Raw genomic sequence first — 57,513 nt, forward strand, 5'->3', positions numbered from 1 at the left:
TCCCGGCGGCCCGGGCCGCCGATAACGTGATCCGGGTCGGCACCGATGCGACCTTCCCGCCGATGGAGTTCGTCAAGGACGGCAAGCGCACCGGCTTCGACATCGAACTGATGGAAGCGCTGGCCAAGAGTATGGGCAAGAAGATCCAATGGGTGGACATCGACTTCAAGGGCCTGATCCCCGGCCTGATTTCCAACCGCTTCGACATCGCCGCATCGGCCATCTACATGACCGATGAGCGCCGCAAGGTGGTCAACTTCAGCGACCCGTACTACCGTGGCGGCCTGGCCGTGCTGGTGCGCCGCGATGACCAGAGCATCAAGGTGCCGGATGACCTGAACCGCGGCAAGAAGGTGTCGGTGCAGGTCGGCACCAAGTCGGTCGGTTACCTGAAGGACAATTTCCCCGGCGTGGAGCGTGTCGAGGTCGAGAAGAACCAGGCCATGTTCGACCTGCTGGCCACCGGCCGCGTCAATGCCGCCGTCACCGGCCGTCCGGCCGCGGTGGAGTACGCCCGCACCCAGCCGCTGGTGCGCGTGCTGGACAAGGGCCTGACCACCGAGCTGTACGGTTTCGCCATGCGCAAGAGCGACACCGAACTGGCCGGGCAACTGAACAAGGCCCTGCAGACCCTGCGCGTGAACGGCACCTATACCGCGTTGACCGACAAGTGGTTCGGCAAGAGCGAGTAAGGCCGGCCTGAGCGCCGCGCCGCCATTGCCATTGTGACGGCGAGCGCGGCGGCGGCGGTTTTCTTCCCCTCCAGTCGATCCGCCCGGCGGCAAGCCGACGCGGTTGTGTATTTCTGCATTTCAATTCGCATTTCAATTTTCCGGAGCCCACATGGATTTCGACTTTTCGCCGGTATGGGAAAGCTGGCATTCGCTCGCTACCGGCACCGCGGTCACGGTGGAAATCACCGCCGCCGCCTTGGTGCTGGGCTGCCTGCTGGGCCTGCTGGTCGGCCTTGGGCGCCTGTCGCCGCAGCGCCGCATCATCTACGGCATCTGCACTGTCTATCTCACCCTGGTGCGCGGCACGCCGCTGCTGGTGCAATTGTTCATCTGGTTCTTCGGCCTGCCGCATTTCGGCATCTTGCTGCCGGCTTATGTGTGCGGCATCCTCGGCCTGGGCATCTACAGCGGCGCCTATGTTTCCGAAATCGTGCGCGGCTCGATCCAGTCGATCGAGCGCGGCCAGATGGAGGCGGCCCGCTCGCTCGGCCTGCCATACAAGATGGCGATGCGCCGCGTGATCCTGCCGCAGGCCTTCGTGCGCATGATTCCGCCGCTGGGCAATGAATTCATCGCGCTGATCAAGAACTCGGCGCTGGTGTCGCTCTTGACCATCGCCGACCTGATGCACGAGGGCGAAAAGATCATCAGCGTGAGCTACCGCTCGCTGGAGGTTTACCTGGTCATCGCCGCGATCTACCTGATCCTCACCAGCGTGACCACCCTGATCCTGCGCCGGATCGAGAAAGTACTGCGTTCGGAAGGGAGAGTGTGATGACGCAAGCCATCGTCGACATCAAGGGCCTGAAGAAATCCTTCGGTGAAAATGTGGTGCTCAAGGACATCGACTTTGCCGTGCAGCCGAGCCAGGTGGTGGTGGTGATCGGCCCCAGCGGCTCGGGCAAGAGCACCTTCCTGCGTTGCCTGAACGGCCTGGAAACCGCCGAAGGCGGCACCGTCACGGTGTGCGGCCATCCGGTGGTGCAAGGCGGGCGCATGATGCCCGAAGCCAAGCTGGATGAACTGCGCGCCGAAGTCGGCATGGTGTTCCAGTCGTTCAACCTGTTCCCGCATCTCACCGTGCTGGACAACATCACGCTGGCGCCGACCTGCCTGCGCGGGGTGGCACGAAAGGAAGCCGAAGAGCAGGGCATGCGCCTGTTGCAGAAGGTCGGCCTGGAGCACAAGGCCAAGGTCTACCCCGGCACGCTCTCCGGCGGCCAGAAGCAGCGCGTGGCGATCGCCCGCGCGCTGGCGATGGAACCCAAGGTGATGCTGTTCGATGAGCCGACCTCCGCGCTCGACCCCGAACTGGTGGGCGAAGTGCTGCAAGTGATGAAGGACCTGGCCGCCGAAGGCATGACCATGCTGATCGTCACCCACGAGATGGGCTTCGCCCGCGAGGTGGCCGATGTGGTGGTGGTGATGGACCACGGCAGCATCGTCGAGGCCGGCGCGCCGGCCGATATCTTTAGCGCGCCCAGGGAAGCGCGCACCCGCAGTTTCCTGCAGACCATGCTGGCGCGCGAGGCGGCCCATGGCGGTTGATGCTTCCCTGAAGGCGCAAGCCGGCGGCGCCATCATCGTCGGCGGCAGCCTCGGACGGATTGCCGCCGTGCCCTGGAAGAACGAGGGCGGGCAGACGCGCGAGCTGTGCGTGGAGCCGCTCGAGGCGGATTTCTCTTCATTCGTCTGGCGCGCCAGCGTGGCCGATGTCGGGCGCGATGGCGTTTTCTCGACCTTCGCCGGCATCGACCGCACCATCGTATTGTTGGAGGGCGGCGGTTTCACCATGCATGTCGATGGCGCGCAAATACACGACTTGCGCCAATGCTTCGCGCCGTTCGCCTTCTCCGGCGAGTCGGATGTGTCGGTGCGCCTGCACGGCGCACCCACCCTGGATTTCAACCTGATGGTGCGGCGCGAGCTGGCCAGCGGCGAGGTAGTGGCGTTGAGCGAACAGAACTCCCGCCGGCTTCCGGCCGATACGGTATTGCTGTATCTCGCGCAAGGCGCGGCCTGCCTTTCCGACGCCTTCGGGATGCAGCGGCAGCTGCGCGCGGGCGAATTCGTCAGGCTGCGTGAAGGCGCGCTCCTGCCCGACTTGCTGTGCGCGGCCGGCGCGATGGCGCTGGCCATCCGTATTCGCCGCAAGACCTGATCCGCTACCCGTGGCCGCCCGCCGGCGCACGGGCTTATTCAAATATGCAAAGAACGGGAAATGGTGAGCCTATGCCAACTCACACTGAGCAAGACAAGAATTCCACCGACGGCGTGCTGTTCTGCCCGCGCGCATTGCTGCCCGAGGGGTGGCGCAGCGATGTGCTGCTGCGCTGGGACGCCGCCGGCAACCTGATCCAGGCCACGCCCGACAGCGTGCGCGACGGCGCGGCGCTGGCCGCCGGTCCGGTGATCCCCGGCATGCCCAACCTGCATTCGCATGCTTTCCAGCGCGCCATGGCCGGCCTGACCGAGACCATGGGCAGCCCGACCGATTCCTTCTGGAGCTGGCGCACCCTGATGTACCGCTTCGCCCAACGGTTGCAGCCGCAACACCTGGAAGCGATCGCGCGCCATCTCTATATCGAGATGCTCAAGGCCGGCTACACCTCGGTGTGCGAATTCCATTACCTGCACCATGCCGAAGGCGGCGCCGCCTATGCCGACCCGGCCGAACTGTCGCTGCGCGTGATGCAGGCGGCGCAGGACGCCGGCATCGGCATGACGCTGCTGCCGGTGCTGTACCAGCACGGCGGCTTCGGCGGCATCGCGCCGATGCCGCACCAGGCGCGCTTCATCTCGTCGCCGCAATGGATGCTGGAACTGCGCGAACGCCTGCAGCGCGTACTGCCGGAGAACGGCATGCGGCGCTACGGCGTGGCGCCGCATTCGCTGCGCGCGGTCGCCGCCGACGGCCTGGCCGAACTGGTCGGCGGCGTGCGCGCCCAGAGGCAGGGCGCCGATGCGCCGATCCACATCCACATCGCCGAGCAGACCAAGGAAGTCGACGATTGCCTGGCCTGGTGCGGCAAGCGTCCGGTACAGTTGTTGCTTTCATTGCAGGAGCTCGACGCCCGCTGGTGCCTGGTGCACGCCACCCACATGGCGGACGACGAGTACCGCGCCGTGGCCCAGAGCGGCGCCGTGGTGGGCCTGTGCCCGACCACCGAAGCCAATCTCGGCGACGGCATCATCGACGCGCCGCGCCTCCTGGCCGATGGCGCCAACTGGGGCATCGGCTCGGACAGCAACATCGCCATCGACCTGCGTTCGGAGCTGCGCCTGCTCGAATATGGGCAGCGCCTGCACCATCGCCGCCGCAACATGCTCGCCTCCGAAGCGCAGCCGGCCGTGGCCGACCGCATGTTCGCGCAGGCGGTATCCGGCGGCGCGCTCGCTGCCGGGCGCGCCGTGGCCGGATTGGCAGTGGGGCAGCGCGCCGACTTCGCGGTGCTCGATGGCGAGGACGCCAACCTGGCCGAGCGCGGCCCGCAACAGTTGCTGTCGGCCCTGGTGTTTTGCGAACACCAGGGCAATCCGGTGCGCGACGTCTTCGTCGGCGGCCGCCAGGTGGTGGCCGAGGGACGCCATGCGCTGGAAGGGCAGGCGCGCGCCGATTACCGTGCGACCGTGTCGCACTTGCTTAACGATTGAGTAAGATTGAGGAAGATTGAGGAAGCAACAATGACCAAGGAAGTATTCAAGCTGCGGCAGGGCACATCGCCCTTGCTGATCTCCATGCCCCACGTCGGCACGCTGCTGCCGGATGAGCTGAAGCCGGCCTTCAGCGACGTTGGTCTGCAGGTGGACGACACCGACTGGCATATCGAGGACCTGTACGACTTCGCGGGCGAACTGGGCGTGTCCGTGATCAGCCCGTTCTACTCGCGCTATGCCATCGACCTGAACCGCCCGGCCGACGGCAAGAGCCTGTATCCGAGGCAGAACACCACCGGCCTGTGCCCGTTGACCACCTTCGACAACGTGCCGCTGTACAAACCGGGCATGGCGCCGGATGACGCCGAAGTCGCGCGCCGCCTGCCGCTGTATTGGCAGCCTTACCACGATGCGCTGCAGGCCGAGCTGGAACGCATCAAGTCGATCCACGGCTACGCCTTGCTGTGGGATGCGCACTCGATCCGCTCGGTGATCCCGCACCTGTTCGAGGGCGCGCTGCCGGTGTTCAACTTCGGTTCGGCCAGCGGCGAAGCCTGCGCCCCCGGCGTGGCCGAAGCCTTGCTCAAGCAGGCGCAGGAACTGGCGCCGCATTACCCGGCGGTGCTCAACGGCCGCTTCAAGGGCGGCTACATCACCCGCAACTATGGCCAGCCGGCGGATAAGGTGTACGCGGTGCAGCTGGAGCTGGCGCAGCGCAGCTACATGGAAGAGCAGGCGCCCTATGCGCTGGACGCGGCACTGTCGGCCAAGCTCAAGCCGGTGCTGCGGGAATTCATCAAGAGTTATCTGGCGTTCAAGCCGTCCTGACGGCGGCGCCAATGCAAAAAGGCCGGCAGCGATGCCGGCCTTTTTGCATGAACGGGAAGCGGGCGATCAGCGCTTGCCGCGATTGGCGAAGATATGCCCCATGAATTCAACCATGACATGGGCGCCCAGATACGAGGTCACGCCGGTGCCCACGTCCAGGGGCGGACATACCTCCACCAGGTCGAAGCCGACGATCTCCATGCGCTCGGCCAGCGCGATGAGCGCGTCGCGCAGCTCCGCATACATCAGGCCGTTCGGCTCGGCCGAGACGCAACCGGGCGTGAGCGACATGTCGAGCGCGTCGATGTCGATGCTGACGTAGCACTTTTCGCCGGCCGGCAGGCCGGCGGCGATGTCGGCCGGCGCGCCGCGGCGGAAATCGCCCATGGTGACCACGCGGTTGCCGGCGGCGCGGGTATCCGTGAATTCGGCCGGGCGTACCCGCAGGCTGCGGATGCCGACCTGGGTCACGCTCTTCACATGCGGCAAGCCCGAGATGTGCCGGAACGGCTGGCCGTTGGTGTATTGCAGCTCGGGGGTGACGGGCGCGTAGTCGAGGTGGGCGTCGAACTGCACCACATGGAGGGGCTCGTCGAAGCCGCGCAGGATGGGGAAGCTCACCGAATGGTCGCCGCCGATGCCCACCGGCATCACGCCGCGTGCGCGCAGGGCCGTCACCAGGGCGGTGACGTTGGCGGCGGTCTGGGCGATGTTGGTGGGCAGCACGTCGACGTCGCCGATGTCGACGATACGGCCGTCGGCGATCTCGGTGGTCAGGTATTGCCGCTGGCGTTCGACGTCGAAGAAGCCGGTCGCGGCGAAGCGCATCGAATGCTCGCGGATGCTGCGCGGGGCGAAGCGCGCGCCGGGCAGGAACGGCGAGCCTTCGTCCAGCGGCACCCCGAACACCGCCAGGTCGGCGGCAATGGCGTCGAGGTCGGTGCACAGGTCGCTGCGCAGGAAGGTGGGGATGCCGGTAAAGGCGCGGTTGGTGCGGCCGATGCCGCGCATATTGGTCATGGTGTTCTCCCGGAGGTTCTTGCGTCGCCGCCCCGGCGGAAGCCGGGACGGCGGCGGGCTTGCGTTGTCTTTCGCTTGTTTATGCGACGGTGGCGGCCGCTGCCACTTTCTGCAGCAGCAGGCGCGTGCGCCCATGCGCCGGCGCCTCGAAGATCGCGCGCGCCGGGCCGCTTTCGACGATGCGGCCGTCTTCCATCACCACCAGCACGTCAGCCACTTCGCGGGCGAAAGACATCTCATGCGTGACCACGATCATGGTCATGCCTTCGGCCGCCAACTGCTGCATCACCTGCAGGACTTCACCTACCAGCTCCGGGTCCAGCGCCGAGGTCGGCTCGTCGAACAGCATCACCTCCGGCTTCATGGCCAGCGCGCGGGCGATCGCCACGCGCTGCTTCTGGCCGCCGGACAGGCTGGCCGGCATCGCCTCGGCCTTGTGCGCCAGGCCGACCTTGGCCAGCAGTTCGCGGGCGATTTTTTCAGACGCGTCGCGCGGCATGCCCAGGATCTTGCGCGGCCCGATCGCCACGTTGCCAAGTACCGACAGGTGCGGGAACAGGTTGAACGACTGGAACACCATGCCCACATGCTTGCGCAATTCGTTCAGGGCCTCCTCGGCCAGCGCTGCGCCATCCTTGAGCAGCCACTCGCCGCAGATGTTGATGGAGCCGGCTTCGGCGATTTCCAGGCCGTTGCAGCAACGCAGGAAGGTGCTCTTGCCCGAGCCGCTGGGGCCGATCACCACCACCACTTCGCCGCGGTTGAAGCGGGCGCTGACATCGTGCAGCACCTGGTGCGCGCCGAAATGTTTGCTCAGGCCGCTGACGTTGATGATGGGCGCGTCGGCCGGATTGATCTGGCTGGTCGCGTTCATTGCACCATCCCTCCCGCGCGCAGGCGGTTTTCCACCTGCCGCAACAGCAAGGCCGTGCCGGTGGTCAGCACCAGGTAAACCAGGGCGATGGCCAGATAAACTTCCAGCGAGCGGTACGATACGCTGATGATCTTCTGCCCCTCGTGCATCAGGTCGTGGATGGTCACCAGCGACACCAGGGCGGAATTCTTGGTCAGCGCGATGAATTCGTTGGCCAGCGGCGGAATCATCCGTACGAAGGCCTGCGGCAGCACCACCAGCCGCATCGCCATGCGCGCCGACATGCCCATCGAACGCGCCGCTTCCATCTGCCCGCGGTCGATCGAGATCACCGCGCCGCGCACGATTTCCGAGACATAGGCCGCCGAATAACAGCCCAGGCCCAGCACGCCGCATTCGAAGGCCGGCAACGTGATGCCGAAGTAGGGCAGCCCATAGAACAGGATGAACAGCTGCACCAGCAGCGGCGTGCCGCGGATGAACACCACATAGGTGTTGGCTGCGCCGTAGGCCAGCCGGCGGCGCGGGTTGACGCGCGCCAGGCCGATCAGCGTGCCCAGCAGGCAGGACAGCGCCAGTGCAACCAGCGTGACCTCGACGGTGACCAGCGCGCCGCGCGCGAGGTCACCCCAACCGGCGATCACCGGCAAGAAATCAAAATCCATCGGAGGCTCGCGTCGGCTTTATTTGGCGTCGGCGCCAAACCAGCGCAGCAGGATCTTGTCGTAGGTGCCATCGGCCTTGATGTCGCGCAGCGCACGGTTGATGTCCTCGCGCAACTGCGGCAGTTTCTTGCTGACCGCGATGCCGTAGTCCTCGCGCGTGAGCGGCTCCGGCAGCACCTTGGCGGTGCCGCGGTTCTTGGCGTACAGCAGGGCGGCCGGCTTGCCGGTGACCACGGCGTCGGCGCGGTCGGCTTCCAGCGAGTTGAACATCTCTTCATTCTTCTCGACTTCGACCAGCTTGGCGGCCGGGTAGTGTTCCTTCATCCAGGCGATCGACTTGGTGCCGACCTGCACCGCCACGCGCTTGCCGGACAGGTCGTCCGGTTTGGCGAGGCTGGTGTTGCCTTTCTTGACCATCACCACCAGGCCGGCGGTGAAGTAGGGATCGGTGAAGTCCACCACCTTCTTGCGCTCGTCGGTGATGTAGATGGCCGACAGCACGATATCCTGGCGGCCGGAGATGACGGAGGGGATCATGCCTTTGAAGTCCATGTCGGTATAGGCCAGCGGACGTCCCAGCTTTTCCGACAGCGCGGCGGCCATGTCGATGTCGAAGCCGGTCCGCTTGCCGTCCTGGATGTATTCCATCGGCGGGAAGGTCGGATCGATCGCCACGCGTACCGGCTCGGCGGCGCACGCGAGATTGGCGTAGGCGCCCAGCGCCAGTGCGCCGGCCATGATGATGTTCTTCAGCTTCATGATTTCCCCTGTTTGTGATGATGATGGTGGTGGGCTTGCTGCGAAAAAAAGCGGCTGGCGGACTACTTGCGCTTGCCGTCGAAATAGCCGGCGCGGATGGCGCTGCCGATCAGGTTGAGGATCAGGCGGCCGGCGGTCATGCACGAGATCTGGTGGATATCCTTCTCGGGCTGGATCTCGACGATATCCATGCCGACCACGCGGCCCTTCTTCACCAGGCCGTGGATCAGTTCCCGCATCTGGATGAAGTCCACGCCGCCGGGCGCCGGGCCGGCCACGGCAGGCATGCAGGTCGGGTCCATGCCATCGGCATCGATGGTCAGGTAGTAGCGGCCGCCGTCGGGAATGCGCGCCAGCACCGCTTCCATGCCGATCTTGTGCAGTTCATAGGCGGTGATGATCTGGGCGCCCCAGTTGCGGGCATCGTCGGCATCCTGCTGGCGGGCGCTGCCGGAGGCGCGCATGCCGATCTGGACGATGTTTTTCACATAAGGCAGTTCCGAGGCGCGGCGGATCGGGCTGGACAGACCATCCTTCACGCCGTTGACCTCGTCGCGCCAGTCCAGGTGGGCGTCGACGTGAACGATGGTGAGCGGGCCCTGGTCGTCATAGGCGCGCAGGATGGGATTGGTGATGCCGTGGTCGCCGCCCAGCACGATGGGGATGGCGCCGGCTTTCAGGATTTTGCGGGTGGCCGCCTCGGCGCGGGCATAATGGCCGCGCGGGTCGTTCAGGTCGGCCGGCACGTCGCCGCAATCGACGAAGCGGATGTCGCTGCGGCCTTGCAGCAGCGGGCCTTCGATGTCGAAGTCGTAGCGCTCGGGGCTGCGGATGACGCGGTCGGAGGCCTGGCGGATGGCGGTGGGCGCGTTGGTCTGGTCGTTGTTGTAGTCGGCCGGGGAATAGGCGGCGCCATAAGGCATGCCGAGCACGGCGAAGTCGGCATCGAGATGGTCGAGGTCGAGCGCCAGTTCGGAAAACAGCAGCGACTTGTGGTTGGTTTTGGGGGCAACGGTGAGGGGAAGGGGCATGGCGTCACTCTGGAAATGGTTGGCGATGGGGCACTGCTTGCGCCGATGGTACAAGCGCCAACTTCAATAAAAAACCCGTTTTCTTTGTAATCACGGTTGCGGAAATCGAAACCTTTTTCGCCCGGAAATCCGCGCTGGCAAAGAATCTCAGGAAAGTCGAAATTATTTCGATGGAGGTTCGTCGCCGGCCGCGGCAAGCGGAAACGGCCGCGCGGCGGAGGTGGCATGGCGCTTGCTCAAGGTAGTACCGAATGAGGTGAGAGAAAACAAACATGACACGCAAAGCATTGAACGAGCGCGACCTGCGCGCCCTGCGGATTTTCCGTGTGGCGGCGCAGGCCAAGGGCTTCGCGGCGGCAGAAAAGCTGCTGGGCATGACCAAGGCGACCATCAGCCGCCAGATCAAGGCGGTGGAGGACAGCCTGGGCTGCCGGCTGTGCATCCGCGGCCCCGGCGGCTTCGAGCTCACGCCCGACGGCGCCATCATCCTGCGCTATGCCGAAGATGCGCTGGATGCGCTGGACCGCATCATTCCCGCGGTGCAGGCCGGACGCGGGATTGTTTCCGGGCCGGTGGCGATCGGCATGAGCGACAACGTGATCGGCAACCCGGACTGTTCGCTGCAGGCGACGCTGGACCTGTTATCCCGAAGCGCCCCCGAGGTCGCGCTGACCTTATCGACCATGCCGACCAATTCGCTGATCGGGGCGCTGATGGAACGCAAGCTGGATATCGTCATCAAGGGCATCCACCAGGCCTATGCGCGCGCGCCGGGCTTGAATTACCTTGAGCTGTTCGAGGAGACGCACCGCCTTTACTACGTCAAGAGCAAACAGGGCGAACGCATGCGCAAGCCATCGGAGCTGCCCATCGTCTATCGCGCGGCCCAGCCTTTCGTCGAGGAAGTCATCGAACACATGGGATATCGGCGCGGCCCCGAAGCCATCGGGATGGAGTCGGTGGCCATGCTGGTGGGCAGCACCCATTACGTGGGCGTGCTGCCCACGCATTACGCCAACATGCTCAAGCGCGTCGTGCCGCTGGCCGAGGTGCCGAAGTCGCCCACCTTCAGCGTCAAGATCTATGCGGTCACCAATGGCGCGCGGCCGTTGTCGCTGGCCGCCGAAAAGACGCTGGAGCTGCTGCGCAAGACGCACGGCCTTCCGGCCGCCGGCGCCGGAACCGATACGGCCTGATCCGGCGCAAGCGGCGCCATGCCGTTGCGCAAGACGGCCGATTTGGAGAAACGCGCCACAGTTGGTACAGTCTGCCCTTGGTTAACGATGAGCTGGCAAGGAGTATCGATTTGAGCAATGCACACCACAACCGCAGCGGCGGCAAGGCCTTCATGCAGTTTTTCGCGAATGAGGCGGCCGGCGGCATCGTGCTGGCCATCGCCGCCGTGCTGGCGCTGGTCGTCAGCAATTCGTCATGGCGCGGCCTCTATGAAGATTTCACGCGCATCCAGGGCACGGTCGATATCGGCGGGCTGATCGTACTGTCCAAGCCGCTGCTGTTGTGGGTGAACGACCTGTGGATGGCCGTGTTCTTTTTCCTGGTCGGGCTTGAGATCAAGCGGGAGTTCGTGGAAGGGGAGCTGGCCTCGCGCCGCCAGGCCATCCTGCCCGCGGTGGCGGCCCTGGGCGGCATGCTGGTGCCGGCGGCGATCTATGCCGCAATCAACTGGAGCGATGCGGCGGCGTTGCGCGGCTGGGCGATTCCTGCGGCGACCGACATCGCTTTCGCCATCGGCATCGTGATGCTGCTGGGTTCGCGCGTGCCGACCTCGCTCAAGGTATTCCTGACCGCCGTGGCGATTATCGACGACCTCGGCGCCATCGTCGTCATTGCGCTGTTCTATACCGATAGCCTGTCGCTGGGCATGCTGGCGTCGGCCGGCATTGGCGCCATCGTGCTGCTGCTGCTCAACCGCGCGGGCGTGCGGCGGGCCGACGTTTATATCGTGGTCGGCCTGGCGATCTGGGTGTGCGTGCTGAAGTCGGGCATTCACGCCACGCTGGCCGGCGTAGTGACGGCGCTGGCGATACCGATGCGCGACAAGAAGGAGCGGCCGCTGGCCGGCGCGCTGGAGCATGGCCTGCATCCGTGGGTGGCGTTCCTGGTGCTGCCGATGTTCGCCTTCGCCAACGCCGGCGTGTCGCTGCAGGGGATGTCCTTGGGCAGCCTGCTCGATCCGGTCCCGCTGGGCATCGCCGCCGGGCTGGTGGTGGGCAAGACCGTCGGCGTCTTCGGCGCCAGCTGGCTGATGATACGCAGCGGCCTGGCCAGTACGCCGGCCGGCGCCAGCACGCGCCAATTCGTGGGCGTATGCATGCTGTGCGGGATCGGTTTCACCATGAGCCTGTTCATCGGCGGCCTGGCCTTCCAGGGGCTGAGCCCGGATTTCGAGGCGAAGCTCAAGCTGGGCGTGCTTGGCGGCTCCATCCTGGCAGGTTTGCTGGGAACGCTGGTTTTATGGCGGAAGACATCGCCGCGCTGAATGTCTCAAGGGCGGAATCGGCGTGCGGGTGATCCGGGAAATCCGGGGAATCCCCACAGCCGTACATCCCAATCATTATTCTCAATAATTATTTATATCTTTATCGATGTTTTTGAAGGCTGCCGTCGTCAAATGGCGACGGCAGCCCGAATTTTCGTATTGCATTGCAGAATGTCATTTTGCCAATGAATCGGCATCGCCCAAATCCGTTGCATCCCCTGCGCCCGAAAGAGGAAAGTCAAACCGGCAAGCATTGCCGGATGGCTTTTTATTTATGACATGCGGAAATTGCTGCTGCGCGAAATAAGTGCTTCTTTACTTCGCAAAATGGCAAGAGCAAGATGAACTTAAGTTCAGTAACTGCGCGGGATTGCCCGTGAATGACGGGTTCGACTGGCAGCAGGCCAAGTGCAACAATTTGGTGCATTTTTTGAAGGCCGGCGCATAGGCGGGCTTTCATGGAAGGCTGAACAATAAGCTGCGCGAGCTGGGCGCGTCAGCAAAAAATATTTGGTGGAGACAATATGAAAATCATCGATCTTCTGATGAGCTATGGTGTGCAAGCCTTGCTGTGGTATGCCGTGTACGTGCTCATCGCGAGCTGTGCATTCGGCGCGTACGTCTGGCGGCGCAGCGGATTCGACCTTGGCCATTGACCCTTGTCGGCATTTGTCATGGAGCCTGCTGCCCTCGGCAGCGTGGCGCCTGACCTGCGCGCAGGCGTTTGCCTGGGTTGCCCGGACGGTTGAAGACGCAATTGGAGCGCGGCGCAAGCCGCGGCGAGCGGGGAGAGGCGCAATGGGGATCCTGGATCAAATCGTGTCGTATGGGGCGCTCATGCTGAGCTGGTATGCGCTCTACGTCCTGATTGCCGGCTGTGCGTTTGGCGCCTATCTGGTCTACCGGCTGTGGCTGCGGGACGAATTCTTCAAGATCAAGGGCGCCCACCATCGGCCTCGGCAACGGGAGGTGGACTAGGGCCGGGCAATCCCCCGCCGCCTGCCTGCATCGCCCTACACCATGGGCATGCAGGCGATTTCATTTTTGCCTTGATCGTACATTGGCCATTCATCACGCGGGTTGAGGCCAAAACGGCACAAATTGCAGGATGCCCGCGCATATGCCATTGCCTTGTTGCAATTTTTGTCGCATCATCCTGTTCGCTAAGAATAAAAATACCGGTTCAGTTGGTCATTACTGTTCAGAAAAACAGACGGCATCGCCTTCGAAGGAGAAGGGGAGACAGCTACCTAATATGAACAGTAAAGAGAAGAACCCATGCCATCGTATTTCAAGAATCTCAGTGTGGCGGCTCGCCTTGGAGCCGTTTTTGCATTGATTGTGGCGCTGCTTGCGGTTGTCAGCGCCACCACCTTCGTCAAGATCAGCAACATCAACAAAACCATCGACCAGATCATCAACGACCGCTACCTCAAGGTGCGCTGGGCGTTCGATGTGCGCGACGGCGTGAACGACCAGATCAAGTACTTGCGGGGCATCGTGATCGATGCCGGCCGGCCTGAACTCAACAAGGCGCGTTACGTCCAGCTCGAGACCGCGGTCCGCAAGACCAAGGAAGCCATCGACAAGATCGCCGCGAAACAATCGACCGAAGTCGGCAAGAAGAAAATCAAGGTGCTCGACGAAACCCGCGTCAGCTTCGACGCCGGCAAGGCCGAACTGCTGGCGCTGGCGCGCTCCGGCAACATCGAGGCGGCCGGGGAGTATGCGTTGAGGAAGCTCACGGTATCGCAGAACGCCTTTCTCAATACGGCCACCGCCTTCGCCAATTCGCAAGACCAGCAGCTTCAGCAAGAGGGAGCGCAGGCGATTGCCGATGGCGCGCTGGCGATCGAAGTCACCTTGGCCGGCTCGATCGTTGCGGCGCTGGCATCGATCGTTCTCGGCTATTTGCTGACGCGCTCCATCGTGCGCCCGCTCAATGAAGCCGTGCGCGTTGCCGAAAACGTCGCCGCCGGCGACCTCACCACGCGCATCGATGCAAGCTCCCGCGACGAGACCGGCAAGCTGATGCATGCGCTCAAGACGATGAACGACAATCTGGTGGGCATCGTCTCCGGCGTTCGCACGGGCGCCGACGCGATCACCACCGCCTCCAACGAAATCGCCACCGGCAACCTGGACCTGTCGGCGCGCACCGAGCAGCAAGCGGGTTCACTTGAAGAGACTGCCTCCGCGATGGAGGAAATGACCTCGACCGTCAGGCAGAACGCCGACAACGCGCGCCAGGCCAACCAGATGGCGGTCTCGGCATCGGCCATTGCCTTGCAGGGCGGCGAAGTCGTCGGCCAGGTTGTCAGCACCATGGATGCGATCAATGCGTCGTCCAGGAAGATCGTCGACATCATCAGCGTCATCGACAGCATCGCGTTCCAAACCAACATATTGGCCCTCAACGCGGCGGTGGAGGCGGCCCGCGCCGGCGAGCAAGGGCGCGGCTTCGCGGTCGTCGCCACCGAAGTGAGAAGCCTGGCGCAGCGCTCGGCGGCCGCGGCCAAGGAAATCAAGCAATTGATCGACGACTCGGTCTCGACGGTCGACGGCGGCAGCAAGCTGGTGGCCCAGGCCGGCGCCACCATGGAACAAGTCGTGGCCAGCGTGAAAAGCGTGACCGACATCGTCGCCGAAATTTCCGCCGCCAGCACGGAGCAAAGCAGCGGCATCGAGGAGATCAACAAGGCCATCGCCCAGATGGACGAAGTCACCCAGCAAAATGCCGCGCTGGTCGAACAGGCCGCTGCGGCCGCCCAGTCCATGCAGGAGCAGGCGGCCAAGCTGTCGTCCGAAATCGGCATCTTCAAGCTGGCGTCGCATGGCGCGATCGCGCAGCCGGCGCGCGCCGTGGCGGCGGCCTCCCGCATGGCGATGGCGCGCCAGGAACCCCGGCTGCGTCAGGGGCAGGCTGGCGAGAGCTCGTGGCAAACGTTCTGACGGCCGGCGCCTGAAACAGCGGCCGAGCGGCCCGCCTGAAAATTTCCGGCTTCCCGTGCCTATCCGCATGGGAGGCCGGTTTCACATTGCGGCCGCTGCAACGTCCGCGCTCCAGGGGAAAACGCCCGGCCGCGATGCGCGGTTGCAATGCGGCAATTTCCATTTTTCCTACAGGGAAAAGCGGAGCAGTCCTATCGCTTGGCACCCGTTGCCCCGTTACCCTGTGGCTCTGTCTTGTATGCGATACAAAAAGGCCAGAAGCCTTATCCAGCAAGCATTTGGCCAGATCGGGACGATGCCGCGGGCAAGCGGTCGGATAGACAAAACCCTTGCCTGGCGCTATCGTTGGTGCGTTGCATCATGAGGCGCAGCGTTTGTGCCATGCTCGCCCCGCCCAGCACACCAGGAACAAGGAGCAGGACTCATGACGACTTTGCCCGCCAGCGACATCCAGTTGCCTCTCTTTCTCTATGCCCAACGTGAACCGCTGACCGAAAAAAGCGCCTGGGCCGCGCTCGACGAGCATTACCGCGACCGCGCACGCCACTTCCAGCTTGAACGCCTGTTCGCCGTTGATGCGAAACGCGGCGAGAGCATGGTGGTCGAAGACGTCGGCATCTATCTCGATTACTCGAAGAACCTGGTCACCGCCGAAACCATGGCGCTGCTGATGCAGCTGGCCCGCCAGTGCGGCCTGCAAGAGCGCATCGACGCCATGTTCCGTGGCGAGAAGATCAACAACACCGAAGGGCGGCCGGTATTGCATACGGCCTTGCGCAAGCCGCCGGGAGCGCGCCTGGTGGTCGATGGCGAGGATGTGGTGGCGCAGGTGCAAGAGGTGCTGGGCCGCATGGAGGATTTCGCGGATCGGGTGCGTTCGGGCCAATGGCTGGGCCATACCGGCCGTCCGATCCGCCATGTGGTCAACATCGGCATCGGCGGTTCCGACCTCGGCCCGATGATGGCGCATGAAGCGTTGCGCTATTACGGCAAGCGCGATATCAGCATGCATTTCCTGTCGGACGTGGATGGCGCCGCGCTGCAGGAAACCGTGCGTGCGTTGCCGGCCGAGCAAACGCTGTTCATCGTCTGCTCGAAAACCTTCACTACGCTGGAAACCATCACCAACGCCCACGCCGCGCGCGACTGGCTGGTTGCCCAACTGGGTGACGAAAGGGCCGTGTCGCGCCATTTCGCCGGCGTGACCACCAACATCAAGCAAGCCGCGCAGTTCGGCATCGATCCCGACAACATGTTCGGTTTCTGGGATTGGGTAGGCGGACGTTATTCGATGGCCAGCGCCATCGGCCTGTCGACCATGATCGCCATCGGCCCGGAAAATTTCCGCCAGCTGCTGCGCGGTTTCCATGCCATGGACGAGCATTTCCGCAGTGCGCCGCCGGAGAGGAACCTGCCGGTGATCCTGGGCATGCTCACGGTCTGGTACACCAACTTTTTCCATGCCGCCAGCCAGGCGGTGCTGCCGTACAGCCAATACCTCAAGCGCCTGCCGGCCTACCTGCAGCAACTGACGATGGAGAGCAACGGCAAGCACATCACCGTCAACGGCGAGACGGTCGATTACCCGACCTCGCCGGTCTATTGGGGCGACAATGGCATCAACGGCCAGCACTCGTTCTACCAGATGCTGCACCAGGGCACCCAACTGGTGCCATGCGACTTCATCGGCTTTTGCAAACCGCTGGAACAGAGCGGCGACCAGCATGAATTGCTGATGGCGAACATGTTCGCCCAGGCCGAGGCCCTGGCCTTCGGCAAGAACGCCGCCCAGGTGCGCGGGGAGGGCACGCCGGAAGAACTGGTGCCGCATCGCGTATTCGACGGCAACCGCCCCAGCAACAGCATGCTGGTCAACCAGCTCACGCCGTACAGCCTGGGCACGCTGGTGGCGTTGTATGAACACAGCGTGTTCACCCAGGGCGTGATCTGGAACATCGACTCCTTCGACCAGTGGGGTGTCGAACTGGGCAAGGTGCTGGCCAAGCGCACGGCGTCCCAGTTGCTGGACCATCGCCAGCCGCTGCATCACGACAGTTCCACCAATGCATTGATCCGCCGCTTCCGCAACTGCAGCCGCAGCGGCAACTTGCAGCAGGCCAGGGCGGCCTGAGTCCGAGTTCGAGTCCGCCGGCGGCGGCATCGGCGGCAGTGCAAACATGTCACGCGGATCCACTGCCGACGCTGCCGATGCGGGCAGTATCGGCGCCGTGCGGCAACTTCCACTTTGTCCTACAAATAAATACGATGGCGTCCGATACAGGCTCATCATGGCCACCGCCTATGATCGTCAAAACCGTTTCGGAGCCGCAGTATCGGGCACGGCGATGATGTTGATGGGCAATACATGCCCTCGTTTTTAAGCCCTCGTTATTCACAAACAAAATCCGCCGAATCCATGCAGTTTGGCTAAAATGAATTGGCCGGCGATTGTGGAACATCGCATGTATTTGCACCTGGATATCAGGGAGTGAAAACCATGTTGTCGATGAAATATAAAGAAAAATCGATTGCAGTTTCCAAAGTTCAACACGCTTCGCCCGTCACAGGAGGCGCAAGTCGAAATGCGCCTTAGGAAGCGCGAGGAACAGGGATTGCTAGCTTTGGAAATTTGACAGGGGAAATGTCATGGACAAGTCCGATTCTGCTCATCCGACCGACAAGAATATCTCCATTCAGCAAGGCGACTGGGACGCATACCGGAACCATATCGAAAACCACGCCACCGAACCGCAAAAACCGCTGGACGAATGCGAGGAAGAAATCGGCAGCGCATTGCTTGGCGCGCCGGGCGACTCTTCCGGCCAGCCCTTGCACGGCGAAGAAGATATCCTGGCTTACCGTCGCCAATGCGCGCGTGCCTATATCGGCATGAACGGACGTCTGGGCGGGCGCGCCTACCATGCCAATGAACCGGTGATCCTGACGCCCGAGGCGGTCAACGAACTGGCCGAACTCAACCGCATCTTGCGGGAAGAGCGCGCGCAAAAAAAGAAGAGGCGCTGACGAGGGCGCATCGCTTGATGGCGGATGCCGTGCAGATTCCTTGCCAGGCAACCTCATATAACCGGGCAGATATGTCAAGTGCCTTGGCCCTGGAGTAGGGCGCCGATGCCGCCGTACCCGAATGACATAGTGGGCCTTACACGTTTTCATGACATGGCAGAAATCTCTTGGTTGCGCGGCGGCGGTCAGGCCGGCAGGATCGTTTCCGCGTCCGACTGGGCGGGCAACGCGCTGGGCGACCCGGCGCATTGGCCTGTGCCGCTGCGGGCATCCCTGAACATCGCCTTGCATTCGCCATCGCCGGTCCTGCTGGTCTGGGGCGGCGCACGCAACATCCTCTACAACGATTCCTTCGCGGCCTGTATCGGCAGCCAGCATCCCGGCGTGTTCGGCGCGCGCCTGGCCGAGGCGCCGTTTTGGCCGGAAATCCGCGCAGCGCATCTGGCCGCGATCGAGGCATGCTTCAGCGGCCGCATGCAGACACTGGAAGAGCAGCACGTAGTGCTGCCGGAGGACAAGGTCGATGCTTGGTTCGACTTTTCCTACGTGCCGGTTTTTGCGGCAGACGGCGCCGGCGTCGAAGGCGTGCTGTGCACCTTGGTCGACCTCACCGAACGCCGCCGCGCCGAAGAGGCGCTGCGCGAGCTCAACGATACGCTGGAGCAGCGCGTGGTCGAGGAAATCCTGGAGCGCAGCCGCGCCGAGGCCGCATTGAGCCAGATGCAGAAAATGGAAGCGGTAGGCCAATTGACCGGCGGCGTGGCGCACGACTTCAACAACGTGCTGCAGATCATCGGCGGCAACCTGCAGTTGCTGCAGTCCGATCCGACGCTGGAAGAGAAGAGCCGCCAACGCGTGAAGATCGCCATCGACGCGGTCGACCGCGGCGCCAAGCTGTCGTCGCAGTTGCTGGCGTTCGCGCGCCGGCAGCCGCTGCAGCCGCGCAGCATCAACCTGAAGCGCGTACTGCACGACATGGATGACCTGTTGCGCCGCGCGATAGGCGAAACCATCGAGATTTCCACGGCTGTGGCAAGCGACCTGTGGAACGCCATGCTCGACCCCAACCAGGTCGAGAATCTGATCATCAACACCGCCATCAACGCGCGCGACGCCATGCCCGACGGCGGGCGCCTGACGCTGCAGATGGAGAACGTGCGCTTGTCCGATCCGCATTTCCTGTCGCAAGCCGACCTGGAGCCGGGCGACTATGTGGCGCTGTCGATTTCCGACAATGGTTGCGGCATGTCGCCGGAAGTGCGCGAGCGCGCCTTCGAACCGTTCTTCACCACCAAGAAGGAAGGCGAGGGGACCGGGCTCGGCTTATCCATGGCCTACGGCTTCGTCAAGCAGAGCAAGGGGCATATCAGCATCCAGAGCGAAACGGGCCGGGGCACCACGATCCGCATCTGTTTCCCGCGTTCGCTGGAGGATGAGGCCGTCGTCGACGACAGCCGCGACATGGAAGTGCATGGCGGCGACGAGACCATCCTGGTGGTGGAAGACGACCCCAGCCTGCAATTGACCGTGAGCGATACGCTGTCCTCGCTGGGCTATCGCGTGCTCAAGGCCGACAATGGCGAGCGCGCGCTGGCCATTGTCCGGAGCGGCATTGCGATCGACATGCTGTTTACCGATGTGGTGATGCCGGGCAGCGTGCCGGCCACCGAGCTGGCGCGCCAGACCCGCCAGTTGTTGCCGGGCATAGAGATCCTGTTTACTTCCGGTTACCCGCGCGACGCCATCGTGCATGAAGGGCGGCTGGATGCCGGGGTCGAGCTGCTTTCCAAGCCTTACCGCATCAACCAACTGGCGCAGCGCATCCGTTACATGCTGTCCAGGCGCGCCCACCGCGCGCAGTCGATGCGCGGCGCCAGGGACGGCGGCACGGTGGATGATGCGCCGGGCTCGGCCACTATTCATGTCTTGCCGGTGGCGGAGCGCCAGCGCAGGAAGGCGCAGGGATTGAGCGGCATGACGCCGGCGCAGCTGCATGGGGCTGCCGCAGATCACGATGGCAAGGTGCCGCGCTTGCGCTTGCTGGTGGTGGAAGACAACATCGATTCGCAGGAGCTGATCTGCGAGTTGCTCGAAGCGCTTGGCCATGCGGCGCGCGGCGTGGCCACCGGAGAGGATGCGCAAAAGGCGCTGGACGAGCAGGCGTTCGATGTGCTGTTTACCGACGTTAGCCTGCCGGGCATCTCAGGCGTCGATCTGGCCCGGGACGCGCTATTGCGTTTCCCCGGCATGTCCATCATCTTCGCTTCCGGTTATGGCGCGGTGGTGGCGCGCAATGTCGGCTTCGCCTCGCATTCCCTGCCCAAGCCTTACGACATCGCCCAACTGCAGGACATCCTCAGGAAAATCGCGGCTGCGGCCTGAGTTCGCCGATGGTTCCGGCGCCAGCCGGGATCCATGCCGGATGGGCGGCATCCGCGTTTTTCGCCGGCTTTCCGACGACGCTTACGCCGTAATGCCGTTCAGTTAAGACTAATTCTGAAACACTCATCACAGACCCCGTTCGGGCTGAGTAGGCCCGCCAGGGCCGTATCGAAGCCAGCGTGTCACCGTTGGCGCTCTTGCCAGCCCTTCGATACGCTGCTGCGCAGCTACTCAGGGCGAACGGAGTCTGGACTGCACAAACACAATGCCGTTCAGTGCTTAACTGAACGGCATTAACGCTTACGCCAGCCTTTTTCTTCTTTCCTTGCTTCCCTCCCGTGCGCCGGCAGCTTGCCAAGGCGCTATCTAACTGCGCCCATAACGATCAAATTTTGTAAGTCTTGTTCCCTTTTTTACTAGTTTTATTTAATATAAATACGAATAATTACCATTTGTATTTATATTTAAATTGTTGAAAAGGTAAAACTTGAACCGTCATCATCCGATTCCGACGCAGCCGCGCGCCATGATTCGCGCGCTGCGCAAGGCGCTTGTTTATATGACCCTGGCCGGGGTGCCGGCATTGGCAAGCACGCCGGCTGCGGCCCAGACCGCGCAGGCCTCCCAGACCTCAACTGAGCAGCAGGCGCAGGCCGCAGACTCCCAGGACGCCAATCTGCCCACGGTGACCGTCACCGGCAGCGGCGAAGGCACGCAGCACTTGCAGACCCAGTCGAGCAGCGGCGCGCTGGGTTCGCGTTCCATCCTGGATACGCCGTTCTCCGTCACCAGCGTCACCGCCGATGATCTGGCCGACCGGCAGATCCTCAAGCTGGGCGACGTCTTTTTCAACGATGCATCGGTCAGCGACAACAGCGGCGGCTATAGCTCCTGGGCCTCCTACATCACCATCCGCGGCCTGCCGGCCGACTGGCAGAATTCCTTCCGCATCGACGGCAAGCCTTTCCTCAGCTACGCCATTACGCTGCCTTACGACCACTTCGAGCGCATCGACCTGCTCAAGGGCTCGTCCGGTTTCATGTATGGCTTCGGTTCGCCGGGCGGCCTGATCAACTACATCACCAAGAAACCGACCGACACGCCGGTGCGCAGCGTCAGCGTGGGCTATACCAGCAGCAACATCTGGAGCGAGCACGTCGACCTGGGCGGGCGCTTCGGCAACGACCAGATGTTCGGTTATCGCCTCAACGCCACGCACGACCAGGGCGAGACCTTCAACGAGGGCTATCTCAAACGCGACTCGGTATCGCTGGCACTGGATGCGCGGCTCACGCGCGACCTGACCTGGGACTTCCAGGCGCTCTGGCAAAACAGCAATGGGGAAGGCCAGACGCCGTCGATCACCACATCCGGCCTGGCCGGCGGCAGCTTGCCGGCCGTCATCAGCGGCGGCAACCGCAACCTGGTCGGCGCCGGGCAGCATATCGACACCAATTTCCAGCTGTACCAGACCGGCCTGACTTACCGCATCACGCCGGACTGGAAAGCCAACCTCAGCTATAGCCACAGCACCTCCAAGCGCTTTCGCAACGAAGGCATCGCAAGCCTGACCGACGCCGCCGGCAATTACGCCGACTGGCGCTCCGATTCGCGCGAAGGCCATGTCTTCGACCAATGGCAGGCCATGCTGGAAGGCAATGCGAAAACCGGTTTCCTGGAGCACCAGCTGGTGCTCGGCGCATCCTGGCAAAAGCAGGTCAACGATTATTCGGTTGCGCAGTATTATCAACTGCTTGGCAGCGGCAACCTGTACACGCAAAACACCAATTCGCATGACAGCTCTACCGACCTGCAGACCTACCACGCCGGCATCATCACCCAGCAGGCGGTGTTCGCCAGCGATACCCTGAAGTTCTCCGAGCAGTGGTCGCTGCTGGCGGGCGCCCGTTACAACCAGTTCCAGCAGGACAGCTTCGACACCACCGGCGCCCGGACCGCCCGTTACGACAAGTCGGCGTTGACCCCGACGGTAGCCCTGATGTTCAAGCCCGAGCCCAATACCACGGTCTATGGCAGCTATGTGGAATCGCTGGAGCAGGGCGGCACGCCCGGTGTGACCAACACCAACTACGGCCAGCAACTCAAGCCGCTCATGAGCAAGCAATATGAAGTGGGCGTCAAGACCGACCAGCGTATCTGGAGCGCCACGGCGGCGCTGTTCCGCATCGAGCGGGCGGCTGAATACACCGATTCCAGCGGAGCGCTGGTGCAGAATGGCCAATCCGACTACCAGGGCCTGGAACTGGGCGGCGCGCTGAAGCTGGGTTCGCAGTGGCAACTGGGCAGCAGCCTGATGTTCCTCGATTCCAAGTACAGCAAGGGTTCGACCTACAACGGCAACCGCGTGGCCGGCGCGCCGGACATGATGGCCACCGCGCAGCTGTCTTACCTGGTGCCGCAACTGGCCGGCCTGAAACTGATGGCCGACGCCAAGTACACCGGCAACACCATGCTGCGCGCGGCCAACGACCTCCAGGTGCCCAGCTATACGCTGTTCAACCTCGGCGCCAGCTATACCACCCGCATCGGCAAGTACGACACCACGTTCCGGGCCGCGGTCAACAACCTGCTGGACAAGCGCTATTGGCAATACCAGTGGGAGAACTACATCAAGCCAGGCGACCCGCGCACCTTCAGCGTGAGCGCCAAGGTGGACTTCTGATCTTCTGATCTTTTGATCTGATCTTTTGATCGCAGGTGCACTGGTAGTAAAATATCGAAAAAGAAGCAATTCTCGTTCTCAATTGTAGACAGCCTTCCCGTTTTTTCAGGAAGGCTGTCGTTTGTGCTTGTAGAGGTTGCGGTTCCAAAGCGATATCGGCGTAGCGCCGAAGATCATTCAAGCCAGCCAACAACACCAACCTAACGGCAGCCAGGTAAAACAGCAATGCGCGCACTGTTCGTCATCATCCACCGCTGGTTCGGCCTCGCGGCCGCGGTCTTTCTTTTCATTTCCGGCGCCACCGGCGCGGTCATCTCCTGGGACCATGAGCTGGATGCCTGGCTCAATCCCGGCCTGTTCCATGCCAACAGCGCCGGCCAGCCCGGCGCCGGCGCCCCCAAAGGCGGGCTGGAATTGGCCAACCTGGTCGAGCAGGCCGAGCCCAGGATGCGGGTGACCTATGTATTGGCCGAGAGCGAGCCCGGCCACACCATCGGCATGATGGTCGAGCCGCGCATCGACCCCGCTACCGGAAAACCCTACGCGCTGGACTTTAACCAGATCGCGGTCGACCCCGTCACCGCCGAGATCCAGGGCCGCCGCATGTGGGGCGCGGTGTCGCTGTCGCGGGAAAACCTGCTGCCGTTCCTGTACAAGCTGCACTACACGATGCACCTGCCCGACATGGGCGGCATTGAAACCGGCATCTGGCTCATGGGGATCATCGGCATCGTATGGACGCTGGATTGCTTCATCGCGCTCTACCTGTCTTTCCCCAATTGGCGCAGCTGGCGCAAATCGTTCGCCTTCCGCTGGCGCGACGGCGGCCACAAGCTCAACTTCGACCTGCACCGCTCCGGCGGCATGTGGGTGTGGGCCTTGCTGCTGGTGCTGGCGGTGACGTCGGTGTCGATGAACCTGGAGCGCCAGGTCATGCGCCCGATCCTGCAAACCGTCTCGACCCTGACGCCCGGCCCCTTCGATACGCGTACCCCGTTGGCGCCGGAGAAGGCCGGCGAGCCGCGCATCTCGCGGGAACAGGCGGTGGCGCTGGGGCGGCAGGAAGGGGGCAAGCAGGGCCTGGCCGATCCGGTCGGCGGCGTGTTCTATTCTTCGATGTTCGGCGTGTATGGCGTGGGCTTTTTCCAGAACGGCAACGACCATGGCGACGGCGGCCTGGGCAATGCCTGGCTGTATTTCGACGCCAATACCGGCGCCTACGCCGGCGGCCGGGTGCCGGGCAACGGCAGCGCCGGCGACATCTTCCTGCAGGCGCAATTCCCCTTGCACTCCGGCCGCATCCTCGGGCTGCCGGGGCGTATCCTGATTTCCTTCATGGGCGCGCTGGTGGCGATGCTGTCGGTGACCGGCGTGGTGATCTGGGTGCGCAAGCGCAAGGCGCGCATCCAGCAGCGCGCCCGCCTGGCGCCGGCTTCCCGGGCCGTGGCCAAGCCGCGCTGACATCCCGGCGGGTTGGAGCGCTATGCGGCGTCGTGGAAGATGATGCCCAGCGTATGCCGGCGTCCGCTGCGCAGGCGCGATACGCCGTGGCGCAGGTTGACCCGATAGACATGCCCGGGCCCGCGCGCGCCTGGCACCGGCCGCTGGCTGACCGCGAACACCACCGCGTCGCCCTGGCGCAGCGGCACGACTTGCGGGCGCGACTGCATGCGCGGGCGCTGTTCGGTCAGCACCAATTCGCCGCCGGTGAAGTCGCGTCCCGGTTCCGACAGCAGGATCGCCACCTGCAGCGGAAACACATGTTCCCCATATAAATCCTGATGCAGGCAGTTATAGTCGCCGGCCTCGTAGCGCAGCAGCAATGGCGTCGGGCGCACCTGCCCGGCATCGTTGCAGCGGCGCACGAATTCGGCGTGCGTGGCCGGATAGCGCACGCCGATATCCATCAGGGCGTTCCAGTGGTTGGCCAGCGGCGCCAGATGCGGATAGAAGGCGCTGCGCAGCGCCTGCACCGGCGCCGGCAGCGGGTAACGGAAGTATTGGTATTCGCCCTGTCCGAAATTGTGGCGCGCCATCACGATGCGCGAACGGAACAGGCTGTCGTCGTCGTAAAGTTCGGCCAGCCGCAGCGCTTCCTGCGCATCGAACAGGGATGGAATCAAGGCGCAGCCGTCGGCATGCAATGCGGCGCCGATGTCGTTCCATGCTTGCGCGGCGATGCGCCGCTGCAGGTCCGCGCCGGCATCGGGGGCTTCCGGCGGAAAGGGCGGAAAGAGGGGCGCGGTGTTGGCGGGCATGGCAAATCCTGGTCGATGAATATGCCCAGTGTGGGCTGGTTGCCGGGCCGGCGCACTCCGCCTCTTGCTATTGAATTGCTATTGAATTTCAGGCCGGCTCGGCCGACGGAATGGCCTGCGACAACATTCTCAGCATGTTGGGGCGTTCGCTCTGGGCGGGAATGAGCAGCACGATGTCGCGCGGGTAGAGCGCATGCCCTTCGGGTTCGACCGCTTCCATGCGGCAGCCGGCGGCGAGTTTGTCCAGGCCGTTCCAGCGCGGCACCAGGCTCACGCCGACGCCATCGGCCACCAGCATGGCAATGGTTTCCAGGGCATCGAGGTCGCATAGCAGCGCCGGTTGCAGGCCCTGGTCATCGAGGTAGCGCTGGGCGGGGCGGCCGCCCCAGGCCGACGGGTCGTATCGGATATAGGGCTGGGTGCGCAGCAGCGTGGCGGCGTCGCCGCGCAGCTTGCGCCGCGCCAGCAGGATCAGTTCCTCGCGGCGCAGCGTCAGCGCGTGCAGGGTCTTGGGCAATTCGAACGGCGGCGCCACCAGGATGGCGGCGTCGATCTCGCCGGCCAGCAGGGCCTGGTAAAGCGAGCGCGAGGTGCCGGGAACGATGCTTGGGCGCATGCCGGGCGCTTGTTGCGTCAGCACGCGCAGGGCGGCCGGCAGCAGGCCTGTGAGCGCGGTTGAAATGGCGCCGATGCGCAGCGTGCCGGTCAAGCCTTCATCGTCGGCGTCGCCGGCCAGCAAGGCGACTTCGCGCACGATGCGGCGCGCCCGCGGCAGCAGCGCCAGGCAGGCCTCGGTGGCGCGGGCGGCATGGCCGGCGCGCGACAGCAAGGCGAAGCCGAGCGAGCGCTCCAGCGCCTGGATACGCTGGCTCACGGCCGCCGCCGTCAGGCCTTCGGCGCGTGCGGCGTCGGCAATGGAGCCGCTGTCGATGACGGCGATCAGGCTTTTGAGGTAGCGGCTATCCATAAAAAATTCTTTCGAATTGATTAAAAATTACATGTTATCTCTTTTGATGGGCAGCGGCTATCCTTGAGCCTGTTAACTTTGCTCTCGAGGGAATCCCATGAAATCGATCTTCCACCTGGCCTATCACGTCCGCGACCTCGACCAGGCGCGCCGTTTCTATTGCGGCCTGCTCGGCTGCGAAGAAGGCCGCAGCACCGACACCTGGGTCGACATCGATTTCTTCGGCCATCAGTTGTCGCTGCACCTGGGCGAGCCTTTTGCCGTTTCCAACACCGGCCGGGTCGGCAACCACATGGTGCCGATGCCGCACCTGGGCATCATCCTCGCCATGGACGACTGGAAGCAACTGGCTGCCCGCCTGGGCGACAGCGGCACGGTGGAGTTCGTGCTGGAACCCCAGATCCGGTTCGCCGGCGAACCGGGCGAGCAGGCCACGATGTTCTTCCTGGATCCGTTCGGCAATCCGATCGAGGTCAAGGGCTTCAGCAGCCTGGAACAGGTCTACGCCAAATGAGCGGGGATGCTGGCCCAGCGATGGCGCCGATCCCTTTTGTGAGCCAGGGCGACGCCGCCACGGTGCAGGCCTGGCTCAAGGCGTTGCGCGCGGCCATGCCGGACGAGCGCGTGGTGGATGTGGCCGAACTGAGCGAGACGCAACGGGCGCAATGCAAGCTGGCGGTGGTGGCCAACCCGGACCCGGCTGAACTCAAGCGCATGCCGCAGCTGGCATGGGTGCATAGCGTATGGGCCGGCGTCGAACGGCTGGTCGAGGACCTCGGCGACAGCGGCCTGAAGCTGACGCGCCTGGTCGATCCCCGGCTGGCCGCCACCATGGCCGAAGCGGTGCTGGCGTGGACGCTCTACCTGCATCGCGATATGCCGCTGTATGCGCAGCGCCAGCGCTTTCGCGTCTGGCAGGCGGAACAATATGTGCTGCCCGAGCAGCGCACGGTTGGCATCCTGGGGCTGGGCACGTTGGGGGAAGCGGCGGCGGAGGCGTTGCTGCAGGCGCGCTTCAAGGTGTGCGGCTGGAGCCGCAAGCGGCGCGAGCTGGCCGGCGTGCGCAGCTTCAGCGGCGAGCAGGGCCTGGCCGAGATGCTGGCAATGAGCGATATCCTGGTATGCCTGCTGCCGCTTACCAGCGACACCCGCGGCCTCCTGAATGCGCAGCGCCTGGCGCTGTTGCCGCCGCAGGCCCAACTGATCAACTTCGCGCGCGGGCCGATCGTCGACGACCAGGCGTTGTGCGACGCGCTGGACGCACGCGCGCTGCGCCATGCGGTGCTGGACGTGTTCGCCACCGAGCCGCTGCCGGCTGACAGCTGGCACTGGACCCATCCCGATGTCACGGTGCTGCCGCATTGCTCGGCGCCGACCAATCGCGAGACGGCATCAGAGATCGTGGCCGGCAATGTGCGGCATTACCGCCAGACCGGCGAGATACCGGCCAATGTGGATATGCGGCGCGGGTATTGAGTAACACTGTCGTCCTGACGAAAGTCAGGACCCAGCGACGCTTGCTGCAGACGCTTGCTGCATATCCCGGAGCGCTGAACGACGCTGGATCCCGGCCTTCGCCGGGATGACGGCGGTTAGGGCGTCAAGCCTGGGAAATAGTGAATCCAATACTGTTGCAGCCATCTTCGCTGGAGGCGAAAGCACGGCCGCCATGCATGCGCGCCACCGCCTTGACGATGGCCAGCCCCAGGCCGTGGCCGTGGCTGCCGTTGATGTCCTGGCGCGCGGTGTCGACCCGGTAGAAACGGTCGAACAGGCGCGGCAAATGACGCGCGTCGATGGCCTGGCCGGGATTGGTGACGGCAATGCGGACGCCGCCATCCTGCGCGGCGATGTCGATGCGAATCAGGGCGCCGGCCGGCGAATGCTGGATGGCATTCTGGATCAGGTTGGTCAGCGCCCGCTTGAACAGCGCCGTCTCCATCATTGCCGTGGATTCAATGTCGCCGCTGACGGCGATGTCCATGCTGGCGTCGTCCAGCACGAACTCGAAGAAATCGACCGTCTTCTGCACCTCGTCGGCCACCCGCGCATGCACCAGCGACGTGGCGGCCTCGCCCTGGTCGGAACGCGCCAGGAACAGCATGTCGTTGATGATGGAGCGGATGCGGTCCAGCTCCTCCAGGTTGGATTGCAGCACGTCCTTGAATTCGCCGGCGCTGCGCTCGCGCGCCAGCGCCACCTGCGTTTCCCCGATCAGGTTGGCCAGCGGCGTGCGCAATTCATGGGCGACGTCGGCGTTGAAGGCTTCCAGCTGGGTATAGGCATCCTCGATGCGTTCCAGCGCGCCGTTGAAGGCGTGCGCCAGCACCGACAATTCCTCCGGCAGCGATTCGACCGGCATGCGCGCCGACAACTTGCGCGGCGAAAAACTCTGGGCGCGCGCCGACATGCGCCGCAATGGCGCCAGCCCGGCGCGGGCGATCCAGTAGCTGGAAATCACCGCCAGCACGATGCCCAGCAGGGAGAACGTGAAGGTTGCCACCAGGAAGGTGCGGCGCATCTCGAAATAGGGTTCGGTATCGATGCCGACGGTCACCCGCACTTCGGGCCGTTCCTCGAACGCGGGCAGGGTGCGCGTCATGGTGTGCAGCGGATATTCCTTGCCCGCCACGCGCAGCATGCCGACGGCATTGTTGTCCTGGTCGATCGCCTCGTGCCGCAGGCGCGAGAGGTCGCCATAGCGGAAACGCTCATCGTCGCAGGAGATCCAGAACGACACCCGCTGGTCGGCCTGCGACAGCGCGGCCAGTTTCAGCTGCACGCGCGACCAGCGATCGGTGTTGCCGGCGCGCGAGATCTGGAAGCTGAGGTCGTTCAAGGTGGTGACCAGCCCGTCGCGCTCGTGGCGCAGCAGTTCTCCCTTGAGCACGGTGTAGAGCACGATGCCGGTGAGCGTGAAGATGAACAGCGCCGACGCCGCCGACATCCATACCAGCCGCGCGGTGATCGACTGCCGCAGCGGCAGGAAGCGCTGCGGCCGCTCGGGGGCCGGGCTGACATGTTTCATGGCGCGCTCAGTCCGCCACGGCGTCGGCCGCGGCGCGCGGCTCCAGCACATAGCCCATGCCGCGCACGGTGTGCAGCAGCTTCTGGTCGAACGGGGCGTCGATCTTGGCGCGCAGGCGCTTGATGGCGACTTCGACCACATTCGTGTTGCTGTCGAAATTCATGTCCCACACCAGTTCGGCAATCGCCGTCTTGGACAGGATCTCGCCCTGGCGGCGCGCCATCACCGCCAGCAGCGCGAACTCCTTGGCGGTCAGGTCGATGCGGGCGGCGCCGCGGAAGGCCTTGCGGCTGATCAGGTCGATCTGCAGGTCGCCGATGCGCAGCTGCGCCGGTTCCTGCGAGCGGCCGCGGCGCGTCAGCGCCTGCAGCCGGGCCAGCAGTTCGAGGAAGGAGAAGGGCTTGATCAGGTAGTCGTCGGCGCCGTCATGCAAGCCCTTGATGCGGTCTTCCACGCTGTCGCGCGCGGTCAGCATGATGACCGGGGTCTGCTTGACCGTGCGCAGCGAACGCAGCACCGAGAAACCGTCCAGCCCCGGCAGCATCACGTCCAGCACGATCACGTCGTAGTCGTGCTGGATCGCCAGGTGCTGGCCGTCGACGCCGTTGGACGCCAGGTCGACCGCGCACCCTTGCTCGGTCAGGCCCTTGCAGAGGTAGTCGGACATCTTTTGTTCGTCTTCGACAATCAGGATTTTCATGCGGTCTCCACCCGCCGCGCGGGGACGGCGTGTCCCCGCATCGGCAATGCCAGAATTTTAACCCTTCGGCTTTAGGGCCTGTTAACAATGAATTTGCGAGTGCGAGCGGCCAGCAAGCGTTGTCTGCCTAGGCATGGCGACGCGTCGTAGCGGTGCTACGGCAAGGAGCCACAACAACGGCAGGCGACGCTTGCTGGCCGCGTTGCACGGTGGGGCTGGTGGCCCACCACCAGCCCCACCGCGCGCCTTGCCACCCCGCCTTCTGGGAGCAACGCATCTCGCAAATTCATTGTTAGCAGGCCCTGTTCTCCGGACTTTGTTGGTTCCGTCTTTTCGCTTTGCTGCCGTTTTCAATGTCGTCAATGCCTGCCATCCATGTCAATGGCCCTGGCTTTGCGCAAGGCGTGCCGCCTTGCGCGCGGCGCGCGCTTCCTTCTTGTTCATGTACCAGTAATGGGCGCGGTCCAGGTACAGGTAGACCACCGGCGTGGTGAACAGCGTGAGCGCCTGCGACAGCACCAGGCCGCCTACCATCGCGTAGCCCAGCGGACGGCGGAGTTCGGAGCCGGCGCCGTGGCCCAGCATCAGCGGCAGGCCCGAGAGCAGGGCGCACATGGTGGTCATCATGATGGGGCGGAAGCGCAGCAGGCAGGCCTGGTAGATCGCTTGTTCCGGTTTCATGCCCTTTTCGCGTTCGGCGGTGAGGGCGAAGTCGATCATCATGATGCCGTTTTTCTTGACGATGCCGATCAGCAGGATGATGCCGATCAGCGCAATCACCGACAGGTCGTAGCCGCCTATCATCAGGATCAGCAGCGCGCCCACGCCGGCCGAGGGCAGCGTCGAGAGGATGGTCAGCGGATGGATGTAGCTCTCGTAGAGCAGGCCCAGCACGATATACACCGCGATCAGCGCCGCCGCGATCAGGTAAGGCTGCGACGCCAGCGAGTCGCCGAAGGCCTTGGCGGTGCCCTGGAAGTTGCCCACCAGGGTCTGCGGCACGCCCATCTCGTCCTTGGTTTTCTGGATCACGTCCACCGCTTCGCCCAGCGATACGCCCGGCGCCAGGTTGAACGAGATCGTCACCGCCGGGAATTGGCTCTGGTGGCTGATCGAGAGGTAGCCGGTCTTGGTGGTGTCGATTTTCACGAAGGTCGACAGCGGCACCTGTTGCCCGGTCAGCGGCGAGGTCAGGTAGAGCTTGTCGAACAGCGCCGGGTCCTTCTGCAGTTCGGGCGTGATTTCCAGTACGACGTGGTAACTGTTGATCTGCGTGAAGTACTGCGCGACCTGGCGCTGCCCGATGGCGTCGTAGATGGTGGCGTCGATCAGCGAAGGCGAGATGCCGAAACTGGAGGCGCGGGCGCGGTCGATGGTGATGGTCGCGGTGGCGGCGGCGTTCTGCTGGTCGGAGGCGACGTCGGTCAGTTGCGGCAACTGGCGGAACCGCTCCAGCATGCGCGGCGCCCAGACGTTGAGCTCGTCCAGGTCGGTGTCGGTGATGGTGTACTGGTACTGCGTGCGCGACAGGCGGCCGCCGACGTTGATGTCCTGGCTGGCTTGCATGAACAGGTTGATGCCCTGCACCTTGGCGACCTTGGGGCGGATGCGCGCGATCACCTGGTCGGCGGTGGTGCTGCGGCCTTCATCCTTGGGCTTCAAGGCGATGAAGAAGGTGCCGGTATTGAAGGTGGTGGAGCCCGCGCTCATGCCGAAGCCGGTCACGTCCGGGTCCTGGCGCACGATGTCGGCGACTTTCAGCAGGCGCTGCTGCATCGCCGACGAGGAAATGTCTTGCGCCGACTCGGCGAAACCGATGATCACGCCATTGTCCTGCTGCGGGAAGAAACCCTTGGGGATGACGATGAACAGGACCACCGTCAGCGCCACGGTGCCGATGAACACCAGCAGGGTGATGAACTGGTGCTTGAACACGATATCGAGCCCGCGCTTGTAGCCGGCCAGCATGGCGTCGAAGCCGCGCTCGAACCACTGGTACATCTTGCCGTGCCGGTTGCCATGCTCGTTCTTGAGAAAGCGCGAGCACAGCATCGGCGTCAGGGTCAGCGAGATGATCACCGACACGCCGATGGTCAGCGTCACGGTGACGGCGAACTCGCGGAACAGGCGGCCGACGATGCCGCCCATGAGCAGCAGCGGGATGAACACCGCCACCAGCGAGACCGAGATCGAGATGATGGTGAAGCCGATCTCGCCGGCGCCCTTGAGCGCGGCCTCCATCGGCGCCATGCCTTCTTCCACGTAGCGGTAGATGTTCTCCAGCATCACGATGGCGTCGTCCACCACGAAGCCCACCGCGATGGTCAGCGCCATCAGCGACAGGTTGTCCAGGCTGTAGCCGACCACGTACATCACGGCCGCGGTGCCCATGATGGCCAGCGGCACGGTGATGCTGGGAATGAGGGTGGCGGCGACATTGCGCAGGAACACGAAGATCACCATCACCACCAGGGCGATGGTCAGGATCAGCGTGAACTCCACGTCCAGCACCGAGGCGCGGATGGTCTGGGTGCGGTCGATCAGGGTGTTGACGTGCACGCTGGCGGGGATGGCCGCGCGCAGGCGCGGCATGGCGGCCTGGATGCGGCCGACCGTCTCGATCACGTTGGCGCCGGGCTGCTTGGTGATGGCCAGCACGATCGAGCGGCCGTTGGTGATGGAGTGGTCGTCGCCGGCGGCGGCGCCCGCGAAGGCCCAGGCGGCGATCTTGTTGTTTTCGGGGCCGTCCAGCGCGATGCCGATGTCGCGCACGCGGATCGGCGCGCCGTTGCGGTAGGCCAGCACCATGTCGTTCCACTGCTCGGCCTTGAGCAACTGGTCGTTGGTGTAGACGGTGAAGCTCTGGTGCGCGCCGTCCACCGTGCCCTTGGGCTGGTTGACGGTGGTGGTGGCGATCACGCCGCGGATGTCTTCCAGGCTGATGCCCAGCGTGGCGATCTTGGCCGGGTCGACCTGGATGCGCACGGCCGGTTTTTGCTGGCCGTTGACGTTGACCAGGCCCACGCCCGAGATCTGCGAGATCTGCTGCGCCAGGATGTTGTCGGCGTAGTCGTTGACCACCGTCAGCGGCAGCGCTTCGGACTGCACCGACATGATCATGATCGGCGAGTCGGCCGGGTTGATCTTGCGGAAGGTCGGCGGATTGGGCAGGTTGGCCGGCAACTGGCCGGTCGATGCGTTGATGGCGGCCTGCACGTCCAGCGCGGCGGCGTCGATGTTGCGGTTAAGGTCGAACTGCAGCGTGATCTGCGTGCTGCCCAGCGCGCTCTGCGAGGTCATCTGGGTCAGGCCGGCGATCAGCGAGAACTGGCGCTCCAGCGGTTGCGCCACGTTGGATGCCATGGTTTCAGGGCTGCCTCCCGGCAGGCTGGCCGAGACCTGGATGGTCGGGAAGTCGACCTGCGGCAGCGGCGCCACCGGCAGCAGCGGCCACACGGCCACGCCTACCAGCAGGATGGCGATGGCCAGCAGCGTGGTGCCGATCGGGCGCTTGATGAAGGCGGCGGAGACGCTCACTTGGCATTTCCTTTCGCCGCATCGTTGGCCGCAGGCTGTTGCTGCGCTTTGCTGTCGGCAATGCGCACGCCTGGCTTGAGCTTGTACTGGCCATCCAGCACCACGCGCTGGTCGGCGGCCACGCCGCCGTGGTCGGCCAGCACGGCGATGCCGTCCTGGATGCGGGCCACCTTGACCGGCTGCATGCCGGCCTTTTCCTGGTCGTCGACCACATACACGTAGGTGCCTTGCTGGTTGCGCTGGATGGCGGCGGCCGGCAGCGTGAGCGCGTTTTCGTGGGCATTCATCTGCAGGCGCACATTGACGTACTGGCCCGGCCATAGCTTGTGTTCGGCATTGCTGAAGCGGGCCTTCAATTGCACGGTGCCGTTGCTGGTGTTGATCTGGTTATCCAGCAGCACCAGCTTGCCGGTGGCCAGCGGCTGGTCCGATTGATCCGATTGGCGCGCATAGGCCGTGACCTTCATCGCTTGCCGGTTGTCGAGGTGGGCGCTCATGGCCCGGTTGATGGCCGGCACGGCTTCTTCCGGCAAGGTAAAGAGCAGGGCGATGGGGTCGATCTGGTTGATCACCACCAGTCCGTTGGCATCGGTGGCGTGCACGATGTTGCCCGGATCCACCAGGCGCGCGCCGACCCGGCCGGAAATCGGCGCGGTAATGGTGGTATAGCTCAATTGCACGCGGGCATAGCCGACCTGCGCCTCATCGGTTTTGACGGCCGCATCCAGTTGCGCCACCAGCGCCTTTTGCGTGTCGAGCTGTTGCTGGGTGGCGGCATCCTGGCCGCGCAGGGTGGTATAGCGCTGCAAATCCAGCCGGGCGTTGGCCAACTGGGCCGCATCCTTGGCGCGTTGCGCCTCGGCCTGCGCCAGTTGCGCCTGCAGCGCGCGCGGATCGATCTGGGCCAGCAACTGGCCCTGCTTGACGTCTTCGCCTTCGGCAAAGCCGACCTTGTCCAACTGGCCGTCGATGCGCACCTTGACCGTCACGCTGGCATTGGCCGTCACGGTGCCGACGCCGGCCAGGTACAGCGGCACGTCGCGCTCCTGCACACGGGTCAGCGTCACCGCGACAGGCGGCGCCTGCTTGGCGCCTTCCTGCTTGTCTGCGGCGCTGGCGCGCTGCCAGTGCAGCCAGCCGCCGGCGCCGGCCAGCACGATGACCGCGGCGGCCATGCAAAGGGTGAGGGGGGAGCGCTTGGGGAGATTGGGTGAGGTTGTCATGCCTAAAACTCTTCCTGGAGTGATCGCTGGGAATGTCTGGTGAAGATGCGGTAGCCGTTGGTTGTGTTGGTCGCCATTTAGCGTGTTGCCAGCGGCCGCGCCTGCGGTTCGGCTTGCGGTTCAGCCTGTCCTGCATGCCAGCCGCCGCCGGTGGCCTTGACCAGCGCCACGCTGGCCACCAGCTGGCGGCCCAGCAAGGTGACGGCGCTGCGCTGGTTGGTCAGGGAAGTGGCCTGGGTGGTCACCACCGACAGGTAGGTCAAGGTGCCGGCCTGGTACTGGCTCATGGCCAGCCGTTCCGCCAGTTGCGCGGCCTTGACGGCTTGCGCCTGCACCGCGCTTTCCTGGTCCAGCACGCGCAGGCTGGAAAGGTTGTCTTCCACTTCCTGCAGGCCGCCGAGCACGGTCTGCTTGTATTGCGCCACGGCGGCGTCATATGCCGCCACGGCCTGGTCGCTGCGCGCGCTGCGGGCGCCGCCGTCGAAAATGCTTGCGGCCAGTGCCGCGCCCAGCGACCAGACCCGGCTGGGGGTGTCGAACAACTGGGCGAAGGCCACGCTGGAATAGCCGCCCGACGCCGATAGCGTCAGGCTCGGGAAATAGGCGGCGCGCGCCACGCCGATGTTGGCGTTGGCAGCCGCTGCCAGCCGTTCGGCGTTGGCGATGTCGGGGCGGCGCTCCAGCAAGTCGGAGGGCAAACCGGTCGGGATCTGCGGCAGGCTGGCCTGCAGGCGTTGGGCATTGTCGTCCATCGCCTTGCCGCTGGCGTCAGGGGCAGCAGTGGCGGCGGCAGGCAGGGCCGGCAGCGTGAAAGCGGCGGGCGCGCGGCCGACCAGGATGGCAATGGCATGTTCCAGCTGGTTGCGCGTGGCATCGAGATCGATCAACTGGGCCTGGGCCGAGCGCAATTGGGTCTCGGCCTGGGCCACGTCGGAACGCAGCGCGGTGCCGGCATCGTATTGGTGGGTGGTCAGTTCCAGCGAGCGGGTGTAGGCGTCGACCGTGCGGCGGTAAAGATCCTTTTGCAGGTCGGTGACGCGCAGTTGCAGGTAGTCCTGCGCCAGGGTGGCCTGGATCGACAGGCGCGCGGCGGCCAGGCTGGCGGCGCTGGCCTGGACGCCGGCATCGCCGGCTTCGACGGAGCGGCGGATGCCGCCCCAGATGTCGGCTTCCCAGGAGGCGTTCAGGCCCACGCTGTAGGTATCGGCCAGGCGCGGCGTGCCGCTGGTATTGGTTTGCGCGCGGCTGGGGCCGGCCGTCGCCCCGACGCTGGGCCACAGGCTGGCGCGTGCCAGTTGCGCGGCGGCCTGGGCCTGGCGGTACTGCGCCTCGGATTGGCGGATGTTCTGGTTGGCGGCGTTGGCCTGGACAATCAGGCCGTTGAGGACGGGGTCGCCATAGGCTTCCCACCAGTGCTGGTTGCTGTCGACCTGGCTGGGCGCGGCCACTTTCCAGGGGCCGTCTTCCTTGTAGGCCTGGGGCAGGTCCATCGCCGGCCTGACGTAGTCGGGCCCGACGGCGCAACCCGCCAGCAGTACAGCCAGCGCCAACGCCGTCATTCCCCGGGTGGCGCGGAAGGGGGATCTGTAGTTTGGATGAGTGAGATGACTGGCGCTGGAGCTGGCTGCAGCACGGCGGAACGGGACGACCATAGGGCACATGATGGATATTCGGGTGACGGGCTGGCCGTTGTTGCGCGCCCCCGCGTGCCGACGCCGACCATGGCTAGGGCTTAATTTAATCCCCTGTGCTCAACGTCAGGCTGACGTCAATATGACAATTTTGTCAGTTGGCGCTCTGAGCGTGTATTGCAGCAGGGCACCTTTATCCAATGGTCAGTATCAGCGTCCCGCACCGGCCTGTGCCGCGTCGCCGCCGGCATGGCCGGCCACGCACAGCGCCGACAAGGCGCTGCCCACTCCGCATACCGCGATGATCAGGCCCATCGGCCATGGTGTGCCGTCGGCCAGCATGCCGACCAGCGCCGATCCGAGTATGCCGGTGCCGTATTGTGTGGCGCCGATCAGTGCGGATACCGCCCCGGCGCGTTGCGAGGATCCCGACATGGCGCCGGCGATGGCATTGGCGACGATGAAACCGTTGGCGGAAACGAACAGGAACAGCGGCACGATCAGGCCGACGATGCCGCCGATGTCGAAATATGCCGTCACTGCCAGCAGCAGCCCGGACAGGGCGGCGCCGAGCGCACCGATGCGCAGCAGCCGATCGCTGCCCAAACGCAGCACCAGCCTGGAATTGATCTGGTTGGTCGCCATGATGCCGACGATGCCCAGTGCGAACAGCAAACCATAAGTTTGCGGCGACAGGTGGTGATAGCTGATGTAGGCGAACGGCGTGCCGGCGACATAAGCGTAAATTCCGCCATAGAAGAAGCCGCCGGCTCCGATGTAGCCCAGCATGCGGCGATTCCGCAGCAGGCTGAAATAGGTGCCCAGCACGCCATCGAGCGCATGGCGGTTGCGGTGTGCCGGCGGTAGCGTCTCCGGCAGCAGGCGCAGTGCCAGCAAGGTCAGGATGCCGACCGCCACCAGTGCCCAGAAGATGGCGCGCCATGACGCCACCTGCAGGATCAGGCCGCCTACGCTGGGGCCGATCAGCGGCGCAATTGCCATGACTGTCATCAGCGTTGACATCATGCGGGCCGCGTGCGGCCCGGCATAGAGGTCGCGTACCATGGCGCGCGCCAGCACTACGCTGGCGCAAGCGCCGATGGCCTGCAGCACGCGCCAGGCGATCATGGCACCGACGCTGCCGGCCAGCGCGCATCCGGCCGAGCCGATGATAAATAGCACCAGGCCCACCGCCACCGGCAAGCGCCGGCCGTAGCGGTCGCCGAGTGGCCCCCATGCCAGTTGCCCCAAGCTGAAGCCGATCAGGTAACCCGAAATGGTCAATTCCATGGCGCCGTGGCCGGCGCCCAGCGCCAGGCCCATGGCGGGCAGTGCGGGCAGGTAGAGATCGGTGGAAATCGAGGCGAATGCCATCAGCGCACTGAGGATGCCCAGCGTGATCAAACTGTGGCGGGCAGCGGGTTGGTGGAGGGTTTCAGTGGTGGCAGACTGGGGTGAGACAGGGGGCATGGCAGGTGAACTGGGCAAGATGGAATGCATGGCGGCGGCGCAAACGGTAATGTAAAAGGCCGGGCGCCGGAAATCCGGACGCACGGCCCTGAAACCGCAGCTTCAACGGCTTACGCGCTACTGGGGATGCACCGGGTAGCTATGCATGATAGTGCACGGGCGCATTCTTGATTAGACGGGATAATCGGCAAGGCCTCATGAGTAAAAATCATGAGACCTTGTCCGCGGTGCGTGTGGCCCGGGGATGGGCGGAGCAGGATCAGCGCGCCGGCTGGCCGAGCGTGATGCTGATGACCGTGAAGCTGTCCGCGTGGAATTGCGGATCTTGCTTGAGGCCGGCGGCGTCCGGCCCCGCTTGGGTGAAATCCATGGTGAACAGGTGGGCTACGCCATGGGCGGCGTCATAGGCCATGTTGTGGGCCCACGGGCGGGTGCCGATGTAGCCGAGCATGCGGTAGCGTTCGCCGGACTTGCCATCCTCCAACTGCAGGATGGACAGGCTGGCCGCGTTGCCGCTGGGAATGAGCAACTGGCGCCGGGCGGCATCCCAGGCCAGGGCATTGATGGCGGGCGCGGCCGGCAGGGCGGCGATGGCGGCGCCGTCATCCAGGCGCGCCACCGTCAGTTGCGGCGCCTTGCCGCGGCAGGCGATGAACACGCGGTTGCGGCTTTCGTCCGCGGCTAGCGCGCTGGGGTGTTCGCAGCCGCTGAACTGTTTGCCGGACCAGCCGGGAAGCGGTTCCAGCGTGGCGGCGCTGATGCGCATGACGCGCCCTTCGTCGCGCAGCGGCACCAGCACGCTGCCGTCGGCCAGGCCCAGGGGCGCATCGAACTTGCGGGCATCGAATTCGCGTTTCCCCGTGATGCGGCCGGCTACCGGATCGAACTGGTAGATGGCCGAGCGTTGCTCGCGCCGGCCGCCGGTCAGGATCAGCTTGCCGCTGGCGGCATCGAAGACGGCGTTATTGAGATTGCCGGCATCGACGGGGATGCGCTGCAGCTGCACCATGTCGGACAGCCGCAGGATGCCCAGCGCGCCATCCATATAGGCCACAAAGGCGCGGTCCAGCGCCGGCGCGAAAGCGACCGCGTTGGCGCCGTCCGTGCCGGGAATATCTTTGACCAGCTGGCGGCGCGCAGTGTCGAACACGGTCAGGCCGTTTTCGCGGCGCGCGATGAACAGGAAGGGGCGCGTCGGATCGAGCGCGCCGAATCCCCAGCTGTGGCCGCTGCCGGGCAGCACGTCGCTGCGGATGGCGGCTTGCGGCATGGTTGACGGCGGGTCGCCGTAGGCGGCGCTTGCCAATGCGGCCAACAGGATCGCGGCAAGTTTCTTGCAATGGCGGCGCATGATCAGAACTCCAGTGAAGTCAGCAGCGAGAATTGGCGGGCGTCGCCCATCGAAACGAAGTACTGGTTGACGCTGGAGGTGTAGTAGGTCTTGTTGAACAGGTTCTTGATGTTGAACTGGAACTTGACTGCGCGGCCGCCGATCGTGGTGTCGTAGGTGGCAAAGGCGTCGGCCACGGTGTAAGACGGCAGCATGAAGCTGTTGGCCGAGTCGCCCGGACGTTCGCCGACATAGTGCGCGCCGCCGCCCACGCGCAGCTTGTCGCCGCCGATGATGGGGCCGACGTCGTAGGCCAGGGTCAGCGCGGCGGTCTGCCTGGCGACGTTGGCCAGGCGCATGCCGGCGTAATCCGGGTCTTCGGTGGTCTTGGCGTCGAGCCAGGCGTAGCTGGCGATCATCGACAGGCGTTGGGTCAATTGGCCGGTCACGTCCAGTTCCACGCCGCGCGAGCGGGCTTTGCCCGAGGTGCGGTATTCGGTCAGGGCGGTGGCGGCGTTATATTGCGACACCAGCACGTTGCGCTTCTTGATGTCGAACAGCGCCAGCGTGCCGGACAGGCCATGCGGGTTGTCGTATTTGACGCCGGTTTCCCATGAGCTGGCCTGTTCGGGCGGCGTAGCCGAGGTAATCATCGCGCCGCTTTGCAGGGCGGCGATGGTAGAGGTGGGCTTGAGCGATTGGGTGTAGCTGCCGTACAGCGAAACCGCCTCATCGACTTTGTAGATCAGGCCGGCGCGCGGCAGCCATTTGCTGCCGGAAAGATTGGTGTTGGCCACGAACGGGCGGCCTTTGCCGGCCAACTGGCTGTAATCCTGATAGCGCAGGCCGGCTACCAGGATCCAGTGGTCGTTCAGGTACAGCGAGTCTTGCGCGAACAGCGACTTGTTGTGCAGCAAGTCGGTCTGGTCGCTGTCGGAAGCGGTGACAACGCTGGCCGGCTGCGCCAGTCCGTAGACCGGGTTGAGATAGTTGAAATTGCTGCTGGTGCTGACGCCGCGCAGCAGGTCGGCGCGGTAGATCTTGCGGTATTCGATGTCGCTGCCCAGTTGCAGGTCGTGGCGCATTCCGCCCAGCTTCAGTTTGCCTTCGAGGTAGGCGATGGCGTAATTGTCGGTGGACAGTGCGCCATTGGTGCCGTCGTTGCGGCGGGTGACGGCGCCGGTGGTGGTGTTGATGCTCATGACGCGCAGTTGCCGGGCGTCATACACCTCGCGGTTGTAGCTCAGGCCGACATGGGCTTTCCAGTCCTGGTTGATCCGATGGTCGACCGTCAATTGGGCGGTTTCGCTGCTGCCCTTCATGTCGTTGCCGGGTTCGTCCAGGCGTCGCTCGGCCGGGATCTCCAGCGGCCGGTTGGTGCGCGGGTCGAGCGCGGTGCCGCGGTCGAAGGGATAGAGGAATTCGCGCTGCTCCATCGAGAACACCACCTGGGTATCGCTGCCGTACCAGGCCAGCGACGGCGCGACCACGGTTTCCTGGATCTGGCCGAAGTTGCGCCAGTAGTTCTGGTCGGTGCGGTCGACGATCAGGCGATAGGCCAGGCCGCTGTCGCCGATCGGGCCGGTGGTGTCGAGCGTGAGCTGGCCGCCGTTCTTGCCGTTGCCGTAGGTGGAGCCGGCGAAGGAGATTTCATTGCGCTGCTGCAGTTGCGGTTTCTTGGTGATGATGTTGATCACGCCGCCCGGGTCCATCAGGCCGTAGAGCAGCGAGGCGGGGCCCTTGAGCACTTCCACGCTTTCAGTGGTGGCATTGAAGGCGCGGCCCTGCACCAGCGGCATGCCGTTGCGCATCACGGAGCCGTCGCGATTGCCGCCGAAGCCGCGTTTCATGATGGTGTCCTGGGTGCTGGCCAGCGTGTTGCCCTGGGTCAGGCCGCTGACGCCGGCAAGCGCGTCGTCCAGGTTGCGCGGGCGCTGGTCTTTGAGCGCCTGGGCGGGGATGACATTGACGATCTGCGGCACGTCCAGCATGGACGCGTTGCCGCGCAGGGTGCTGGCGTTGGGGACGGCGCGGTAGCTGCCGTCGGCTTCGCCGGAGGCGGCGCCGAGCACGGCAATCTGCGGCAATTGGCCGTCGGCGCTGGCGCTGGTGGCGCCGGCATCGATCACCACGAAGCCGCCGTCAGGCTGGCGCACCGCCGACAGGCCGCTGCCGGCCAGCAGGCGTTCCAGGCCTTGCTCGACCGAGGTGCTGCCTTGCAGTCCGGGAGAGTTCTTGCCTTGGGTCAGCCGGGCATCGGCCGAGAGCAGGATTCCGGCCTCGGCGGCGAATTGGCGCAGGGCCTGGCCCAATGGGCCGGCGGCGATGCTGTAACTGCGAACAGCCTGGGCCTGCTGGGCATGGGCCGGAGGCGCCAGCAACGGCAGGGACAGGGCCGCCAGATGGACGGCCAGGGCCAAGGTGCGAAGGCGAGGCGGTACGGCGGAGGCGGGCAGCAAGGAAGCGTGGCGCATGGGGGGACTTTCTTGAATTCGTTGGTCTGATGCATCCATTGCCAAACGAGATTCAAAAAAGGGAACCGCTAGCGATAAAAAATCTGGAAAAACCGTTCGGGCATTTTTATTCCGTTTGATTTCTCTTCATCCCGGGCGATGCTCTGGGTCCGCTGCTTCCACCGTGATCCACCAGGGCAGGATGCGGCGCACCTTGACCGGCAGGGTCGCTTCCAGCGTGTTGAGAACCCGGTCAATGTCGTTGAGCGGATAGACGCCGACCAGCCGCAGTGACGCCACTTCGGGCGCGCAGCCCAGGTAGCCGTGCCGGTAGCGTCCCAATTCGGCGATGAATTCATCCAGGCGCATGCCGTCGGGCATGAGCAAGCGGCGCGACCATGCGGCCATGCTTTCATCGGCCGCAAGCGGCGCCTCGACACGGTCCTGGTCGAAGCGCACGCGCCAGCCGGCCTCGACTATCTGCGGCGTGCCCTGGCCGGAGGGCGTGAGCATGACCTTGCCTTCGAGCACCGTCAGCACCGTGCCGCGCTCTTCCAGCCGGACCAGGAAGCGGGTGCCCAGCGCCTGCATGCGGCCCGCGGCGACGTCGACCACCAGCGGGCGCGCGGGTTGGCGCTTGTCGTGGGCGGTCTGGATCATGATCTCGCCACGGTGCAGCGCCACGCGGCGCAGTACGTCGCTGAATTCGGCGTCGGCGGCGCTGGCGGTATTGAGCCAGAGCAGGGAGCCGTCGGCCAGTTGCTGGCGGCTGGTCTGGCCCACGTTGGTGCGGTATTGGGCATTGAGCGCGGCCAGGTAGCCGCGCACTTCGGGCGAACTGCCCAGGCCGCCGGCGACGGTGACGCCGGCGGCAAGCCAGGCCAGGGTCTTGATCGCCTTGCGGCGGCGCAGTCCGTTCTGGTTCAGCACGCGGTGCGTGAGCGCCGGCGGCATGGCGCCGAATTCGGCGTTGACCGCTTCCACCCGCTGCCATGCGGCGCGATGGCTGTCATCTTCTTCCAGCCACTGGCGCCAGCGCCGGCGTTCGGCCTCGCCGGCGTCTTCGGCCCGCAACGCGGCGAACCACTCGGCGGCCTGCTGCAGGTCGGCAAATGCGGGTTGGGCTTTGCCCGCCTGCGGCGGCGGCAGCGTTTCGGATGGGCGATGGAGTTGTAGGCGGTCCTGCATGGCGGATGGCTGGCGGGGAAAGGATGATCTTATTGGTCGAACAGGAGCATACATTGCAACATGGCCTGCGCCATGTATTTTTTGACCATGCGCTCGGAAACGCCCAGCTCGGCGGCGATCTGCGCATAGGTGAGGCCGTCCAGCTGCGACAGCAGAAAGGCCTGGCGCACCCTGGGCGCCAATTTGTCCAGCATGGCGTCGATGCGGATCAGGGTTTCCAGCACCAGGGCGCGTTGCTCGGGCGAGGGTTCTTCCAGCTCCGGGCGCAGGGCCAGCGCGTCGAGGTAGGCGCGTTCCAGTTCCCGCCGGCGCCAGTGGTTGACCATCAGGCCGTGGGCGACGGTGCGCAAATACGCGCGGGGCTCTTGCAGGGGTTGCGCCGGTTTGCCGGAAAGCAGGCGCAGGAAGGTATCTTGCGCCAGTTCGGCGGCATCCTCGCGCGAGCCCAGCTTGCGCCATAGCCAGCCATACAGCCAACCGTGATGGCTGCTGTAGACCTGCTCAAGGGAGTCGCCCAGGGGCGGATTGCTGGAATATGCCACGATGCTGTCAGACTTGGAACTGGACGAGACGAACGACACTGGACAAATGCGCCGATGTGCATCGGCGAACGCGAACCGACCGGTAATCGTGGCAGAAGAAGCTGGATCCGGATGGCCAATCCGACGCGGGTTGGGCGGCGGATCGGCATCCGGCGATTATATTAGGAATAATTCTTATTTACAAACTTTAGCGTTCCGCCGTTGCAATTCGAGGTCATGGCCCCGTGGAATGCCTGGCCTGCTTGGCGGTTAGTGGGTGATTGACAGGAAATCTGGGCGGATTAAGCTGCCCCCATCCTCAAATCCGGACGATGACAAGAAGGAGTTCGCCATGCCCCAAGAATCTGCCGCCACGACAACTGCACCGGTGGCCGCCTCCATGCTGGCCGAAATCTGGGCCGCGCTGGATGGCCCGCAAGCCTTGCTGGCCAACGTGCGCCTGGTTGGCGACGGCGCCTTGCCCTCGGTGTTTGCCGCCAGCGACCTGGCGCAAGCCTCGGTGGCCGCGGCCGGACTGGCGGTCGCTGAACTGGCCGAGGCCGCAGGCGGCCCATTGCCCTTGGTGGAATGCGACCGGCGGCTGGCATCGATGTGGTTTTCCAGCTCGCTGCGGGCCCAGGGCTGGACGCCGCCGGCCTTGTGGGATTCGGTGGCGGGCGACTACCGCAGCGCCGACGGCTGGGTCCGGCTGCATACCAATGCGCCGCATCATCGGGCGGCGGCCTTGCAGGTCTTGGGGCTGGATGCGCAACAAGCACCGCGTGAACAGGTGGCCGCCGCCGTGGCGCGCTGGAAGGCGGGCGAACTGGAAGCCGCCATCGTGGGCAACAAGGGATGCGCGGCGGAGATGCGCAGCCAGTCGCAATGGGCCGTCCACCCGCAGGGGATGGCGCTTGCCGCCGAACCGCTGGTCGGGCGCCAGGCGTTCGACGCCGACTGGCAACGCCCGACGCCCGCCGATCCGGCGCGGCCGCTGGCGGGCGTGCGGGTGCTGGACCTGACCCGGGTGCTGGCCGGGCCGACTGCCACGCGCTTCCTGGCGGCTTTCGGCGCCCAGGTGCTGCGCATCGATCCATCTTCGTGGGACGAGCCGGGGGTGGTGCCGGAGATGACGCTGGGCAAGCGTTGCGCCCATCTCGACCTGGGCCGGCCGGATGGCCGGCGCGCGCTGGAACATCTGCTGTCCCAGGCCGATGTGCTGGTGCATGGCTACCGTCCGCAAGCGCTGGAGCAACTGGGGCTGGGCACGGCGCGGCGGCGCCAGTTGAATCCGGCGCTGGTGGATGTGGCGCTGGATGCCTATGGCTGGAGCGGCCCCTGGGCCGGCCGGCGCGGTTTCGACAGCCTGGTGCAGATGAGTTCGGGGATCGCCGATGCCGGCATGCGCCTGCTGGGCCGCGAGCAGCCGACTCCGTTGCCGGTGCAGGCGCTGGACCATGCCACCGGTTACCTGATGGCCGCCTCGGCGTTGCGCGGCCTGGTGCGCCGGCAGCAGACCGGACAGGGCGGCGAGTATCGCTTGTCGCTGGCGCGCACGGCGCAATTGCTGGCGGCGCACCGTCCGGCAGGCGCCGAAGCGGCGTTCGCGGCCGAGCAGCCCGGCGATCTGGGGACGGCCGGGGAAAATACCGTCTGGGGGCCGGTGCGCCGCTTGCGTACGCCGCTGTCGATCGCCGGCGTGCCCATGCGCTGGGACCTGCCGGCTTCGCCATTGCGCTCGGCGCCGGCAGAGTGGCGCTGAAAACGATAGGATAGCGGCTGCCATGCGGATGAGCCTGCGCTCACCAGCGCGCTCCGCCGCATGGTGATACCCCTGTCCAATCCATTGCCAATCGAGAAGGAAAATCCCATGAAACCGATCAAGAGCCTGCTGGGCGAGTACAAGGGCGTACTGGTGTTCATGGTACTGATGGTGGTGTTGCGCAGCGCCATCGCCGACTATAACGTGGTGCCCAGCGGCTCGATGCTGCCGACGGTGCTGGTCGGCGACCGCATCCTGGTCGACAAGATGGCTTACGATCTGCGCGTGCCGCTGACGCATCTGCGTATCGCCCGCCTGGGCGAACCCAAGCGCGGCGATATCGTGACCGTCGATTCGAAGGAGGCGGGCGAACTGCTGTTGAAGCGGGTAATCGGCCTGCCTGGCGACGTGGTGGAACTGCGCGACAACGTCCTCTATATCAATGGCCAGGCCGCCAGCTACAGCCATGCCGCAGTGAAGGCGCAAGCCGGTGACGGCATCGATGAGGCCGCCTACCGCGATGAGCGCCTGGGCGACATGTCCCATCTGGTGCGCCTGTCGCAATCGCATCCCAGCCTGCGCAGCAGCTATGGGCCGGTGGTGGTGCCGGCCGAGCATTACCTGATGCTGGGCGACAATCGGGACAACAGCGCCGACTCGCGCTATTACGGTTTCTTCGGCCGCGATGAGCTGATGGGGCGCACCCGTCGCATTGCGTTTTCACTGGATTCGGAGCGTGGCTATATGCCGCGCCTGAGCCGTACGGGGCGGTTGCTGGATGGCGTGACTGCCCAACATTGAGGCGGCAGGAGGCGTTCGGCTGTTGAAATGGTCGCGATCAGGATGGGACTAAATTTAATTAATTACTTTAATTATTGTTTTTAAGTATTTGATTTTATTTGATTAAATATTTCAAGATGTAAGGCGCTGTCTATTCCTGGGCAGCGCCAGGCAAACTTCCTCCGGGTTTGTTGTCGCAATTTCCGGTTTTTTGCCGGCAAAAGTGCTCAAAGTGCTCAAGTTGTCGCAAGGCATGCCGTTATACAACACGGATTACCTGCAATTGTCATTGGAGCACATCATTTCTCTCACCTTCATTTCCGATCCGGCTACCGGCCGCCGCAGAAACGCGGTCAGCCACGACGCCATCCTCGACGCCACCTATGTGATGCTGGAGGAGATCGGCTTTGACAAGTTGTCGCTGGAAGGTGTGGCCACGCGCGCAGGCGTGGGCAAGGCGACCATTTATCGCTGGTGGCCCAACAAGAGCGCGCTGGCGATGGAAGCGCTGTTGCGCGCGGTCGAGCCGATGCCGTCGATTGGCGACAGCGGCTCCGCGCGCCAGGATATCGAAGACCACATTGCCCGCCTGGCGCAGCTGTTTCGCGGCAAGAGCGGACGTGTGGTGCGGGAGATGATCGCGCTGGCGCAGTTCGACGACGACACCATGCGCATCTTCAATGACAACTATCTGGAACCGCGCCGTTCGGCGCTGGTGGAAGCACTGCGCCGCGGCGCCCAACGCGGCGAGTTCAGGGATGACCTCAACCTGGACCTGGTATTCGATCTGCTGTACGCCCCCTTGTTGCAGCGGCTTCTTACCGGCAGTGCCGACATCGATGAGCGCCAGGTCAATGCGCAATTGAAGCTGGTGCTTGGCAGTATCGCCCTTGAGCATCCCGTCACAGAGTCATCACAGGACTGAGTAAATATTCGAGCTAACAATCGTAAATTTTGTTGAGCGCAAGATAATTTGCACCTAGAATCCGAGACGAAACGTATCGTATTGGTTCTGGGAAAGTTCCCTATTGCGAGAGCAAATGATGGCTATTCATCGCGATGGCCTGATTTGACGCTCGAATAGACGTTTTCGGCGGGTCTGCATGGAATATCCATTCCATAGGCCGATTCCGCTGAAATGCGAGCCGGGGTTTTCTCCCCGGCTCAGCCCACCCGGACACGCTTGCGTGAGCAAGCGTCCTGCCTGTCCGATACGTTCATCCAGATGCAAAGAAAACACCGGCTTCCCGCCAGGGCGGCCGGCGGACGATTGCCATGCGGCGGAGGGCGTCTTGCAGGCGGCCGTACGGTGATCCAGGGGCGTAAAACACATGCACGTGCAAGGGGAAAAAATGCACAGCGATGCGATGAGCGGATGCGGGGACGCGCCAGGCATGCCTCCACGCGAACCGGAGGGGCAACACTCGCCGCGCGGCACGGACTGGTGCCGGCGGCAACGCAAAACCAGGCGATGGTGCGCCTTCGGCGTGGTCCTGATTCCGCTCATGCTGGCCTTCTTATGGGCGCAATACGCATCGGCGCGCGAATCGGGAGAGCTGCTGTATGCCGACCGCTATTGCGGCTGCCGCGAGACGGTATCGCGCTGGGTCAGCGACTACGTCTGGACCCAGATGATCTGGCTGCCATGCAATACCCTGTTCCTGCTGGTCTGGGTGGCGCTGGCGGTCAAGCTGTGGAACGGCAAGCGGCCATCGCGCTGAGGCCGCCTTTCTTTTTGCCCGTCGGCCGGCCGCCGGCCCGGATTTCCCGGCACTGAAAAAGAACAAATAAGCTGGGCGCCCGAAAATACGAGCCGTATTTCTCGGCGCGCTTTAGAAATTATATTGTCATTGAGCAGTAATACTTCGATGTAACAATCCGCCCCGCGTCCGCTACGGCCTGATTTTTTGTTCACTTTCCTGGGATGATCGTGAAACCGCGCCACGGATCGCCTTCACAAGGGGAACTCAATGACCATCCGTCTGCGCATCACGCTGCTCGTCATACTTACATTCATCGCCATCGCCGGCATTGGCGGTTACGCGATGATCCAGTCGCGCGACAGCGCGGCGGAGGTCAGGTCGGTCACGGAAGGGGTGATGCCGAGCGTGCTGGCCTCGTCCGACCTGATGGGGCAGTTGAAGGATGTGCAGCTGGCGGCCATGGTGATGGTCACCGAAGCCGACAACCAGCTGGTGACCCAGGAAAACGAAAAACTGGCCGAGAAAAAGGCGGCGCTGGAAAAAGCCCTGGAGATGCAGGCCCAGCATGCCGACGGCGTAGCCCAGCGCGGCTTGATCGAGCAGGCGCGCGAGAGCCTGGATAACTACTTCGGCGCCATCGACAACACCGCCAAGTTCAAGCTGGCGGGCAAGAACGAGATCGCCCAGGCGCAGTTCTTCGGCGGCGTGATGCAATACCAGGCCGAACTGGAAGGCATCGTCAACACCCTGCGCATCGAGAAGAACCGTTTCAAGGACACGGCCATCACGTCGCTCAACGGCAAGCTGGCCTCGACCACCGCCACGATTTCCATCGTCACCGCAGTGGCCGTGGCGCTGCTGGCCGGCATCGGTTTCCTGCTGTATCGCCAGATCACCGGCCCGATCAGCCGCATGTCGAGCATGATGGGCGAGATCGCCGCCAGCCAGGACTTCACCCGCCGCCTGCCGGTGCAGCGCATGGACGAGGTCGGCCACTCCATCGTCGCCTTCAACGGCATGGTGGAAAAGATCGAAGAGGCTTCCGCGCAAGTGCGCCAGAAGACCGCCGACATGCAGGCCATGCTGCAGAACATTCCGCAAGGCATCCTGACCATCGTCGACGGCAACAAGATCCACCCCGAATATTCGGCCTTCCTGGAAACCGTGTTCGAGACCACCGACATCGCCGGCCGCGACCTGATGGAGCTGGTGTTCTCCGGCACCAACCTGGGCGCCGATACGCTGTCGCAGATCGAAGCCATCGGCGGCGCCTGCATCGGCGAAGACGTGATGAACTTCGAATTCAACGAACACCTGATGGTGGGCGAAGTCGAGAAGACCATGGCCGACGGCGGCAAGAAGATCCTCGATTTGTCGTGGTCGCCGATTACCGACGGCAACGACACGGTGATCCGCCTGATGCTGTGCGTGCGCGACGTCACCGAGCTGCGCCAACTGGCCGCCGAAGCCAACGAGCAAAAGCGCGAACTGGAAATGATCGGCGAGATCCTGGCCGTGGCGCCGTCCAAGTTCGGCGAATTCATCGGCAGCGCGCGCAACTTCCTGGACGAGAACGAACAGATCGTCCACCAGAATCCGGAAGCCACCGCCTTTGCGATCGCCAAGCTGTTCCGCAACATGCACACCATCAAGGGCAATGGCCGCACTTACGGCCTCTTGCACCTGGCCAACGTGGTGCACGATGCCGAACAGCATTACGACGACCTGCGCCATCCGCAAACCGGCGCCGCCTGGAACCAGGAACACCTGCTGCTGCAACTGGCGCAAGTGCGCGAGATCATCGACCGTTATGCCCGCATCAACGACGTCACGCTGGGACGCGGCGCGGCCGTCGAGTCGGGCGAAGCGGGCGCCGGCTACCAGCGCCACATTATGACGATCGACCGCAAGTACATCCAGGAAAGCCTGCATCGCCTGGAAAACGTCAATACCGCCAACCTGCACGAGCTGGTGGCGGTGCGCAACGAAGTGCGCCGCACGCTGCGCCTGTTGGGCACCGAGAGCGTGCAGGACGTGCTGGCGCCGGTGACCGCTTCGCTGCCGGCGCTGGCGGCCGACCTGGGCAAGGCGGCGCCGCTGGTGGCGATCGAAGACAACGGTTATGTGGTCCACAGCTTCGCCTCGCCGCTGCTGCAGAACGTGTTCATGCACCTGATCCGCAATGCCATGGACCACGGCCTGGAGAGCGCCGCCGAACGCGCCGCCCGGGGCAAGCCGGAGGCCGGCACGATCAAGCTGGAAATGGGCGTGATGGACAACATGTTCCACATGGCGCTGTCCGATGACGGCCGCGGGCTGGCGCTGGAGCGGGTGCGCCAGATCGGCGTCGAGAAGAACCTGATCGGCATCGACCAGGCCATGACCGATGTCGAACTGGCTCACCTGATCATGCAGCCGGGCTTTTCGACCCGCAGCGAAGTGACCGAGGTTTCCGGCCGCGGCGTCGGCATGGATGCGGTGCTGGACTTCGTCACCCGCGAGCAGGGCAAGATCGAGATCCGTTTCACCGGCCAGGATGAGGGCGCCGCTTTTCGCGCGTTCCAGATCATCGTGATGCTGCCTGAGAGTGTGGCGGTGGAAGTGGACGGCATCGACGTGCCGTATCCCGTCGCCGGCCACGAACAGGCCGCGCCGGTGGTGAGTTTGCCGCAGGGCGGCGATCCCCAGGTGGCATGAGGGATGAGGGGCCGTATCCGGCCCGGTGTGGCAGGTTTGCGCAGATTGGCGCAGATGTGAAGCGATGGTGGTGAGAAATGAATGTCATGGTGTGGAATTCGATACTTTTCCTGGCGCTGGGCGCCTTGTTGGCCGGCGTTCCGATGGCGGTGCTGTGGCGCCGCCAGAAAGCCCGCGCGGCGCGCATGATCGACCTGGCGCAGGTGGAAGCCCTGAAACGCAGTGTGCAGGAAACGCTGGAAGAGCAGCAGCGCGAGATGGCGCAGCACCAGCAGCATATCGAACAGGAGCGCCTGGAAGGCGAGCGCCGCATGGCCGGGATGCGCGACGAAAGCGCGGCGCTGGTGGCGAGTTTGAGCGAGCAGAATTCGCAAAGCATGGCGCGCGTGATGGAAAACTGCGATGCCTCGCAGGATACGATTTCCAAGCTGCTGGGCCTGATGCGCACGTTCGAGCGCTGGCACGACGACATGAACGTGCTGATTTCCCATAACCGCGAGATGCACCGCAAGAACGACGAGTTCGCGCTGATCGTCAACCAGGTCATCATCGTCGCCCTCAATGCCTCCATCGAAGCGGCCCGGGCCGGCGCGCACGGCCGCGGTTTCGCGGTGGTGGCATCCGAAGTGCGCGACCTGGCGCAGCGCGCCGAGAAACTGTCCAAGAGTTATCGCGCCAACCTGTACCAGAACGACCTGATCACCACCACCACCTTCCAGGACTTGCAAGCCGGCGGCAAGATGATCATGGGCGCCGTGATCGGGCTGGACCTGATCAACAAGCGGACCAGGGAAACGCTGGCCGAGGCGGCCTGAAGATGGAGGGCGACATGATCAGCCAATCCGCCAAAGACGGTTTCGATACCTTGTTGCGGCAAGCGCTCAGGACGGGGCTGGTGCCGGTCGATAGCGAGGCCGAGATGTCGGCCATCGACGATATTGCCTCCATCAGCGAAAAGAAGATGGTGGTGCTGACGGTGTCGTCTTATCTGTTCCGCCTGATGGTGATGTTTTATTTCACGTCGGACGCCGCCACCAAGGCGCATTTCGCGCGCCTGAACCGGGTCGCCCCGGAAGAGATGTCGGAGCAGGCCTTCATGGATGCCATCGCCGAATGCGGCAACCTGTGCTGCGGCATCCTGAACCGCGACCTGGGACGTTTCTTCCCGCACCTGGGCATGTCGACGCCGAACGTGATCGACAAGAATTGCGCGGCTTACCTGCAGACGCTCAATGTCGGCCATCTGCGCCATCTGGCGGTGGACATGCCGCAGGCGCCGCGTTTTCATATCACGCTGTGCGTATCGGCCTATGCCGAGATGGATTTTGCCGTCTCGGAAGAAGAGGCCGATGTCGGCACCGGCGAACTGGAATTGTTCTGATCCTGCATCCGATCCACCCATTTCAATTTGATTATCGAGAGAAACAACATGGCACAAATTCTGGTAGTGGACGATTCAAGCACGGTGCGCGCCGAGGTCGGCGACTTCCTCAAGAAGAACGGACTGGACGTGGCGCTGGCGGTGGACGGCCGCGACGGCTTGAACAAGTTGAAGGGCGATCCGTCCATCAAGCTGGTGGTTTCCGACGTCAACATGCCCAACATGGATGGCCTGACCATGGCCGAGAAGATCCGCGGCGAACTGGGCAATGCCAGCGTCAACATCATCATGCTGACCACCGAGAACTCGCCGATCATGAAGGAGCGCGGCAAGGCGGCCGGCATCAAGGGCTGGATCGTCAAGCCGTTCAAGGGCGACGCGGTATTGCCGACGTTCAAGAAGCTGGTCGGCGCTTAACGCTCCCGGGCACAGACGGGGAGTAGTGGAAGGGGGCAGGCCGCAGCGGTTGCGGCTTGCGGAACGTCGCCCGTCATCATGACGGCGACGTTTTTTATTGTCATTGCTCTTCGATCACCAGTTCGAAACAGATCAGCACCGGATTGCGGCCGCGCGCCAGCACGCCTTCGCATACCTTGCCTTGCGGGTTGATCAGCGCGATGTCCAGTTGCGCGCGCAGGCCTTGCGGGCCGTTCCTGACTTCGCCCGAGCGCACCAGGATCTCGGTGGCGCGGTCTTCCAGCACGCGGCCATCCTCGAAATCGGCGCCGATGATGCTGCCGACGCTGCCGCGGATGATGGCATGCTCGATGCCGTGGGAACGGCAAACATCCTCGATGGCCATGCTCAGGTCTTCATCCGGGCGGATGCGGGCCAGGACGATGCGCTTGCCCTGGCCGGCGTGCATCCGTTGTTCCAGGCGGGTGGGGTGGAACAGCGTAAAGTTGGTTTCCGGGTCGTATTTGGTAGCCATGGTGGCGTCGTGCAGGCCCCAGGCTTGCGCCTGGCCGGCTTCGGCCACGATGGTCTGGTCCATCAGCATATGGCCGCCCTGGCGTTCGCCGTCGCTGCCGCGCCAGACGGCATGGCAATGCACGAAGGGGGCGCCGTCCTTGCGGCCGTAGGTGGCGCAGGCGAATTCGATGACCGTGCCTTCTTCGATGGCGTAGGGCGCGCTGTAGAAGGCGGCATGCTGGTCGTCCACCGCCAGGGCCGGCATCAGGAAATGGTGCGGCGTCACCTTCAGGTTTTCAAAGCGCACGGTGCCGCCGGCGATGCCGGCTTGGTCCAGCGGAATGCTCATGGCATCGCGCAGCGTGCGGCCCGGTTCCAGGGTGAAGGTCTTGTGCATGGCGCCGCCTTCCAGGCTGACGATGCGTACCGGGTCGGGCTTGCCGGGATGGCGGGCGGTGCGGGCGAATGGCTGGCGCGAGGGCATTGCGGGTCTCCTTGGGCGTCTTGTTCCGAGCACGGCTTGGGCAATGTGTGCCTGGCCGTTGTGTATTCAGTAGACGATGTCTGGCGCTTATTATCCCGTTTTCCCCCGCGGCCTGCAGTTGAATGTTTTTAACCGGCCGTGATGAAACGGCGCCGGCATTGCCGGCCTGCGCAAGACGTTCAGAGCGGGTTGGGCACCAGTTCGGGAATGCCGACCACCGTGGCCCAGGGCTTGACTTGCCAGCGCGTCACCAGTCCGTGCCGGACATAGGGATCGGCCGCCGCAAAGGCTTCGGCATGGGCGGCCGGAGCGTTGAACAGCAGTAGGCCGCTTTCGGGCGGATCGCCGACGGCGCCGCCGGCCGCCAGTTCGCCGCGCGCCACCGCTGCTTTACACAATGCGAGATGCTCGCTGCGATGGGCGGGGCGGCGCTCGAGATAGTCGGGGACGAAGTCGTACATGAGCAGATAGTGCATGGCGGGTCCGGAAAGGAGTGGCAGGGCTAGGGCCTGATAACAAATGTTAACAGGCCCTAATCAATATAGCACCGGCCATCCAGGCCGGCAGGGCGGGTTGCCTGTTTTTGCGCGCGCGCCCTTGCGTTTTGGCATCTGGCTCCCATGTGGGATGCCAGCTTGTTTTCTGCTTTCAGGAGAGCCGCTGCCAGTATGAAATTTTAATGACATGCTGGAACCATTTTCCCCGTGGGACGACTGATGCAGATCGCCCGCGAAGGGCATGCAAAAAACCGAGAGACAATCATGACGCCATCGCCAAACCGCCGCACCCTGATGATTGCGGGCGGCCTCTCCACATTGCTGGGCGGTTGCGCGCTGATCCGCGAGCGTCCCGATAACCGCGCCGTCATCGCACAGAAACTGGCCGAACTGGAAAAGCAATCCGGCGGACGCCTGGGCGTCATGGCCATCGATAACATCGGCGGCGCCTCGTCCGACCGTATCGGCTATCGCGAGACCGAGCGTTTTCCGTTTTGCAGCACCTTCAAGCTCATCCTGGTCAGCGCCATTCTCAACCGCAGCCTGGAAGACAGCACGTTGCTGCAGCGCCGCGTGCGCTATGACGCGGCCGACCTGGTGGCCTATTCGCCGGTGACGGAGAAGGCTGTCGGCGCCGGTTTGTCCGTCAGTGGCCTATGCGCCGCCGCATTGCAATATAGCGACAATACCGCCGGCAACCTGCTGATCCGCGAGCTGGGCGGCATCCGTGTGGTCAACCAGTACGCGCGCGACATCGGCGATGAAAGCTTCCGGCTGGACCGCATCGAAACCGAGCTCAACAGCGCCGTTCCCGGGGACGAGCGCGACACCACCACGCCGCTGGCTATGGCCCAGAGCTTGCAGCGCCTGGTGCTGGGGGAACTGTTGCCGCCGCTGCAGCGTCGCATGCTGGTCGACTGGATGCGCGGCAATACCACCGGCGGCGCCCGTATCCGTTCGGCCATGCCATCCGATTGGGTGATCGCCGACAAGACCGGCAGCGGCGATTACGGCACCACCAATGATGTCGCGGTCATCTGGCCGGGCAGCGAGTCGCCGGTCATATTGAGCATTTACTTTACCCAGGCCGTCCAGGATGCGCCGCCGCGCAATGATGTGGTGGCCGCCGCCGCGCGAATTATCGGCGAGCATTTCATCTGACTGCCTGGCATCCGCCGCTGCCGGCGATCGGCCGATTCCGTTGGCCGATTCCGTTCGACAAAACAAAACCCGGAAGCGAACTTCCGGGTTTTGTGTTTTTCGATGCCGAAACGGGCCGGCTTCGTGACAGTATCAGTACATCAGTCTTCCTTGGCTTCCAGCGCCCGGTTCAGGCTCAGGGCCGCCAGCGAGCCAACCGCGCCCGACAGCAGGTAGAAACTCACGTAAGCCAAACCGAAGTGCGCCGACAGGCCCAGCGCCACCAGCGGCGCGAAACCGGCGCCCACCAGCCAGGCCAGGTCTTGCGTCAGCGCGGCGCCGGTGTAGCGATACTTCTTCTGGAAGTTGGCGGTCACGGCGCCGGCAGCCTGGCCATAAGACAGGCCCAGCAATGCGAAGCCGACCAGGATGAAGATGTTCTGGCCGTATTCGCCGCCATTCATCAGGGTCGGCACGAAGGCGGAGAGGATGGCGATCAGCAGCGCCATCGAGCCCAGCACGGTGCGGCGGCCGAAGCGGTCGGCGATCAGGCCCGAGGCGACGATGCCCAAGGCCATGATGACGGCGCCGATGATCTGGGTGATCAGGAAATCGTCCATGGCCCGCAACGAGTACAGCCTGGCCCAGGACAGCGGGAACACCGTCACCAGATGGAACAGCGCGTAGCTGGCCAGCGCGGCGAGGGCGCCGATGATGATGTTGCGGCCCTGGGTGCGGGACAGTTCGACCACGCCGGCCGGTTCCAGCTCGCGCTCGTCGAGCAGCTTGGCGTATTCCGGCGTGGAAACCAGGCGCAGGCGCGCGAACAGCGCGACAACGTTAATCGCGAAAGCCACGTAAAAAGGATAACGCCAGCCCCAATCCAGGAAATCTTCCGTGGTAAGATCCGCCAGCATGTAGGCAAACAGGCTCGCCGCGATGATGAATCCAAGCGGCGCGCCAAGCTGGCCGAGGGCTGCATACCAGCCGCGCCTGTTCTGCGGGGCGTTCATCGCCAGCAAGGATGGCAACCCGTCCCAGGCGCCGCCCAGCGCGACGCCCTGTCCGACCCGCAACAGGGACAGCAGGATGATGGCCCATACGCCTATGTGTTCATAAGTTGGCAGCAAAGCAATACCCGCCGTTGAAAAACCAAGCAGGAACAGCGCCAGCGTCAGTTTCACTTCTCTTCCGTAAGCCCGCTGGATCGCCATGAATATCACTGTGCCGACAGGCCGGGCAAGGAACGCGAACGCGAAGATCACGAACGCGTAAAGCGTGCCTTCCAGCCTATTCTCGAAAGGAAAGAAAATGGCCGGAAACACCAGCACGGATGCCAGCGCATATACGAAAAAGTCGAAATATTCGGAGGCCCGTCCGATCACCACGCCGACGGCGATTTCACCTGGCTCGATGTGCCCATGATCATGGGTTGCGGGGGGGACGTTGGATTGCGGCCGGAACTCGCTGGAACCTTGACCGTTGTGGATGCTGCTTGCCATGGCTTTGTCTCCCACTGTTAGAGGTTTAGTCGCAGTACGAACTCCCATCCCGGCGGGTGCTGCATGACGGGGTGGGACAAAACGTCCAATCGCCAACACACTTTATTGCCGTTACATTAGCATGCTCTGCTACATACGACTGGACTTTTCCTCCATGGTTTCTCAAATACTCCGTCGCGGATTGCTCCTCCTGCCCGCTATTCTGTTGGCTGGATGCAACACCGTCGTGATGAATCCGTCCGGCGATATCGCCTCCCAACAGGGACGCCTGATCGTCATTTCCACCGTCCTGATGCTCCTGATCATCGTCCCGGTGATCGCGCTGACCGTGCTGTTCGCATGGCGTTATCGCAAGGGCAACACCTCCGCGCCGTACGAACCCGAGTGGGATCACTCGACCCGCCTGGAACTGGTCATCTGGGGCGCGCCGCTGCTGATCATCATCGCGCTGGGCCTGTTGACCTGGATCACCACGCACACGCTGGACCCGTACCGTCCGCTGTCGCGCCTGGACGCGGAGCGTCCGATCCCGCCGGAAACCAAGACCATGACGGTCGAAGTGGTGGCGCTGGACTGGAAGTGGCTGTTCATCTATCCGGAGCAGGGCATTGCCACCGTGAACGAACTGGCCGCGCCGATCGATACGCCGATCCAGTTCAAGATCACCGCGTCGAGCGTGATGAACTCCTTCTTCATTCCCGCCCTGGCCGGCCAGATCTACGCGATGCCGGGCATGGAAACCAAGCTGCACGCGGTCATCAACAAGACCGGCGAGTACGACGGCTTCTCGGCCAACTACAGCGGCGCGGGCTTCTCGCACATGCGCTTCAAGTTCCACGGCCTGGACCAGCAAGGCTTTGACGACTGGGTCAAGAAGGCCAAGGCCGAGTCCGGCGCCATGCAGCGCGCCGACTACCTGCAACTGGAAAAGCCCAGCGAGCGTGAGCCTGCCCGCCTGTTCGGCAAGGTCGACCCCAGCCTGTTCCATGCGATCGTCAACCGCTGCGTCGAGCCCAATACGGTCTGCATGGACAAGATGATGGCCGCCGACCTGAACGTGAAGCCCGGCCAGAAGCATGAGTGACCGTTCCGAGCGCAGTAGCTGTATTGGCGCGGCAGTTGCCGGCTGCACCGTATTTTCCTTTTTCCCCGGGAAGTAAAGATGTCTGACAATTTTGACCTGATAAAGCTGATCTTCGGTCGCCTCAGCCTGGAAGCGATTCCATACCATGAGCCGATC

49 protein-coding genes (2 of these 49 cut by a window edge) are annotated in these 57,513 nt (G+C 64.1%); 29 read left to right on the plus strand and 20 right to left on the minus strand.

The window, feature by feature from the left end; all coding sequences use genetic code 11:
• The 6 genes from AC07N6_RS06690 to hutG all read left to right on the plus strand — a co-directional run.
• A protein-coding gene (locus tag AC07N6_RS06690; protein ID WP_494779530.1) for a glutamine ABC transporter substrate-binding protein crosses the window boundary here: on the plus strand, positions 1 to 692 show its 3' portion. The gene continues 61 nt to the left of window position 1, outside the view; the window shows 692 of its 753 coding nt (coding positions 62-753); its start codon lies off the left edge, out of view; the stop codon is at positions 690 to 692.
• A gap of 151 nt (positions 693 to 843) precedes the next feature.
• Entirely contained in the window at positions 844 to 1,509 is a 666-nt protein-coding gene (locus AC07N6_RS06695; protein WP_050468880.1) for an amino acid ABC transporter permease, read from the plus strand.
• Positions 1,509 to 2,282, plus strand: coding sequence for an amino acid ABC transporter ATP-binding protein (locus AC07N6_RS06700; RefSeq protein WP_494779531.1), 774 nt, complete (start codon positions 1,509 to 1,511; stop codon positions 2,280 to 2,282). The genes AC07N6_RS06695 and AC07N6_RS06700 overlap by 1 nt, the downstream gene beginning before the upstream one ends.
• Positions 2,272 to 2,895, plus strand: coding sequence for a HutD/Ves family protein (locus tag AC07N6_RS06705; protein WP_494779532.1), 624 nt, complete (start codon positions 2,272 to 2,274; stop codon positions 2,893 to 2,895). Before AC07N6_RS06700 ends, AC07N6_RS06705 begins: the two co-directional genes overlap by 11 nt.
• 71 nt (positions 2,896 to 2,966) lie before the next feature.
• Positions 2,967 to 4,388 (plus strand): formimidoylglutamate deiminase, encoded by a 1,422-nt coding sequence (locus AC07N6_RS06710; protein WP_494779533.1) that lies wholly within the window; start codon positions 2,967 to 2,969, stop codon positions 4,386 to 4,388.
• Positions 4,389 to 4,418: 30 nt separating this feature from the next.
• Positions 4,419 to 5,219, plus strand: a complete 801-nt coding sequence (gene hutG / locus AC07N6_RS06715; RefSeq protein WP_494779534.1) for an N-formylglutamate deformylase — start codon at positions 4,419 to 4,421, stop codon at positions 5,217 to 5,219.
• A 66-nt stretch (positions 5,220 to 5,285) separates the two neighbouring features.
• Here the strand turns inward: hutG and AC07N6_RS06720 are convergent, their stop codons facing one another.
• The 5 genes from AC07N6_RS06720 to AC07N6_RS06740 form a co-directional block, all read right to left on the minus strand.
• Positions 5,286 to 6,239, minus strand: coding sequence for an arginase family protein (locus AC07N6_RS06720; protein ID WP_494779535.1), 954 nt, complete (start codon positions 6,237 to 6,239; stop codon positions 5,286 to 5,288).
• A 79-nt stretch (positions 6,240 to 6,318) separates the two neighbouring features.
• A complete protein-coding gene (locus AC07N6_RS06725; RefSeq protein ID WP_494779536.1) occupies positions 6,319 to 7,113 on the minus strand; it encodes an amino acid ABC transporter ATP-binding protein in 795 nt (264 codons plus the stop codon).
• Positions 7,110 to 7,778 carry an amino acid ABC transporter permease gene (locus tag AC07N6_RS06730; RefSeq protein ID WP_494779537.1) on the minus strand — a complete coding sequence of 223 codons (669 nt, stop codon included), beginning with the start codon at positions 7,776 to 7,778 and terminating at the stop codon, positions 7,110 to 7,112. Before AC07N6_RS06730 ends, AC07N6_RS06725 begins: the two co-directional genes overlap by 4 nt.
• Before the next feature lie 18 nt (positions 7,779 to 7,796).
• Positions 7,797 to 8,537 carry a transporter substrate-binding domain-containing protein gene (locus AC07N6_RS06735; RefSeq protein ID WP_494779538.1) on the minus strand — a complete coding sequence of 247 codons (741 nt, stop codon included), beginning with the start codon at positions 8,535 to 8,537 and terminating at the stop codon, positions 7,797 to 7,799.
• 62 nt (positions 8,538 to 8,599) lie between these two features.
• Positions 8,600 to 9,568, minus strand: coding sequence for an agmatinase (locus AC07N6_RS06740; RefSeq protein ID WP_494779539.1), 969 nt, complete (start codon positions 9,566 to 9,568; stop codon positions 8,600 to 8,602).
• A 272-nt stretch (positions 9,569 to 9,840) separates the two neighbouring features.
• On the opposite strand from AC07N6_RS06740, the gene AC07N6_RS06745 reads away from it, so the two are divergent.
• From AC07N6_RS06745 to AC07N6_RS06790, 10 genes are all read left to right on the plus strand, one after another.
• Positions 9,841 to 10,764 (plus strand): LysR family transcriptional regulator, encoded by a 924-nt coding sequence (locus tag AC07N6_RS06745; RefSeq protein ID WP_494779540.1) that lies wholly within the window; start codon positions 9,841 to 9,843, stop codon positions 10,762 to 10,764.
• Positions 10,765 to 10,916: 152 nt separating this feature from the next.
• On the plus strand, positions 10,917 to 12,068 hold the full coding sequence (gene nhaA / locus AC07N6_RS06750; RefSeq protein ID WP_494780252.1) for a Na+/H+ antiporter NhaA: 1,152 nt from the start codon (positions 10,917 to 10,919) through the stop codon (positions 12,066 to 12,068).
• A gap of 524 nt (positions 12,069 to 12,592) precedes the next feature.
• The gene (locus AC07N6_RS06755) at positions 12,593 to 12,724 is read left to right on the plus strand and encodes a hypothetical protein (protein WP_494779541.1); all 132 of its coding nucleotides are present in this window, start codon (positions 12,593 to 12,595) and stop codon (positions 12,722 to 12,724) included.
• Positions 12,714 to 13,046, plus strand: coding sequence for a hypothetical protein (locus AC07N6_RS06760; RefSeq protein ID WP_494779542.1), 333 nt, complete (start codon positions 12,714 to 12,716; stop codon positions 13,044 to 13,046). The genes AC07N6_RS06755 and AC07N6_RS06760 overlap by 11 nt, the downstream gene beginning before the upstream one ends.
• A 300-nt stretch (positions 13,047 to 13,346) precedes the next feature.
• The gene (locus AC07N6_RS06765; RefSeq protein ID WP_494779543.1) at positions 13,347 to 15,020 is read left to right on the plus strand and encodes a methyl-accepting chemotaxis protein; all 1,674 of its coding nucleotides are present in this window, start codon (positions 13,347 to 13,349) and stop codon (positions 15,018 to 15,020) included.
• A 424-nt stretch (positions 15,021 to 15,444) separates the two neighbouring features.
• Complete coding sequence (pgi, locus tag AC07N6_RS06770) at positions 15,445 to 17,151, plus strand: glucose-6-phosphate isomerase (protein WP_494779544.1); 1,707 nt, start codon at positions 15,445 to 15,447, stop codon at positions 17,149 to 17,151.
• A gap of 515 nt (positions 17,152 to 17,666) precedes the next feature.
• The gene (locus AC07N6_RS06775) at positions 17,667 to 18,044 is read left to right on the plus strand and encodes a hypothetical protein (protein WP_494779545.1); all 378 of its coding nucleotides are present in this window, start codon (positions 17,667 to 17,669) and stop codon (positions 18,042 to 18,044) included.
• Between the two features lie 153 nt (positions 18,045 to 18,197).
• Entirely contained in the window at positions 18,198 to 20,426 is a 2,229-nt protein-coding gene (locus AC07N6_RS06780) for a hybrid sensor histidine kinase/response regulator (protein ID WP_494779546.1), read from the plus strand.
• 526 nt (positions 20,427 to 20,952) lie between these two features.
• A complete protein-coding gene (locus AC07N6_RS06785) occupies positions 20,953 to 23,109 on the plus strand; it encodes a TonB-dependent siderophore receptor (RefSeq protein ID WP_494780253.1) in 2,157 nt (718 codons plus the stop codon).
• A 225-nt stretch (positions 23,110 to 23,334) separates the two neighbouring features.
• Positions 23,335 to 24,570 carry a PepSY-associated TM helix domain-containing protein gene (locus tag AC07N6_RS06790; RefSeq protein WP_494779547.1) on the plus strand — a complete coding sequence of 412 codons (1,236 nt, stop codon included), beginning with the start codon at positions 23,335 to 23,337 and terminating at the stop codon, positions 24,568 to 24,570.
• A 20-nt stretch (positions 24,571 to 24,590) separates the two neighbouring features.
• Here the strand turns inward: AC07N6_RS06790 and AC07N6_RS06795 are convergent, their stop codons facing one another.
• Positions 24,591 to 25,367, minus strand: coding sequence for a 2OG-Fe(II) oxygenase (locus AC07N6_RS06795; protein ID WP_494779548.1), 777 nt, complete (start codon positions 25,365 to 25,367; stop codon positions 24,591 to 24,593).
• A gap of 88 nt (positions 25,368 to 25,455) precedes the next feature.
• Positions 25,456 to 26,334 carry a LysR substrate-binding domain-containing protein gene (locus tag AC07N6_RS06800; protein WP_494779549.1) on the minus strand — a complete coding sequence of 293 codons (879 nt, stop codon included), beginning with the start codon at positions 26,332 to 26,334 and terminating at the stop codon, positions 25,456 to 25,458.
• A gap of 97 nt (positions 26,335 to 26,431) precedes the next feature.
• Between AC07N6_RS06800 and AC07N6_RS06805 the strand changes: the two genes are divergently transcribed.
• Positions 26,432 to 26,848 (plus strand): VOC family protein, encoded by a 417-nt coding sequence (locus AC07N6_RS06805; protein WP_494779550.1) that lies wholly within the window; start codon positions 26,432 to 26,434, stop codon positions 26,846 to 26,848.
• Positions 26,845 to 27,810 carry a 2-hydroxyacid dehydrogenase gene (locus tag AC07N6_RS06810; RefSeq protein ID WP_494779551.1) on the plus strand — a complete coding sequence of 322 codons (966 nt, stop codon included), beginning with the start codon at positions 26,845 to 26,847 and terminating at the stop codon, positions 27,808 to 27,810. Before AC07N6_RS06805 ends, AC07N6_RS06810 begins: the two co-directional genes overlap by 4 nt.
• Positions 27,811 to 27,934: 124 nt before the next feature.
• On the opposite strand, the gene AC07N6_RS06815 is transcribed toward AC07N6_RS06810, so the two are convergent.
• The 10 genes from AC07N6_RS06815 to AC07N6_RS06860 all read right to left on the minus strand — a co-directional run bounded on the left by AC07N6_RS06815 (position 27,935) and on the right by AC07N6_RS06860 (position 43,436).
• The gene (locus tag AC07N6_RS06815) at positions 27,935 to 29,362 is read right to left on the minus strand and encodes a heavy metal sensor histidine kinase (RefSeq protein WP_494779552.1); all 1,428 of its coding nucleotides are present in this window, start codon (positions 29,360 to 29,362) and stop codon (positions 27,935 to 27,937) included.
• A 7-nt stretch (positions 29,363 to 29,369) separates the two neighbouring features.
• Complete coding sequence (locus tag AC07N6_RS06820) at positions 29,370 to 30,062, minus strand: heavy metal response regulator transcription factor (protein WP_494779553.1); 693 nt, start codon at positions 30,060 to 30,062, stop codon at positions 29,370 to 29,372.
• 378 nt (positions 30,063 to 30,440) lie between these two features.
• On the minus strand, positions 30,441 to 33,599 hold the full coding sequence (locus tag AC07N6_RS06825) for an efflux RND transporter permease subunit (RefSeq protein WP_494779554.1): 3,159 nt from the start codon (positions 33,597 to 33,599) through the stop codon (positions 30,441 to 30,443).
• The gene (locus tag AC07N6_RS06830) at positions 33,596 to 34,822 is read right to left on the minus strand and encodes an efflux RND transporter periplasmic adaptor subunit (protein ID WP_494779555.1); all 1,227 of its coding nucleotides are present in this window, start codon (positions 34,820 to 34,822) and stop codon (positions 33,596 to 33,598) included. The genes AC07N6_RS06825 and AC07N6_RS06830 overlap by 4 nt, the downstream gene beginning before the upstream one ends.
• A gap of 77 nt (positions 34,823 to 34,899) precedes the next feature.
• Entirely contained in the window at positions 34,900 to 36,381 is a 1,482-nt protein-coding gene (locus AC07N6_RS06835) for an efflux transporter outer membrane subunit (protein WP_494779556.1), read from the minus strand.
• A gap of 282 nt (positions 36,382 to 36,663) precedes the next feature.
• Entirely contained in the window at positions 36,664 to 37,923 is a 1,260-nt protein-coding gene (locus tag AC07N6_RS06840) for a multidrug effflux MFS transporter (protein WP_494779557.1), read from the minus strand.
• 259 nt (positions 37,924 to 38,182) lie between these two features.
• The gene (locus AC07N6_RS06845) at positions 38,183 to 39,274 is read right to left on the minus strand and encodes a YncE family protein (protein WP_494779558.1); all 1,092 of its coding nucleotides are present in this window, start codon (positions 39,272 to 39,274) and stop codon (positions 38,183 to 38,185) included.
• A 2-nt stretch (positions 39,275 to 39,276) separates the two neighbouring features.
• A complete protein-coding gene (locus AC07N6_RS06850; RefSeq protein WP_494779559.1) occupies positions 39,277 to 41,727 on the minus strand; it encodes a TonB-dependent siderophore receptor in 2,451 nt (816 codons plus the stop codon).
• A 126-nt stretch (positions 41,728 to 41,853) separates the two neighbouring features.
• On the minus strand, positions 41,854 to 42,894 hold the full coding sequence (locus tag AC07N6_RS06855; protein ID WP_494779560.1) for a FecR domain-containing protein: 1,041 nt from the start codon (positions 42,892 to 42,894) through the stop codon (positions 41,854 to 41,856).
• 29 nt (positions 42,895 to 42,923) lie between these two features.
• Complete coding sequence (locus AC07N6_RS06860; RefSeq protein WP_494779561.1) at positions 42,924 to 43,436, minus strand: sigma-70 family RNA polymerase sigma factor; 513 nt, start codon at positions 43,434 to 43,436, stop codon at positions 42,924 to 42,926.
• A 331-nt stretch (positions 43,437 to 43,767) separates the two neighbouring features.
• Between AC07N6_RS06860 and AC07N6_RS06865 the strand changes: the two genes are divergently transcribed.
• The 8 genes from AC07N6_RS06865 to AC07N6_RS06900 all read left to right on the plus strand — a co-directional run bounded on the left by AC07N6_RS06865 (position 43,768) and on the right by AC07N6_RS06900 (position 52,155).
• Positions 43,768 to 45,177: a CoA transferase gene (locus AC07N6_RS06865; protein ID WP_494779562.1), complete on the plus strand. Its 1,410-nt coding sequence runs from the start codon at positions 43,768 to 43,770 to the stop codon at positions 45,175 to 45,177.
• A gap of 108 nt (positions 45,178 to 45,285) precedes the next feature.
• Complete coding sequence (gene lepB / locus AC07N6_RS06870; RefSeq protein ID WP_494779563.1) at positions 45,286 to 45,978, plus strand: signal peptidase I; 693 nt, start codon at positions 45,286 to 45,288, stop codon at positions 45,976 to 45,978.
• 202 nt (positions 45,979 to 46,180) lie between these two features.
• Positions 46,181 to 46,882, plus strand: a complete 702-nt coding sequence (locus tag AC07N6_RS06875; RefSeq protein ID WP_494779564.1) for a TetR/AcrR family transcriptional regulator — start codon at positions 46,181 to 46,183, stop codon at positions 46,880 to 46,882.
• A gap of 580 nt (positions 46,883 to 47,462) precedes the next feature.
• Positions 47,463 to 47,678, plus strand: a complete 216-nt coding sequence (locus tag AC07N6_RS06880; protein ID WP_494779565.1) for a hypothetical protein — start codon at positions 47,463 to 47,465, stop codon at positions 47,676 to 47,678.
• A gap of 249 nt (positions 47,679 to 47,927) precedes the next feature.
• Complete coding sequence (locus AC07N6_RS06885) at positions 47,928 to 50,357, plus strand: ATP-binding protein (RefSeq protein ID WP_494779566.1); 2,430 nt, start codon at positions 47,928 to 47,930, stop codon at positions 50,355 to 50,357.
• An 89-nt stretch (positions 50,358 to 50,446) separates the two neighbouring features.
• Entirely contained in the window at positions 50,447 to 51,172 is a 726-nt protein-coding gene (locus tag AC07N6_RS06890; protein ID WP_494780254.1) for a methyl-accepting chemotaxis protein, read from the plus strand.
• A 14-nt stretch (positions 51,173 to 51,186) separates the two neighbouring features.
• Complete coding sequence (locus AC07N6_RS06895; RefSeq protein WP_494779567.1) at positions 51,187 to 51,738, plus strand: hypothetical protein; 552 nt, start codon at positions 51,187 to 51,189, stop codon at positions 51,736 to 51,738.
• Positions 51,739 to 51,786: 48 nt separating this feature from the next.
• A complete protein-coding gene (locus tag AC07N6_RS06900) occupies positions 51,787 to 52,155 on the plus strand; it encodes a response regulator (protein ID WP_494779568.1) in 369 nt (122 codons plus the stop codon).
• 100 nt (positions 52,156 to 52,255) lie between these two features.
• Here AC07N6_RS06900 and AC07N6_RS06905 read toward each other — a convergent pair whose 3' ends face one another.
• Together AC07N6_RS06905 and AC07N6_RS06910 are read right to left on the minus strand one after the other, a co-directional pair.
• The gene (locus AC07N6_RS06905) at positions 52,256 to 53,134 is read right to left on the minus strand and encodes a PCC domain-containing protein (RefSeq protein WP_494779569.1); all 879 of its coding nucleotides are present in this window, start codon (positions 53,132 to 53,134) and stop codon (positions 52,256 to 52,258) included.
• 179 nt (positions 53,135 to 53,313) lie between these two features.
• Entirely contained in the window at positions 53,314 to 53,610 is a 297-nt protein-coding gene (locus AC07N6_RS06910) for a YciI-like protein (RefSeq protein WP_494779570.1), read from the minus strand.
• 285 nt (positions 53,611 to 53,895) lie between these two features.
• Here AC07N6_RS06910 and bla point away from each other — a divergent pair, with 285 nt between their 5' ends.
• Complete coding sequence (bla, locus tag AC07N6_RS06915; protein WP_494779571.1) at positions 53,896 to 54,792, plus strand: class A beta-lactamase; 897 nt, start codon at positions 53,896 to 53,898, stop codon at positions 54,790 to 54,792.
• Positions 54,793 to 54,932: 140 nt separating this feature from the next.
• Here the strand turns inward: bla and AC07N6_RS06920 are convergent, their stop codons facing one another.
• On the minus strand, positions 54,933 to 56,273 hold the full coding sequence (locus tag AC07N6_RS06920) for an MFS transporter (RefSeq protein WP_494779572.1): 1,341 nt from the start codon (positions 56,271 to 56,273) through the stop codon (positions 54,933 to 54,935).
• Positions 56,274 to 56,427: 154 nt separating this feature from the next.
• Here AC07N6_RS06920 and cyoA point away from each other — a divergent pair, with 154 nt between their 5' ends.
• Both cyoA and cyoB read left to right on the plus strand, forming a co-directional pair.
• Positions 56,428 to 57,357, plus strand: coding sequence for a ubiquinol oxidase subunit II (cyoA, locus tag AC07N6_RS06925; protein WP_494779573.1), 930 nt, complete (start codon positions 56,428 to 56,430; stop codon positions 57,355 to 57,357).
• A gap of 78 nt (positions 57,358 to 57,435) precedes the next feature.
• Positions 57,436 to 57,513, plus strand: partial view of a cytochrome o ubiquinol oxidase subunit I gene (cyoB, locus tag AC07N6_RS06930; RefSeq protein ID WP_494779574.1) — the start only. 1,926 nt of this gene lie beyond the right edge of the window; 78 of the gene's 2,004 nt are visible here — the first part of the coding sequence; the start codon lies at positions 57,436 to 57,438; its stop codon lies off the right edge, out of view.

The organism is Herbaspirillum sp. GW821-FHT09A12 (genome assembly GCF_059418325.1).

What these genes read in the sequence shown, in the direction of transcription:
- AC07N6_RS06740 (WP_494779539.1), bottom strand. Translation starts at nt 9,568, where the DNA reads ATGCCCCTTCCCCTCACCGTTGCCCCCAAAACCAACCACAAGTCGCTG.
- AC07N6_RS06785 (WP_494780253.1), top strand. Translation starts at nt 20,953, where the DNA reads ATGATTCGCGCGCTGCGCAAGGCGCTTGTTTATATGACCCTGGCCGGG.
- AC07N6_RS06710 (WP_494779533.1), top strand. Translation starts at nt 2,967, where the DNA reads ATGCCAACTCACACTGAGCAAGACAAGAATTCCACCGACGGCGTGCTG.
- AC07N6_RS06880 (WP_494779565.1), top strand. Translation starts at nt 47,463, where the DNA reads ATGCTGGCCTTCTTATGGGCGCAATACGCATCGGCGCGCGAATCGGGA.
- AC07N6_RS06730 (WP_494779537.1), bottom strand. Translation starts at nt 7,778, where the DNA reads ATGGATTTTGATTTCTTGCCGGTGATCGCCGGTTGGGGTGACCTCGCG.
- AC07N6_RS06720 (WP_494779535.1), bottom strand. Translation starts at nt 6,239, where the DNA reads ATGACCAATATGCGCGGCATCGGCCGCACCAACCGCGCCTTTACCGGC.
- AC07N6_RS06850 (WP_494779559.1), bottom strand. Translation starts at nt 41,727, where the DNA reads ATGCGCCACGCTTCCTTGCTGCCCGCCTCCGCCGTACCGCCTCGCCTT.
- AC07N6_RS06840 (WP_494779557.1), bottom strand. Translation starts at nt 37,923, where the DNA reads ATGCCCCCTGTCTCACCCCAGTCTGCCACCACTGAAACCCTCCACCAA.
- AC07N6_RS06895 (WP_494779567.1), top strand. Translation starts at nt 51,187, where the DNA reads ATGATCAGCCAATCCGCCAAAGACGGTTTCGATACCTTGTTGCGGCAA.
- AC07N6_RS06695 (WP_050468880.1), top strand. Translation starts at nt 844, where the DNA reads ATGGATTTCGACTTTTCGCCGGTATGGGAAAGCTGGCATTCGCTCGCT.
- pgi (WP_494779544.1), top strand. Translation starts at nt 15,445, where the DNA reads ATGACGACTTTGCCCGCCAGCGACATCCAGTTGCCTCTCTTTCTCTAT.
- AC07N6_RS06745 (WP_494779540.1), top strand. Translation starts at nt 9,841, where the DNA reads ATGACACGCAAAGCATTGAACGAGCGCGACCTGCGCGCCCTGCGGATT.
- AC07N6_RS06775 (WP_494779545.1), top strand. Translation starts at nt 17,667, where the DNA reads ATGGACAAGTCCGATTCTGCTCATCCGACCGACAAGAATATCTCCATT.
- AC07N6_RS06795 (WP_494779548.1), bottom strand. Translation starts at nt 25,367, where the DNA reads ATGCCCGCCAACACCGCGCCCCTCTTTCCGCCCTTTCCGCCGGAAGCC.
- AC07N6_RS06755 (WP_494779541.1), top strand. Translation starts at nt 12,593, where the DNA reads ATGAAAATCATCGATCTTCTGATGAGCTATGGTGTGCAAGCCTTGCTG.
- AC07N6_RS06725 (WP_494779536.1), bottom strand. Translation starts at nt 7,113, where the DNA reads ATGAACGCGACCAGCCAGATCAATCCGGCCGACGCGCCCATCATCAAC.
- AC07N6_RS06780 (WP_494779546.1), top strand. Translation starts at nt 18,198, where the DNA reads ATGGCAGAAATCTCTTGGTTGCGCGGCGGCGGTCAGGCCGGCAGGATC.
- AC07N6_RS06815 (WP_494779552.1), bottom strand. Translation starts at nt 29,362, where the DNA reads ATGAAACATGTCAGCCCGGCCCCCGAGCGGCCGCAGCGCTTCCTGCCG.
- hutG (WP_494779534.1), top strand. Translation starts at nt 4,419, where the DNA reads ATGACCAAGGAAGTATTCAAGCTGCGGCAGGGCACATCGCCCTTGCTG.
- AC07N6_RS06910 (WP_494779570.1), bottom strand. Translation starts at nt 53,610, where the DNA reads ATGCACTATCTGCTCATGTACGACTTCGTCCCCGACTATCTCGAGCGC.
- bla (WP_494779571.1), top strand. Translation starts at nt 53,896, where the DNA reads ATGACGCCATCGCCAAACCGCCGCACCCTGATGATTGCGGGCGGCCTC.
- AC07N6_RS06845 (WP_494779558.1), bottom strand. Translation starts at nt 39,274, where the DNA reads ATGCGCCGCCATTGCAAGAAACTTGCCGCGATCCTGTTGGCCGCATTG.
- AC07N6_RS06700 (WP_494779531.1), top strand. Translation starts at nt 1,509, where the DNA reads ATGACGCAAGCCATCGTCGACATCAAGGGCCTGAAGAAATCCTTCGGT.
- AC07N6_RS06705 (WP_494779532.1), top strand. Translation starts at nt 2,272, where the DNA reads ATGGCGGTTGATGCTTCCCTGAAGGCGCAAGCCGGCGGCGCCATCATC.
- cyoA (WP_494779573.1), top strand. Translation starts at nt 56,428, where the DNA reads ATGGTTTCTCAAATACTCCGTCGCGGATTGCTCCTCCTGCCCGCTATT.
- AC07N6_RS06790 (WP_494779547.1), top strand. Translation starts at nt 23,335, where the DNA reads ATGCGCGCACTGTTCGTCATCATCCACCGCTGGTTCGGCCTCGCGGCC.
- AC07N6_RS06865 (WP_494779562.1), top strand. Translation starts at nt 43,768, where the DNA reads ATGCCCCAAGAATCTGCCGCCACGACAACTGCACCGGTGGCCGCCTCC.
- AC07N6_RS06835 (WP_494779556.1), bottom strand. Translation starts at nt 36,381, where the DNA reads ATGACGGCGTTGGCGCTGGCTGTACTGCTGGCGGGTTGCGCCGTCGGG.
- AC07N6_RS06855 (WP_494779560.1), bottom strand. Translation starts at nt 42,894, where the DNA reads ATGCAGGACCGCCTACAACTCCATCGCCCATCCGAAACGCTGCCGCCG.
- AC07N6_RS06920 (WP_494779572.1), bottom strand. Translation starts at nt 56,273, where the DNA reads ATGGCAAGCAGCATCCACAACGGTCAAGGTTCCAGCGAGTTCCGGCCG.
- AC07N6_RS06885 (WP_494779566.1), top strand. Translation starts at nt 47,928, where the DNA reads ATGACCATCCGTCTGCGCATCACGCTGCTCGTCATACTTACATTCATC.
- AC07N6_RS06820 (WP_494779553.1), bottom strand. Translation starts at nt 30,062, where the DNA reads ATGAAAATCCTGATTGTCGAAGACGAACAAAAGATGTCCGACTACCTC.
- AC07N6_RS06735 (WP_494779538.1), bottom strand. Translation starts at nt 8,537, where the DNA reads ATGAAGCTGAAGAACATCATCATGGCCGGCGCACTGGCGCTGGGCGCC.
- AC07N6_RS06805 (WP_494779550.1), top strand. Translation starts at nt 26,432, where the DNA reads ATGAAATCGATCTTCCACCTGGCCTATCACGTCCGCGACCTCGACCAG.
- AC07N6_RS06900 (WP_494779568.1), top strand. Translation starts at nt 51,787, where the DNA reads ATGGCACAAATTCTGGTAGTGGACGATTCAAGCACGGTGCGCGCCGAG.
- AC07N6_RS06810 (WP_494779551.1), top strand. Translation starts at nt 26,845, where the DNA reads ATGAGCGGGGATGCTGGCCCAGCGATGGCGCCGATCCCTTTTGTGAGC.
- AC07N6_RS06765 (WP_494779543.1), top strand. Translation starts at nt 13,347, where the DNA reads ATGCCATCGTATTTCAAGAATCTCAGTGTGGCGGCTCGCCTTGGAGCC.
- AC07N6_RS06830 (WP_494779555.1), bottom strand. Translation starts at nt 34,822, where the DNA reads ATGACAACCTCACCCAATCTCCCCAAGCGCTCCCCCCTCACCCTTTGC.
- AC07N6_RS06800 (WP_494779549.1), bottom strand. Translation starts at nt 26,334, where the DNA reads ATGGATAGCCGCTACCTCAAAAGCCTGATCGCCGTCATCGACAGCGGC.
- lepB (WP_494779563.1), top strand. Translation starts at nt 45,286, where the DNA reads ATGAAACCGATCAAGAGCCTGCTGGGCGAGTACAAGGGCGTACTGGTG.
- nhaA (WP_494780252.1), top strand. Translation starts at nt 10,917, where the DNA reads ATGCAGTTTTTCGCGAATGAGGCGGCCGGCGGCATCGTGCTGGCCATC.
- AC07N6_RS06905 (WP_494779569.1), bottom strand. Translation starts at nt 53,134, where the DNA reads ATGCCCTCGCGCCAGCCATTCGCCCGCACCGCCCGCCATCCCGGCAAG.